The following is a 56026-nucleotide window of genomic DNA, read 5'->3' as shown; positions in this document are numbered from 1 at the left end:
GCAGCCGGTGCGTTCTTCATCCTGGCGCTCGTCGCGGTGTACAAGGCGATGCAGGTCAGCGGCTGGGTTTGATCCGCCGGCCTGTTCGAATGCCCCAAGGCATGAGACTGATCGTACCCACGCCGCACGCGGGGACGATCAGTCAGCCAGCTTGATCAAGACTTCGGGGCTTGCTCATACAACGGCATCACTTTGGGAATCGCCGCCTGCAAGGACGCAATCCGGTTCGCCGACGCCGGGTGGGTGCTCATGAATTCGGGCTGGGACGCCCCCGACTGCGCCTGCATCTTCTGCCACAGGGTGATCGCGGCATTGGGGTTGTAACCGGCGCGAGCGGACAGTTCCAGGCCGAGCAAATCCGCTTCGTTTTCATTCGCGCGGCTGTTGGGCAGCGTCAGGCTGTAGTTGACCACGGTGTCAGCGAGCGCCAGGCTGTCTTGCCCCAACCCGAGCAATGACCCCGCCCCCGTTTTGGCCATCTGCACGCCATACGCCTTCGACATCGCTTCGCGACCATGCTCGCGCAAGGCGTGGGCAATCTCATGGCCCATCACCGCCGCCAGTTCGTCGTCGCTGAGCTTCAGCGTATCGATCAAGCCGGTGTACACGATGATCTTACCGCCTGGCCCGCAGTTGGCATTGAGCTCGTCACTCTTGATCAGGTTCACTTCCCACTGCCACTGCGCCGCATCCGGCCGCAGTTTCGGCGCTTGGGCGATCAGCCGCTTGGCAACTGCCTGAACGCGAGCCGCTTCGGCGCTGCTGTTATCCAGCACGCCCTTGGTCGAAGCCTCGCTGACCGTTTCCTTATAAGACTGGGCGTACATCTGGTTGACCTGATCGGTCGATAGCATACTGAACATGTATTGCTTGCGCTCGACGCCTACCGAGTCCCCGCTGGTGGTGTTGACGGCCTGACAGCCCGCAACCAGCAACGCTGCGCTCAAGGCACAAAGAGCAAAGGTCTGACGCATTTTGGATCTCCATCGAAACAATCGCACCATCCTAGGCGGTACGCCCGCCGAGTACTAGATGGCAGCGGATTGCCAGCCGGTCAGTGCCGAAAATTCGCACATCCGTCATAGCGACGAAACGCATTTACTCCCCCATGCGAGACCCCAGCAGCCCCCGCCGAAGCCGCTCGACCCGGCGGCATGTCCAATAACGACCCACTTCATCCAAAAACGCCCGTTGCTTCGACTTCCCCCTCATTAAACCGGGGGCGCAGGCGATACCTCCTACAGACGTCCTTTCGCGTCCGGAGCCTTTATGAAGTTCAAATCGATCCAGTTCTCAGTCGCTGCACTGTCAGGTGCCATCGTCCTCAGTGTCGTGGCTGCCCTCGTCCTCTATGCCCTGTTTGCAGGGGCGCGCACTCAGGACCTGGTGGAAAAGCGCACAACCGCTCAATTCGAGCAGGCCATCGAAGGTCACTTGACCGCGATCGCCCGCACACAGGCGAGCAATATCCAGCGATCACTGGAAGCGCCATTGCAAACGGCGGCGGGAATGGCGACGTTGAACGCGACGCTGGGCATGAAGGACACCAAGGGCGAGCCGCTGGTGAAGATGAGCCGTGAGCAACTGCTCAACCTGCTGCGCGAGACCGTCGTGCGCAATCCAGAGATTCTGGGTGCTTATATTGGCTGGGAACCCAATGCCCTGGATCACAATGACGCCGCCTATGCCGAAACCCCGGTCACCGGTGTCGATCCGAAAGATGGCCGCTTCATGCCATGGTGGTATCGCAAGCCGGACGGCACCTTCAATCTGGAAAAGCTGTCCAGCCTGGAAGACACGAAACTGCTGTCCACCGGCGTTCGCTCAAGCGAGTATTACCTTTGCTCTCGCGAAACGCGCAAAGCGTGTGTGATTGACCCCGCGCCGTACAAGGTTGGCGACAAGATGGTCATGCTGTCTTCGTTTATCGAACCGATCATGGTCGACGGCCAATTCCAGGGCATCGTCGGCGCCGATCTGTCGGTGAACTTCATCCAAGAAATGCTCGAAAAGGCGGACAAGAAGCTCTATGACGGCGCTGGCGACCTGGCGTTGATCGCCACCAACGGACGCCTTGTCGCCTACACCAAGGACACCAGCAAGCTCGGTGAAAAAGCCACCGATATCCTCGACGCCAACGAAGTCGCCAACCTCGCCAACATCGTCAAAGGCGAGGTGCGTTATGACATCGACAAGGAGCACGGCCACATCGAGTTGTACCTGCCATTCGGTATCGGCGACACCGATGCGCGCTGGACGCTAATGATCCGCGTACCCGTCAGCGCGGTCATGGCCGACCTGCAGAAGCTGCAGAGCGACCTGGCCCATCAACGTGACACCGATATCGTCGGCATGACCGTCGTCGGCCTGCTGATCGCGGCGCTGGGCTTGTTGATTGTCTGGTTCGTGGGGCGCGGCATTGCGCGTCCGCTCAAGCAAATGGTCGCCATGCTCGACGACATCGCCAAAGGCGAAGGCGACCTGACGCGCCGTCTCAGCAGCGACCGCGCCGACGAATTGGGCTCCATTGCCTTGGGCTTCAACACCTTCCTCGGCAAGCTGCAGGCCATGATCAGTCAGGTGGTGACGTCAGTGCAGAAGGTAAGCGACTCCTCCGAGCACACGGCCGACATTGCCATCCGCACCAACAATGGCGTGCACAAGCAAATGGCCGAGATCGACCTGGTGGCCACCGCCGTGCACGAGATGACCGCCACGGCCCAAGACGTGGCGCGCAACGCGACCCAGGCCGCTCAAGCGGCGAATCATGCCGACGATGCAGCCGTTCAGGGCATGCGCATCGTACACAACACCTCGAACTCCATCAGCGAGCTGGCCGTGGAGATTGGCCGCGCCGTGGAAGTGGTACAGACCCTGGCCAAGGACAGCGAGAACATCAATGCCATCCTTACGGCCATTCGCGGCATTGCCGAACAGACGAACCTGCTGGCCCTCAACGCCGCCATCGAGGCCGCCCGTGCGGGTGAACAGGGGCGCGGCTTTGCCGTGGTCGCTGACGAAGTCCGCAACCTGGCGCAGAAGACTCAGCAAGCCACTGAAGAAATCCAGTCAATGATTCAGGCACTGCAATCCGGTACACGGCAAGTGGTGAAAGTCATGGAAGACAGCCAGACCAAAACCGATGAAAGCGTGGGCCACGCGGCAGAGGCGGCTCAAGCGCTGGAAAGCATTACCAAGGCAGTGTCGGTGATCAATGACATGAACACGCAGATCGCCAGCGCCGCAGAAGAGCAAAGCGCGGTGGCCGACGACATCAACCGCAACGTCATCAACATTGGCCAGGTGGCCAATGAAGTCGCCGGCGGCGCCGACGAATCGAGTCAGGCGAGTGCCGAATTGACCCGACTGGCGGAGCAACAGCGTCGATTGATCAACCAGTTCAAGGTCTGAGTCACGCCTGCTGTAGCCGCCTTGCGCGGCTGCAGCCCCCCTCCCCCTCACAACGGTGTCAGGCACTCCGGAGCGTTGAGCTTCGGATCGTTCACCAGGTTTGCCAATGGCCGCTCCCGCAGTTGCATCTGTGGCGCGGCGAGCAGCGATTGCAAAGCGGGCAGTGAGCTTTGCGGGTCAAGCCAGGCCGCTTGCCCTTCAGCGTCGAGGATCAGCGGTCGACGCTGGCTCATCGCAGGCTGCGTCACCACGGCCACACTCAGCCAGTCGTGGCCGTCTACCGGGTAGGCTTCCCAGATCGCTGCGAAAAACAGCGAAGCTCCCTCCCCCGGCGTCAGCCAGAACGGCCGCTTGCGTACGGTGCCGCGCCACTCATAAAAGCCGTTGGCCGGCAGCAGACAGCGGCGCTCCCGGAACGCCTGGCGAAACATCGGCTGCTCGGCCAGCGTTTCCGCCCGGGCGTGAGCGGGGGTACGCGACATGTCGGTGAGCCACGCAGGTGTCAGCCCCCAGCGGGCGCGCGCCAGCGTTCGCGCGGCCGGTTCGCCTGGAACGGCGCGCAACATCAGCACCGAGTCATTGGGGGAAATGTTCCATTGCGCCTGCTGGTCGGCCGGAAAACCGGGCAACGCCGCAAAAGCGGGCGACCAACGAAACAGCGCATAACGTCCACACATGAATTAGGAGCACTTCTTCTGGAAAAACGGGGAGGGAGGTCTAACCGACGGAGCCGTTATCAGCACAGCAACACATCGGGGTAATTGTCAGGCTCTTCGCCCGACAGTGGAAAAGCCTCATTGTACTCAGTGATCAAGCGTCGCGCCCGCTCGGCCTGATCGTCATGCACAGCCAGGCCCAGCAGGCCGAACACCGGCAATTCGCCGATGCCGCCGAGCAGGTGCCGGCCTGTGATGTGCGACTCGATCCCTTCACTGGCAAGCATTGCCTGCAGCAACTCACCTTCCATCATGTTTTCCGGCTCGTAGATTTTGCGCATCATTCGTTCTCGCTACGCACGTCCAGGGTCCAGTCCTCGCCATCGGTCTGCAGGCTGAAAATGATCGGCCGACAGCACACCGGGCAGTCTTCAATATAAGTCTGGTCGCCGCCGGAAAGGTCGAGCACCGCCTCCACCGGTTCGCCGCAGTAAGGGCAGTCATAATCCTGTATTTCCTGCATCACAGTCTCCTGGCCCAGTTTTGCGTATAATCGCCGACTCGTTTGCTGGCCGAACGTTTTGTTGCAAGGTGGCAGGCTCCGTACGAAATGGGTTGAAAGCGAAGTGATCGAGGATGTTTTCAGCCCGGCATGGCCGAATATCGACCCTTTTTCGTATCGAGCCTGCCGCCTACCTTTACCCTAGCCGTTTTTACAAGAGAGCATGATGGGCGAATTCGATGCCATCCGACCGTACGACGACACCGAAGTAAAAGCCGTACTCAACCGGCTACTGAGTGACAAGGCGTTCCTTGCGATCCTCACGCATTTTCGTTTTCCGCGCCTGGCCGGCTCGCTCGGCTGGATCCTGCAGCCGGCGATCGCCCGCAAGCTGCGTCGTCAGTTTGCCGGTATCGATTCGGTGGCTGCCTTGCAGGACAAGGTCGAGCATTACGTCGACCACACCATCGAGCGCGCCACCGATGGTGTGACCTACACCGGCGTCGAGCAGTTCAAGTCAGGGGTGGCCTACCTGTTCCTGGCCAACCACCGCGACATTGTGATGGACCCTGCGTTCGTGAACTATGCGGTGTACCACGCCGGCCTGCCGACGCCACGCATTGCGATCGGCGACAACCTGCTGCAGAAGCCCTTTGTCAGCGATCTGATGCGCCTGAACAAGAGCTTCATCGTGCACCGTTCCATCACCGGCCGGCGGGAGAAGATGGCGGCCTATCAGTTGCTGTCGGCTTACATCAATCATTCGATTCGCCACGACTGCCAGTCGATCTGGATCGCTCAGGCCGAAGGCCGGGCCAAAGACGGGGACGACCGCACCGAATCAGCCATCCTCAAGATGTTTCACATGAGCCGCAAGGACGAGCCATTTGGCGAGGTCATTCGCTCGCTGAACCTGACCCCGGTGTCGATCAGTTACGAGTACGACCCTTGTGATCACGCCAAGGCGCGCGAGTTGTACATCCGGGCCACCACGGGCAGCTATACCAAAGCGCCGGGCGAAGACGATGTCAGCATCGCGCTGGGCATCACCGGCTATAAAGGCCGAGTGCATGTCAATTTCGCGCCGCCCATCACCGAGGTCTATGAAGACACCAAGCAACTGGCGGCAGAGATGGACAAGCAGATTCTCGGCGGGTATCGCTTGTTCCCGGTGCATTACCTCGCGTATGCGCAGTGGGCCGATGCCGATCCCGGCCTGAAGGTGCCAAGCGCAGCCGAGGTGTTCCCGGCAGATGAATTGGCGCGTGCGAAGGAGGAGTGGCAGCGCCGTCTGGACGGCTGTCCGGAAGAACACCGGCCCTACCTGGTTTTGCAATACGCCACGCCCGTGCGCAATCAGTACCGGGTCAAGGCGGGATTACCGCTGTAGGCTCAAGATGCCCGGCAACCGTGACTTGCGGTTGCCGGCACCGAACATTCCCACGCTCCGCGTTGCCGGATATCGAATACGAAGTCTCAACGGCGTCGGAAAATCTCCAGACAAGGCCTGCTGAACCTCCCAGCCGGGCGCCCAACAAGCCAGCTGGCGCGCTCCCCTCCTCGGTCATGGGCAGGCAGACTCCGCGAAGACGCTCAGAGCTTGGTGCTGACCCATGACAACGCCAGTGCGAACGCCAAACAACCGGCCCCGATTCGGTAGCTCAGGCGGATCATGCGCAGCGTCGGCACATCCATCAGGTGCATTGGCTCGTCGATCGGCGCCTGCTCGGTCAGGTTGTTCAAATGCGTGGTTTCCCGCTGCTCACGGATGCGGGTGGAATGGAGCAGCCAAATACCAGGGCCTGCCGCCAGCAATGCCATAAAGTTGATGACCATCCCGGGAGAGTGCTGGATGAGTGACATGGGGCCTCGATGGCGCCATGCAGAAGGCGCCGCAGATTCGGGTGTATCTGCCCCTACGGTATCCGCTGCCACCTTAACCTCGCCTGAACCGCTCGTTGGCCTGGCCGTGACGAACACAGCGCGGCGCAGCCCAGGGTTCTTTTCGGGTCGACATGAGGCACAAAAAAGCCCCGGCATCTTGCGACTACGGGGCTTCGATGGACGCTGCAGAGCGTTACTGGCTCAGCATTTGCCCAATGGTGGGGTCCTTGAACAAGCGAGTCAGCGCGTCGCTCAGCACATCACCGATCAGCTTGGTATTGGTTTCCTCGTTCGGCGCCATGCCGAAACGCTGGTCCAGCGAGGCGGCGTAGCGGCCGTTATAGCTGCGGCCATTGTTCTGCACATCGGCGCGGAACGTCGAGCTGATGTTCGCTTCAGTCACGTACAGGCCTTCCTTGGGTGACTGATACTTCAAATCAGCCAAGGTGACGGTCAGCTGCGGGCCGTTGCCACCTTGAACGGGCGTGAAGCCCAGCAGGCGAACGGCAGCTTCGGCCTGAGCCTGAAGCTGGGGCACCAGTTGCTGCCCGCTCACGGTGATTGCACTGGTTTCCGGGTACAGACCACCCCGGGTGCCGAGGGTCTGGGACTGACGACCGTCGACCACCCGCACCACGACCTGCTGGCCATGGCCGACCGCCGCGAGCTGGCTGTTCAGCTTGGGTTGCGGATTGAGTGTCTGCGGACTGTGGGCACATCCCACCAGCATCAGACTGCCGACGGCAAGCAAACCGAACAAAACACGACGCAACATGCTCATTTCTCCATGGGCCAGGGCACAAATTGTGCGGCAGTATAGCGACCTCCAGAGGTCGCTCACTAGGGTAAAGATACGACAAAGTGCCACTGTCGCGGTTCCCATACCAGCCGGGTGCCTGCCTCCCAAAACATCTGGACATCATCGCGCAACGGTAACGTCACGGACATGTCATCGGCCCACGACATACTTTTCACAACTGCCCTCACTGGAGTCCGAGCATGGACTTTTTCTGGTCGTTGTTCTCTCGGAAAAGCCGACATCGCTACTACGCCCGTGTCGACGCGCAGGGCGTGTGTCTGTCATTCAGGCATTGCTCACAGCCGCCCGGAGGCGAGGAATGGGTGGAAATCACCGAACCCAGGCTGTGCTGGCTGAAGCGCCCGCTGCCCAAAAGCGCCTGCGTCATTCGCCAGCCTCGGGCGATCACCGCCCGGCAATTGCTCAGCATCTGACCGGACGGCGAATAAAAGTCATTTTTTCTGGATCATTTCTGCGCGTTTCATCGTTATAATCTCCCCCCGATTATAAGGACGTCTCCTGATCGGGCCTCGCAGCATCGCTGATAGCAGCTTTCAGCTCCTTCGTTCCGCCCACAGAGAGCCTTCCACACAGACATGTGCAGCCCGGCGTGCAGCCTTGCCGCGTGTAAAGCTCGATCCATTCGAACCTTTCGCGTCGGCCAGTGCCCACACTGTGTTGGAACCTGATCTGCAGGCCCTGCCAGCGCGCAGGCCTTTTTTGAGGTTCGCGTCTCCAAAAGAGCGCGAAAAAAACGGGTTTTCACAACTTCACAAGAGTGTGGCGAGCAAATGAACAGTTACGCGTTTGTAAATGCACCGTTAGCGTCTGACCCAACCCCTTCGCACAGCCCTGACTGCCGCGCAGTCTCCACCATTGGAGCCTGATGCCGTTCACGACTGATTTGCCTGCATGACCGGACGTCTTGACGTTAGTCGAATGGCTGTTCGGGCCAGAAAATGCGTTCATGCTTGGTAATAAAAGCATCAACCCAGGCCCTACCAGTGGCGTCCGCTGAAGATGCAAGAAATGGCGAAGAACCGGACAGGGAATTTCCCGGCCGATCGGCACGAGGTACTGCGCGATCCCGCGCGGCCCGGCATCGGTCATTGACCTCGGGAACCCTGCCGCCAATTTGGTGTTGCAGATTTTGGAGACGCGTTAATGGCGCATAACGAAGCAGTCGATGTGGTATTGGTCGGGGCAGGCATCATGAGTGCCACCCTAGCAGTACTGCTCAAGGAACTGGACCCGGGCCTCAAGATCGAGGTGGTCGAGTTGATGGACTCAGGTGCCGCGGAGAGTTCCAACCCCTGGAACAACGCCGGAACCGGTCACGCAGGCCTGTGTGAGCTGAACTACACCCCTCAGGCGGCCGATGGCTCCATCGACACCAAAAAAGCGATTCACATCAACACGCAGTTCGAAGTCTCGAAGCAGTTCTGGGCCTATCTGGCACGCAAGGGCACTTTTGGCTCCGCGCGCTCCTTCATCACGCCCGTTCCCCACCTGAGCTACGTCGAAGGCGAGAAAGGTGTTGCTTACCTGAAGAAGCGCTTTGAAGCGCTGCGCAAGCATCACGCGTTTTCAGCGATGGAATACACCGAAGACAAGGCCAAGATGGCCGAGTGGATGCCCTTGATGATGCCGGGCCGCCCGGCAGACCAGCGCTTGGCAGCCACCCGCGTCATGCATGGCACCGACGTCAACTTCGGCGCGCTGACCAACCAACTGCTCAAGCATCTGGCCAGCGCGCCGGACGCTCAAGTCAAGTACTGCAAGCGGGTCACCGGTCTGAGCCGCAAGGGCGAAGGCTGGAGCGTGACCATCAAGGACGTCAACAGCGGCAGCACGCGTGATATCGACGCTCGGTTCGTGTTCCTCGGTGCCGGAGGCGCGGCGCTGCCGCTGCTGCAAATGTCCGGTATCGAGGAAGGCAAGGGCTTTGGTGGCTTCCCGGTCAGTGGCCAATGGCTGCGCTGCGACAACCCTGAAGTGGTCAAGCGCCATCAGGCCAAGGTCTACAGCCAGGCCGCCGTGGGCTCGCCGCCCATGTCGGTTCCACACCTGGACACCCGTGTCGTGGACGGCAAGACTTCCCTGCTGTTCGGACCGTACGCCGGCTTCACCACCAAGTTCCTCAAGCATGGGTCGATCATGGACCTGCCCTTGTCGATCCGCGCAGCCAACATCGCGCCGATGCTGGCGGTGGCCCGCGACAACATGGACCTGACCAAATACCTGATCAGCGAAGTGAGGCAGTCGATGGAACAGCGTCTGGAATCGTTGCGCCGTTTCTATCCCGAGGCCAAAGCCGAAGACTGGCGTCTGGAAGTGGCAGGGCAGCGCGTGCAAATCATCAAGAAAGATCCGAAGAAAGGCGGCGTTCTGCAATTCGGTACCGAACTGGTTTCGGCCAAGGATGGTTCCCTCGCCGCCCTGCTGGGCGCCTCCCCAGGCGCTTCGGTCACGGTGTCGATCATGCTGGAATTGATCGAGCGCTGCTTCCCGGAAAAAGCCAAAACCGAATGGGCCGCCAAACTCGACGAAATCTTCCCGGCGCGTGAAAAGGCCCTGGAAAGCGATGCGCAGTTGTACCAACGCATCGCGGCTCAGAGCGACGAGAGCCTGGAGCTGGTTTCCAACAGCCCCGCGGCAAGCTTCGCTTGATTCAGGAGTCATCATGAATCGGTGAGATGACTGAAGGCCCCGCCCACGCAGCGGGGCCTTCAGTTTTATACAGGTGCGCCGGTTACTTCATCGAGAACCGCACGCGATACCGGTCCAACGAACCTTGCCCATCCGTCACCACTGCCGTGCACTCAGCAGGCACCGCTCCAGTGGATCTGGCGCTAACGCGCTTTTCGTTGTTCGGGCTTAGACCGAACCAGCTGAAGACCATTTGATGGGACATTTGAAATTCACACTTTTTGCCCTCCCCATTGCTGTAACGAAAGGCCGCTACACCGCTTCGCGGATTACTGAACACTCGCTTGAATACCCGGAATGATTGATCAGCGGTCAGCGCATGCCGGGCGCGCTCGTCGGCGTCTGCGTTCCAACTGGTGCCCGTCATTTGGAGGTCTTGCCGGCCATCATTTCGGATCTCGAACGTGGCTTGCATGGTCTTCGGATAGTTCGCAGCATGGACTGCAGCCATTGCCAGAATCGCAGCAATTGCCAAGCCGCCCGCGAAAACGGATTTGATAACGCTCATTGTTGAATTCCTTTTCCTAAATTGAATAACCGGGCTTCCTGCCCGGCGCTCGTGCATCTGTGCACGAATTTAGTATGGCGCCAAACGCTTGATTAAAAAGGGTCAACGAGAGGATGTGGCTGTAGGAAAGATCAACCAAAGGCGTGAGGGAGATAGAGTGGGGGGGGGGTGGGCAATACGTTGAGCAGACGGACGCGTCGAAGCGCCCGTCATAGTGGCTGATCGATGCCGGTTAGCCGCGCGCTTTCTCGATCAACTCGATGTAATCCCCGGCATTGCGCTGATCCTTGATCAGAGCGACAAAATCGTTGCCGTGCTCGTCCTTGCCATTAAGGTCGTAGCCCGCTTCCTTGAAGAAGCCCAGAAAGCGCTCGAAGTCATCGATGCGCAAACCGCGATACGCTTTGATCAGCTTGTGCAACGAGGGTGAAGTGGCATCGGCGGGTTCGAAATTGAGGAACGACTTGATTTGGGCATCGCCGATTTCATCGCCAATCACCTGCTTCTTATCTTTACGCATTGCTGACTCCAACTGACTTTCGGGACATTTCGCGGGCGAGCAGTTTACCCCTCGCCCGGTCACGGGCTCAACGCGCGCGTACGCTGCCGGTGTGCAGGTCGGCCCAGATATGGCCGTTGGGGTAGCTCAGAAATTGCACGTACACCTTTTCATTACGCAGCAGATCGACCACGACCCGGTACTGAGTTGCCGGGTAAAAGAGCGTCAGCGTGCGGTTCGATTCATCGAAGGTCGGTTTCTTCAGGCTTTTACTTTCGCCGTCGAAGTGAATGAACACCTCGGCAATCGTTGCGCCCTTGTTCATTGGCTTGCCTTTCAGGCGCACGCTCAAGGGCGAGGTGACCGGGATGGGTTGCTGATTGGATTGACGCTGGCTGCCCGCAACGATCGAGTATTCGGTGACCTGCAACAACTGCTGCTGTTCAGGTTCGCCCTCGCGCACTGACAGCTCATCCGGAGGGAGGTATTGGGCGTGCATGGGCTCAGCGAGGGCCGGGAGCGGCAGGGTCAACAGCAACATCAACGCGGCTCGACTGCGAAACGATAACGTCATGGAGGCCTCCCGGGAAAAGTGGGTGGCACTCTAGCATGTGGGCGCGCAGAACACCTGCAGGAGCGCTTGCCCGCGATGGCGGTGAATCAGTCACGCCCTTGGGCACGGACAAATTCTATTCGCGGGCAAACGCAGGCCTGATGGGTCATGGCTCACATGCCTTTAACGGCGTAGATCCCTGCCGCATTGCGCCAGTAGCCTTTGTAGTCCATCCCGTAGCCGAAGATGTAACGATCAACGCATGGCAGCCCCACGAAATCGGCTTTCAGGTCCGGGCGTGCCTTACGGTCGTGGTCCTTATCGATCAGCACGGCAGTGTGAACGGCGCTGGCACCCGCATGCTTGCAGAAGTCGATGATCGCTCCCAAGGTGTGGCCCTCGTCGAGGATGTCATCGATGATCAGTACGTCGCGGTCGATGAAGGACACTTCAGGCTTGGCCTTCCAGAACAATTCTCCGCCGCTGGTTTCGTTGCGGTAACGCGTAGCGTGCAGATAAGACGCCTCCAGCGGAAAATTCAGATGGGTCAACAGCTTGCCTGCGAAGATCAGGCCGCCGTTCATCACGCAGAACACCACCGGGTTGCGATCCGCCAGCACGCTGTTGATTTGCTCGCCGACGCGAGCGATGGACGCCTCGACCTCGTCGTGGGTGTACAGGCAGTCAGCCTCGCGCATGACTTGACGGATATGCTCGAGATCAGCGGACATGGTGCTCTCCAAAGGGGCTGGACAGGGAAAAGCGGGCAAAGGTACGCATCCGTCATCGTCAGAGCAAGCTTTTATGGACTAACGTTGCCGGAGTCGCCACGAAAAGCGGCTGCGTGCCGCGACCCAGCCCTGCCTGCGTCGACAGGGCTCGCCTTGATGACGGGTCAGACCCTCAATGTCAGAAACAGGAACTTAACCGGTAAGACAAGTTACAGCTGAATAGATTAATCTAAGCCGTTTTTTTTGCCCGTCCGCTGGAGCCCTTTCCTATGTCCATCCGTGAGATCCGCCATCCGCTGATCCGTCACAAGCTCGGCCTCATGCGCCGCGCCGATATCAGCACCAAGAACTTCCGTGAACTGGCTCAGGAAGTCGGCGCGCTGCTGACCTATGAGGCGACCAAGGACCTGCCGTTGGAAACCTACGCGATCGAAGGTTGGGCCGGAACGGTTCAGGTCGAGAAGATCGCAGGCAAGAAGATCACGGTAGTCCCCATTCTGCGCGCCGGAATCGGCATGCTCGAAGGCGTATTGAGCCTGATTCCGGGTGCCAAGGTCAGTGCCGTGGGGGTGGCCCGCAACGAAGAAACGCTCGAAGCCCACACCTATCTCGAAAAACTCGCGCCGGAAATCGACCAGCGTCTGGCGCTGATCATCGACCCGATGCTAGCCACCGGCGGCTCGATGGTCGCCACCATCGACCTGCTGAAAAAAGCCGGTTGCCGCGACATCCGCGCGATGGTGCTGGTGGCGGCGCCGGAAGGCATCGCCATTGTCGAGAAAGCGCACCCCGACGTGCAAATTTATACCGCGTCCATCGATCAGCGCCTGAACGAACACGGCTACATCATTCCGGGTCTGGGCGATGCGGGCGACAAGATTTTCGGCACCAAGCAAAAGGACGCCTGATGAAACAGGACGAGTTCAACGATCCACTGTGGCGCACCGTACTGTCGGGCGCTCAAATGCTGTTCGTGGCTTTCGGGGCCCTGGTGCTCATGCCACTGATCACAGGGCTCGACCCCAACGTCGCATTATTCACCGCAGGCCTGGGCACGCTGTGCTTCCAAGTGGTCACGGGCCGTCAGGTGCCGGTTTTCCTGGCCTCCAGCTTCGCGTTCATTACCCCGATCATTCTCGCCAAGGGCCAGTTCGGGCTGGCAGCGACCATGGGGGGCGTGATGGCGGCGGGCTTTGTCTACACCTTCCTCGGGCTGGCCGTGAAGATCAAAGGCACGGGTTTCATTGACCGGCTGTTACCTCCAGTCGTCATCGGGCCAGTGGTCATCTCCATTGGTCTTGCGATGGCACCCATTGCCGCGAACATGGCCATGGGCAAAACCGGTGACGGCGCTGCGGTGCTGATTCCCTATAACACCGCGATCATCATTTCGATGGCGGCGCTGCTGACAACGCTCATCGTTGCCGTATTCGGTAAAGGCATTTTCCGCCTGGTGCCAATCATCTCCGGCGTGTTGGTGGGCTTCGCATTGTCGTTCTGGTTCGGCGTGGTGGACGTGGCCAAAATCGCCGCAGCGCCTTGGCTGGAGCTTCCCCGCTTCACCGCACCGGAGTTCAACTGGCAGGCGATCCTGTTCATCGTCCCCGTTGCGCTGGCGCCCGCCATCGAACACATCGGCGGTGTCATCGCCGTGGGTAGCGTGACGGGGCGCGACTATATTCAAAAGCCAGGCTTGCATCGCACACTGCTCGGCGACGGTATTGCCACCACGGTGGCGGGCGCGTTCGGCGGTCCTCCCAATACCACCTACGCCGAAGTGACGGGTGCGGTGATGCTGACCAAGAACTACAACCCGAAGATCATGACCTGGGCCGCAGTCTTCGCCATCGCACTGGCGTTCATCGGCAAGTTTGGCGCGCTGCTGCAGAGCATTCCCGCGCCCGTCATGGGCGGCATCCTTTGCCTGTTGTTCGGATCGATTGCAGCCGTCGGCCTGAACACCATGATTCGCCACAAGGTCGACCTGGCAGAAGCGCGCAATCTGGTCATCGTTTCCGTCACGCTGGTGTTCGGGATCGGCGGCGTGCTCATTGGCACCGGCAACGGCCCGGATGACTTCGGCATGAAGGGTATCGCGTTGTGCGCCGTGACCGCGATCCTGCTCAACCTGGTATTGCCGGGCAACGACGGTTGGAAGAACAAGCACCTGGATGATCAATTGCCGTAAACGCAGTACTTGTAGGAGCGCGCTTGCCCGCGATTACGGTGTGTCATTCAACGTTCATGTGACTGACACCTGCAATCGCGGGCAAGCGCGCTCCTACAGTGTTCTACACCCGCATTGCAGGGGCCCGCTCGCAGAGCGCATTGAGTGCCTTCGCCCACAGATCAGTTGCCGTAGACGCAGTATTCGTAGGAGCGCGCTTGCCCGCGATTGCGGTGTTTCATTCAACGTTCATGTGACTGACACCCTGCAATCGCGGGCAAGCGCGCTCCTACAGTGTTCTACACCCGCATCGCAGGGGCCCGCTCGCAGAGCGCATTGAGTGCCTTCGCCCACAGCGGATCGTCGTTCAGGCACGGGATCAGCACCAACTCCTCCCCGCCCGCCTCCTTGAACTGCTCCGCACCCCGATCACCGATCTCTTCCAACGTCTCGATGCAGTCGGCGACGAAGGCCGGGCACATCACCAGCAACCTCTTCACGCCTTTCTCAGCCAACTCGGCCAGGTGCGCCTCGGTGTAGGGTTCGATCCACTTGTTGCGGCCCAGTCGAGATTGAAACGAGACCGACCACTTGTCTTCGGGAATACCCATCAGCTTGGCAAACTCGGCAGAGGAACGCATGCACTGCGCGCGGTAGCAAAACGCAAGGGTCTCGGGCGTTGCGTTGCGGCAACAGTCGCCGGACTTTTCGCAACGGTGCTGACCCGTAGGGTCGAGTTTGTTGATGTGGCTTTCCGGCAAACCATGAAAGCTCAGCAGCAAATGGTCGTAATGCTGTTCCAGGTAGGGCTTGACGCTATGGACCAGCGCGTCGAGGTATTCCGGCTGATTGAAGAACGGCGGCAGCAGAGCCAATTCGAATTTCAACTGCTTTTCGCGGATGACGCGGCGCGCCTCTTCAACCACTGTGGTGACGGTACTGTCTGCGAATTGCGGGTAAAGCGGCGCCAGGGTGACTTTCCGAATACCTTGCGCTGCCAGGCGGGTCAGCACCGACTCGATTGACGGCTCGCCGTAACGCATCGCCAGCTCGACCGGCCCCTGCGTCCATTCCCCCACCATCGCCTGCTGCAAACGCTTGCTCAGCACCACAAGCGGCGAACCCTCGTCCCACCAGATCGACGCATAGGCATGCGCCGATTGTTCAGGGCGCTTGATCAGGATCAGCGACACCAGCAGTCGGCGCACAGGCCAAGGCAGATCGATAACGTAGGGATCCATCAGAAACTGATTGAGGTAGCGGCGCACATCCGCAACTTCGGTAGAAGCCGGCGAACCGAGGTTTACCAGCAGCAATGCGTGATCGGTCATGCAACACCTTGGGGTCAATGGCGGCCTGTTACGTCTTTGAGTGCCGCGTGCAGATCGGTGAATCGGAAAGTGTATCCGGCGTCCATCAGCCGGCTCGGCCGGGCGCGCTGACCGCCCAGAAGCAGTATCGACAGTTCGCCCATCAGCAATCGCAAGGCAAATGCCGGCATGGGCATGAACGCTGGCCGTTGCAAGATCGAACCCAGCGTCTTGGCGAAATCGCGATTGCGAACCGGTGCGGGCGCGCAGGCATTATAGGGGCCTTGGGCTTCTTCATGGTTCAAGAGAAAATCAATCACCGCGATTTGATCGTCGATGTGAACCCAGGGCATCCATTGCCGTCCGCTGCCGATGGGCCCGCCGAGTCCGAGCTTGAAGGGAGGCAGCAGGCGCTGCACCATTCCACCGTCGGCGCTGAGCACCAGGCCGGTTCGAAGCAGTACGACGCGTATGCCCAGGGTTTCAGCTCGCTGGGCAGTTTCTTCCCACGCGATGCACAGACGGCTCGCGAAGTCCTCACTGACGGGAGGCGAGTTCTCGTCGAGATCGCGCTCGCCACCATCGCCATACCAGCCAACCGCAGAGCCCGAAATCAGGACAGCGGGTTTTTGCTGCCGCCGCTCCAGCCAAGTGATGAGCCGTTCTGTCAACGTAATGCGGCTGTCCCACAACAAGCGTTTGCGCTTGCGAGTCCAGGGTCTGTCGGCAATGGGTGCGCCTGCCAGATTGATCACGGCGTCGACCGGCTGATCGCCGACTTCGTCCAGGTGACCGACGCCCCGGATGCCTGCACCGCACAAACGCGGCACCTCGGCAGGCTTACGGCTCAAAACGGTCAGTTGATGACCCTGATCGCGCCAGTGTCGACACAGGCGACGACCTATCAAACCTGTACCGCCGGTCAGCAAGATGTGCATGTCGGTAATCCTCGCGTGGCGTTCATCGCAATTCAGTAGTCTATTTCTTCACACACCCTGCGCATTCAGACGCGGCGAGCAGTGAAACTTTAGGCCACGTTATTGAGCAGCGCTGGAGACATACGTTCGATCTCACCCGTTCGCTCCATTGAACGAATCGGATGACATGTCAGACTCAATATGGACCGCGACGGCGGCCTGCGCCCTGGACGCCGTAGGGCGATAAGTTATACCGGAAAACAGCATTGTACAGGTTTTGACGACGGCGTAGTCTGTGCAGACAAGGTTACGAGGCTCCTATGACTGTACCCATCGCAATCATCGGTACCGGCATCGCCGGACTCTCAGCTGCCCGAGCGCTGCATGCTGCCGGGCACAGCGTTCACCTCTTCGACAAGAGCCGCGGCAGTGGCGGGCGCATGTCCAGCAAGCGCAGCGACGCGGGCGCACTGGACATGGGCGCGCAGTACTTCACAACCCGAGATCGCCGCTTCGCCAAAGTGGTCCAGCAATGGCAGGCTGAGGGCCATGTCGCTGAGTGGGCCCCGGTGCTCTACAACTTTCATGGCGGCCAACTGAGCCTCTCCCCGGACGAGCAAGTCCGGTGGGTAGGCAAACCACGCATGAGCGCCATCACCCGGGCGATGCTTGGCGATATGCCGGTGACGTTCTCCTGCCGCGTCACCGAGGTTTTTCGAGGCGAGGAGCACTGGCATCTGCTCGACGCCGAAGGTCGCAGCCACGGCCCATTCAGCCAGGTCGTCATCGCGATACCCGCGCCCCAGGCGACCACCTTGCTCGCCGCTGCCCCCAAACTGGCGAGTGTCGTGGCGGGCGTGAAAATGGAGCCTACCTGGGCGGTCGCCATGGCCTTCGAAACCCCGCTGGACACCCCCATGGAGGGGTGCTTCGTGCAGGACAGCCCAATCGACTGGCTGGCACGCAACCGCAGCAAACCGGGCCGCGATAACACTATGGACACGTGGGTGCTACACGCCACCAGCGCCTGGAGTCGTCAGCATCTGGACATGCCCAAGGAAGTGGTGATCGAACACCTGCATGGAGCTTTCGCCGAGATGGTCAGCTGCGCAATGCCAGCGCCCGCCTTTACCCTTGCGCATCGATGGCTGTACGCGCGGCCGGCGGGCGGACGGGAAGTGGGCGCGCTGTCCGATCCGGATCTGGGTCTATACGTGTGCGGCGACTGGTGCCTGTCAGGCCGCGTCGAGGGCGCGTGGCTCAGCGGCCAGGAGGCAGCTCGTCGCTTGCTCGATCACTTGAAATGAATCGTCTGACTCCTCGCAAATTGCTGCTGTCGAAGTGGACAGCAGCCCATCCGCGGCACCGTGAGAAACATTTTCTAGTCACTGAACTCTTCTGCGATGAAGAAGGCACCGTACTGGAAATCGAACTTCAAGCCGTATTGACCAAACGCAGCCAGCGCTTGGCTTGGCAAACTCTGCAAGATGACCAGCAGTGGCTGATGGGCTGGAAGTGACCGGCCGCTGAACGTCCTGCTGAATGTTCACCTTTCCCACGAAAAAGGTTGTACAAATCGTTTGACTTGTACAACTCAATTCTTATGATGACCAGAAGTTGTACAGCGGGTTGAGGCTGTACAAGATGCCGTCGAGATCGCGAGCCTGACGAGATTTGATCCATGCGTAAGCCCCCAGAGCCATCGCCAGAACTGAAAGCTAAACCCAAACTGGGCGTCAGTGCCTGCCTGATGGGGGTTGAAGTGCGCTACAACGGCGGTCACAAGGAATCCCACCTGCTGACCCGAGCCCTCAACGAGCATTTCGACTTCGTCCCCGCCTGCCCGGAAGTCGCCATTGGCCTGGGCATCCCTCGGGAGACGATTCGGCTGGTGGGCGACCCTCATCATCCCCAAGCCGTCGGCACCGTCCACGCAGACTTGAATGTCACGCAGCCTCTGGCCGATTACGGTCGCCACATGGCCAAGGCCATGGACGGTATAAGCGGCTACATCTTCATGCAGAAATCCCCCTCCTGCGGCCTGGAGCGGGTCAAGGTCTACCGCGATAACGGTGCTCCGTTCGAAGAAGGCGGCCGCGGGATTTATGCCCAGGCATTCTGTGACCAACACCCCGATTTACCGGTGGAGGAAGACGGCCGATTGAATGACCCGGTTCTGCGTGAGAATTTCATCACGCGCGTATTTGCGTATGCAGCCTGGCAGCAGTTGATCAGAGAAGGGATCAGCCGTCGCGCGCTGACCGAGTTTCACTCGCGCTACAAATACCAACTGATGGCCAGTGATCCGGTGCAGTACAAAGCCCTGGGCAGTCTATTGGGCCACATGGGCCGCAGCGACCCGTCCGAGATTGCCCCCCGTTACTTCAGTGCTTTGATGAACGCGCTGAAAAAGCCGGCTACGCGGCGCACTCATACCAATGTGCTCCAGCATTTGTGCGGTTACCTGCGCGAGACACTCGGCACGTCGGACAAACAGGAGCTGCAAGGCCTGATCAGCCAGTACCGTGAGGGGATTGTGCCGCTGGTCGTCCCCCTGACCTTGCTCAAACATCACTTTCGTCAACACCCGGACCCGTACATCGCGATACAGGTGTACCTGCAACCTCACCCGGAAAACCTTAGCCTGCGTAACGCCATCTGACTTATGAACGACCACAACACCGAAGCCCTCGACGACGATCCGCAAGCCTACGCTGAAGCCTTGGAGGGCGGCTGGCTGCCGATCCGTGAAGTGGCGCGCATGACCGGCGTGAACGCCGTCACCCTGCGAGCCTGGGAGCGGCGCTATGGCCTGATCGTCCCCCATCGCACGCCCAAGGGGCACCGGCTGTACAGCACGGCTCATGTTGACCGAGTACTGGCCATTCTTACCTGGCTCAACCGCGGCGTTTCCGTCAGTCAGGTCAAGCAACTGCTCGACAGCCAGCAGACGCCACCTTCGAGCGTCGAGAGCGACTGGGACCCGTTGCGCCAGAATCTGATGCAAGCAATCACCACGCTGTCGGAGCGACGGTTGGACGACACCGTCAATCAGGCCATGTCGCTCTACCCACCACGCACACTGTGCGAACAGTTGCTCTTTCCTCTTCTCAATGCCCTTGAACAACGCTGGCAAGGGCAGTTCGGGGCTCAACTGGAACGCGCGTTCTTCTATTCATGGTTGCGCAGCAAGTTCGGCGCACGCCTTTACCACAACAACCGTCAGGTCAATGGCACACCGCTGTTGCTGCTCAACCAATCCGACGCCCCCATGGAGCCGCACCTGTGGCTGACGGCGTGGCTGATCAGCAGCGCCGATTGCCCGGTGGAAGTCTTCGATTGGCCGCTACCTGTCGGCGAGCTGGGGCTGGCGTGCGAACACCTCAAGCCTCGAGCAGTGCTTTTGTATTCCAGCAAGCCGCTGAATCTCACGCAGTTGCCCCGGCTGCTGAGCAACGTCGACTGCCCGAAATTGATCATAGGGCCTTGCGTCCGCATTCACGGGGAGGAATGGAGCAGCACCGTAAATGACATCGACGGGCTGACGCTCGCAGAAGATCCACTGGGCGCTTACGCCGCGCTGCAGCGTCTGGACCTCATTTAAGGAGCGACCATGCAATTGTTCTGGCTGCGCACCGATCTGCGTACACATGACAATACGGCACTGAATGCTGCAATGAAGCAAGGTCCGACCGTTGCTGCATTCATGATCAGCCCGGAACAATGGCGCCGCCACGACGAGGCTTCATGCAAGGTGGATTTCTGGCTGCGTAATCTGGCGGTGCTGAAGGACAGCCTGAAGGCGTTGAACATACCGCTGCTAATCGTGAATGCCGACACCTGGGATAAGGCCCCGCAAGCCTTGCTGGAGTTATGCCAGACCCACGGAATCGAACATGTGCACGTCAATGAAGAATACGGGGTCAATGAGGAAAAACGCGATAAGGCCGTCGAAGCGATGCTGGACAAGCACGGCATTGGCTTCGATCGCTATCTGGACCAGTTGCTCTTCAAGCCCGGCAGTGTGCTGACCAAAAGTGGCAATTACTTCAAGGTCTATACCCAGTTCCGCAAGGTCTGCTACGAGCGTCTGCACCACTCAATCCCCCCGGTAGCCAGGCTGCACAAGCCACAAGCGGCGGTGCGCATCAAGAGCGACGACATCCCGAAGCAGGTCAAAGGGTTCACGCAGCCCTCCGAGGCGCTGCGCAACCGCTGGCCGGCTGGAGAGGACGAAGCGCGCAAGCGGCTGGCGCAGTTCACCGACGATCAAGTGCATCATTACGAGGACGAGCGCGACTTCCCCGCTCGCCCAGGCACCAGCCAGTTGTCAGCGTATCTCGCGGCGGGTGTGGTGTCTGCGCGGCAGTGCCTGCACGCTGCACTGAGCAGCAATAATGGCGAGTTCGAGACCGGCAACGTCGGTGCGGTGACCTGGATCAATGAGCTGTTATGGCGTGAGTTCTATAAACACGTACTGGTGGGTTTCCCTCGGGTGTCCCGCCACAGGGCCTTCCGGCCGGAAACCGAGGCGTTGAAATGGCGTCACGCACCCAAGGACCTCCAGGCCTGGCAAGAAGGGCGTACCGGGCTGCCCATCGTCGATGCAGCAATGCGTCAGTTGTTGGAGACCGGTTGGATGCACAACCGCCTGCGCATGATCACGGCGATGTTCCTGACCAAAAACCTGCTGATCGACTGGCGGGAAGGCGAGCGCTTCTTCATGCAGCACCTGATCGACGGGGATCTGGCAGCCAATAACGGCGGATGGCAGTGGAGCTCGTCGACTGGTACGGACTCTTCACCCTACTTCCGCATTTTCAACCCGATCAGCCAGTCCGAACGCTTCGACCCCCAGGGTGTGTTCATCAAGCAGTGGGTGCCGGAACTGAGTGAGCTGAACAAACGCGACATTCATGATCCCTCGGCGCTGAGCGGGCTGTTTGGAGTCGAGGGCTACCCCTCCCCCATCGTGGATTTGAAAGCGAGCCGCGAGCGAGCGCTTGCAGCATTCAAGTCTCTGCCTCACCGCCATGCGGAGGCGCTTGATCATGAGTGAATTTCTGCGTGATCACGCTCGGCGCTTCGCCGCTCTGACCAAAGACAATCTGGACCTTCTCGACGAGCTGTACAGCGACGACATCGCGTTTACCGATCCGCTGCATGAGGTTCATGGCCTTCCAGGCCTGCGGGAGTATTTCACCGGGCTTTACGCGACCATGGGCGATCGTCGCTTCGAGTTCCATGCGTTCGATCAGGTCCGGGATGGCAAGGGCTATGTCCGCTGGACCATGACTTATCAGCATCCACGCCTCAATCAAGGTGCCATGATTTCGGTCAGCGGTTGCTCACACTTGCTGTGGACCGATAACAAGGTCTTCCAGCATCGGGATTACTTCGACGCAGGAGCGCTGTTCTACGAGCACTTGCCGGTGATGGGCAGGATGGTTGGCTGGTTCAAGAGGCGGCTGAGATGAAAGCCAACGTTGCTGAAATGCGCTTCGGCTTCAATGTCGAGGGGAGAAATCAAGACAGTCTGACTTGATCTATCACCGTGGGAGCGAACTGATGCACGAGAGGCAGGCTGCCTTCACGCGAATGCATTCGCTCCCACAGATTCCGCAGCAGATGACCTGCAGCGGATTACAGACTTAGAACGGCATGGTGTAGTGCACCGCGTAGCTCTCGATGCCGTCGTTGTCGCTGGTCAGGCCACCGTTGGAGTAGTGAGTGGCACGCAGGCCCACTTCATGACCACCGGCAAAGCGCAGGCCGAAGCCGATACGGTCTTCGAACTGGAATGCGCTACCCAGTTTGTTGCCTTCGACTTCAGTGCGCTGGAAGACCGCCGCACCGATACCCGCTTCGATATAAGGTTTGACGCTGTCTCCGGCAAACTCATAAACGAACACCGGGGAGAACGAAAGGCTGTTATTGCTCGCGTTCTTGTCGCCTTCCCAATGGGTATAGGCGCCGCTCCAATAGCCGGTCAGACGACCGACGCCGGTTTGCCACCAGCTTTTATCCCAATCAAATTGCGCGCCCAGACGATAGGTCATCGTCGATTCCCCGGTATGACCTACCGAGAACTCGACGCCATCGGCTTGAGCGATAGCGCTTTGCCCCGTTAATGCAGCCGCAATCGCAGCCAAACAAAACAGTCGCTTCATTTGAAACATCCTATTTTCGAACGCCGTTAGAAATTTTTATATCAACAGAGAGCTGTAGAAATCCGTCGGTGAACATAAGTTCAGCCGAAACCAGTCCAATTCACGTTTTTTTCACGAAGCGAAGAATCGCACACTGTCAGATTTTTTCCATAGCATCGGTAGGATGTTTCTGAAATTTTCTGGACTTCCACTCGTCCAGAACTGGGTTTCCCCCGCATTGGCCGACGAAAGGAGATCATGCTGACTCAACAGGCGTTGCAACTGGCGCGCTACAGCGGCACCCGTATCGATCAGCGTGATCGACATCGGAATCATGTCCCGCAAAAGCGGCTTAAGGAAAGGGTAGTGGGTACAGCCCAAAATGATCGTGTCACACCCGGCTTCCAGCAGGGGCTGGACATAACCCCACAACAGTTGGCGAATGGCAGGGCTGAGCAGGTCGCCTGTTTCGATCAACTCTACCAACCCAGGACAGGGCTGGGTCACCACGCGTACGTCAGCAGCGAAGCGGTCCAGTAACGCGGCGAATTTGGCGCTTTGGAGTGTGCCGGTGGTCGCCAGGACGCCCACCACACCCGTCTGGGTCGCCGCTGCCGCGGGTTTTACAGCCGGCTCCATGCCGACCAGCGGCCAGTCGGGATAACGCTCGCGAAGATCGGCTACACCAGCGACCGTGGCCGTATTGCACGCGATCACCAAGGCTTTGGCGCCCTGCTCGCGGAAAAACTCCGCCATCGTCACGCAACGCTGACGGATGAACTCCGGCGTTTTTTCGCCATAGGGGATATGGCCGCAGTCGGCGACATAAAGCAGCGATTCGTGAGGCAGCAAGCGATGAATCTCGCCTAGCACCGAGAGCCCGCCTACACCCGAATCGAAAACCCCCACGGGGGCGTCGTTGCCCCTAGCCATGTTCAAGCGTTCTATCATTCATGGGCAGTACCACATACGCTGCAGCCCGGATCGCGTTTCACCTTGAGTTCGCGGAATCGCGTGCCCAACGCATCGATCAACAGCAGACGACCCACGAGGGGCTCACCGAAACCGGCCAGCAGTTTCAAGCCCTCCAACGCTTGTAGACTGCCGACCAACCCGACGAGCGGGCCGATGACGCCGGCTTCGCTGCACGTCAATTCGCTGTCGTTGCCGTGCCCATAAAGGCAGTGATAGCAGGGACTCTCAGCGCGGCGCGAATCGAACACCGACAGTTGCCCCTCCAGGCGGATGGCCGCACCGCTGACCAACGGCTTACCCGCCGCCACGCACGCCGCATTCACGGCTTCGCGGGTGGTGAAGTTGTCGGAACAGTCGAGCACCAGATCCACGGCCGCGACGGCAGCCGCGAGGGAATCGTCATCCAGTGCCGAACGGTGTGGTACCAGCGTAACGTCGGGGTTGATTGCCTTCAGTCGCGCGATGGCGGAATCTACCTTGGCCAGGCCGACGCTCGCGGTGTCGTGAATGATCTGCCGTTGCAGGTTGGTCAGGTCCACCGTATCGAAGTCAGCCAGATGAAGCTCACCGACGCCGGCCGCAGCCAGATAAAGCGCCACGGGAGAACCCAATCCGCCGACGCCCACGACCAATGCGCGGCTGCGTTTGAGGCGCAACTGGCCGTCGATGTCGACCTGTTGCAAAAGAATCTGCCGGCTGTAACGCAGCAGTTCTTCGTCAGTCAGCACGGCACACGTCCGAACGTGATGCGCTCGTGCTCGCCGAGGTCACGACGGGTTTGAATCTGCTCGAAGCCTTGCTCGTCCAACAACTCGCGCACTGCCGAACCCTGGTCGTAGCCATGCTCCAGCAACAACCAGCCGCCGGGCTCCAGATGCAGCGGCGCCTGAGCGACGATCAAACGCAAATCATCCAGCCCGTCGGCACCTGAGGTCAGTGCACTGCTGGGCTCGAAGCGCACATCACCCTGCGCCAAATGCGGATCGTTGTCTGCGATGTACGGCGGGTTACTCAAGATCAGATCGAAACGCTGGCCTTCGACGGCGCTGAACCAGTGGCTTTCCAGCACCTGCGCGTTATCCAGGTGCAGACGCCGACGGTTGCGCTCGGCCAGCTCAACGGCTTCCGCGACCCGGTCCACAGCCGTCACCTGCCACTGCGGCCGGTCTTTGGCCAAGGACAGCGCAATGGCGCCGGTTCCCGTGCCCAGGTCCAGAAGGCGATGCGGGATCGGCCCTGGCAACAGTTCCAGCGCGGTTTCGACCAGGATTTCAGTTTCCGGCCGGGGGATGAGGGTATGGGTCGCCACTTCAAGGTCGATGCTCCAGAAACCCTGCTGGCCAAGGATGTAGGCCACCGGCTCGCCTGTGCGGCGACGCTCGAGGTAGCGATCGAACACTTGGGCAGCCTCGGTACTGACAATGCGTTCCGGCCAGGTGTGCAAAAAGCTGCGCGGCTTGCCCAGGGCAGCCGCCAACAGCAGTTCGGCATCCAAACGGGCTGTCGGCGAATCCGGCAACTCGGCACTTCTTAACAAGCTGGCGATGATGGTCATTTACTCACCCAATGCCGCAAGTTGATCTGCCTGATACTCGGCAAGCAGCGGTTCTATCACTGCATCGACCCCACCCGCCAAAACTTCATCCAGCGAATACAGCGTGAGGTTGATGCGATGGTCCGTCACCCGCCCCTGGGGGAAGTTGTAGGTCCGAATGCGTTCGGAACGGTCACCCGAACCAACCAGCAACTTGCGCTCACTGGCGATGGCACTGGCCGCTGCAGCCGTCTGTTGGTCGTTCAGCTTGGCCGACAACCACGCCATGGCCCGGGCCCGGTTCTTGTGCTGGGAGCGTTCTTCCTGACACTCCACGACGATGCCGGTCGGCAAGTGCGTGATGCGAATGGCCGAATCGGTCTTGTTGACGTGCTGACCACCGGCGCCCGAAGAGCGGTAGGTGTCGATGCGCAGATCGGCCGGATTGATCTCGATGGCCTGCTGCTCATCAGGCTCAGGCAATACGGCGACCGTACAGGCCGAGGTGTGAATCCGCCCCTGAGATTCGGTCTCGGGTACGCGTTGGACACGGTGCGCGCCGGACTCGAACTTCAGCTTGCCGTAGACGTTCTCGCCTTCGACCCGCGCGATGACCTCTTTGAACCCACCGTGCTCGCCTTCGCTTTCGGAAAGAATTTCCACCCGCCAGCCACGCCGCTCTGCGTAGCGCGAGTACATGCGGAACAGGTCGCCGGAGAAAATCGCCGCCTCATCACCGCCGGTACCCGCCCGGATTTCCAGAAAGATGTTACGACCGTCATTGGGGTCCTTGGGCAGCAGCATTTTTTGCAGCTCGCTTTCCAGTACCGCCAACTGCTCCTTGGCCTCGCGCACTTCCTCGACGGCCATCTCGCGCATGTCCGGGTCACTGTCCTTGAGCAATGCCTGAGCACCCTCGAGGCCGGCCTGGACCTTTTTCAGCCGCGAGTAGGCCTGAATCACAGGCTCGACTTCCGCATATTCGCGGGAATAGGCGCGAAACTGGGTCTGATCGGAAATGACTTCGGCGTCGCCCAGCAACGCAGTCAGTTCTTCGAAACGGTCGCTGAGCACATCCAGCTTATTAAGCAGTGAAGCTTTCATTGCGTGGGTTTATCCGTGGCACCCTCATGGAGGGCAAAGAGTTCCTGGGCCATGGCCAACGCATCGACGCGGCCTTCGGCAGACAGCTTTTTGAGTTGCACGCTGGGTGCGTGCATCAGTTTATTCGTAAGGCCCCGAGCCAGCGCCATCAACACCTCTTCAGCATTGCCGCCATTGGCGAGCATGCGTTGCGCCTTTTGCAACTCTTCATCGCGCAGGCGCTCGCTTTGCTGACGGTAGGCCTTGAGCACATCGACGGCCGCCAACTCCCGCAGCCGCGACATGAAATCATCGACGCCCAGCGTCACCAGTTCCTCGGCAGCCTGGGCCGCACCCTGACGACTCTTGAGGTTTTCCGCGACGACTTCGTGCAGGTCGTCCACGGTGTACAGGTACACGTCGTCGAGCTCGCCCACCTCCGGTTCGATGTCGCGCGGGACGGCGATATCGACCATGAAAATCGGCTTGTGCTTGCGCAGCTTCAGAGCGCTCTCCACGGCACCCTTGCCCAGAATCGGCAACTGGCTGGCGGTGGAGCTGATGACGATGTCGCTGTTGACCAGTTCGGCTGGAATATCGGCCAACAGCACCGCGTGGGCACCGAACTCTTCAGCCAGAATATTCGCCCGTTCCAGCGTGCGATTGGCTACCACGATACGCTTCACGCCCAGGTCGTGCAGGTGGCGGGCGACCAGCGTGATGGTCTCGCCCGCCCCGATCAGCAGCGCCTGGCTACGCTGAAGGTCACTGAAAATCTGCTTGGCCAGACTGACCGCAGCGAACGCCACGGAGACCGGGTTCTCGCCGATGGCTGTGTCGGTGCGTACCTGTTTGGCGGCGCTGAAAGTCGCCTGAAACAGCCGCCCCAGTAATGGACCGATGGTTCCGGCTTCCCGTGCCACCGCGTAGGCGGATTTCATCTGCCCGAGAATCTGCGGCTCGCCCAGCACCAGCGAATCCAGCCCGGAGGCCACGCGCATCATGTGCCGCACCGCCGCATCATCCTCGTGCACATACGCGCTGGCGCGCAGATCTTCGATGTTGAGGTGGTGGTAATCGGCCAGCCAGCGCAACACGACATCCGCTGCAACCGAATCCTGCTCTATATAAAGCTCACTGCGATTGCAGGTCGAGAGGATGGCAGCCTCTCGACTCTGGGTCAGGCGGCAGAGTTGCTGCAACGCCTCGACCAACTGCTCAGGCGTAAATGCCACGCGCTCGCGGACATCCACGGATGCAGTCTTATGGTTGATACCCAGAGCAAGAAAGGCCATTCAAGGTCGCTGATGGTGACGTGAGCCGGCAATTGTCCTACTTCAATAGATTCAGAACAACCACCGTAATACGTCCAGAACGTCCGGAGCCGACTATTGTCCCTATAGAGACCCGCCACACGACGCGACCCCTGCGACAAATTGTCCAGGCGCAGGCTGTAAAACGCGGGTCTTTAGTTTTCAGTCGGGCTGTGGGTTTGCTCCCTGCCTTGTGTCATGATGTTTTCAAACCGCAGGTAAGCCGCCCTCTCGTCTATATGAATAAATCCTCCGCGTTATTCCTTGCCTTTGTCGTACTTGGTGGCTGTCAGTCGACGCCCCCCGCTTCAACGGAGCCCGCCGCTCCGGCGAAGGAGGCGACGCCCGCGCCTGATGCCAAGCCGAAGGTGTATGGTTCGTTCACTCAGGAAACGGTCGTCGCCCTGTTGACGGCCGAACTGGCCGGCCAGCGCAATCGTTTCGACATTGCGCTGGATAATTACGTGACGCAGGCGATCCAGACCCAGGACCCGGGGATTTCCGAGCGCGCATTCCGTATTGCCGAATACCTGGGCGCCGATCAGGCCGCGCTGGATACCTCCATGCTGTGGGCCAAGAACGACCCGGCAAATCTTGAAGCGCAACGGGCCGCTGCCATCCAGTTGGCCCGCGCAGGTCGCTACGACGACTCCATGCGCTACATGGAGAAAGTGCTCCAGGGTCAGGGCGACACGCATTTTGATTTCCTCGCCTTGTCGGCTGCGGAAACCGACTCCAACACACGCAAAGGCCTGCTTGCCAGCTTTGATCGGCTGTTAGCCAAGTACCCGAAAAACGGGCAATTGATCTTTGGCAAGGCGCTGCTGCTGCAACAGGAAGGCGACAGCGCCGCGTCGCTGAAACTGTTGGAGGACAATCCTCCCGGGGAAGGCGAAGTCGCGCCGATTCTGCTGCGCGCGCGGCTGCTGCAAAGCATGAACCGGGGCAAGGAAGCGATGCCCCTGCTGGAAAAAAGCATCAAGAAATACCCCGACGACAAACGCCTGCGCCTGACGTACGCGCGGATGCTCGTCGAGCAGAACCGCATGGAAGACGCCAAAGTGCAGTTCTCCAGCCTCGTCCAGCAATACCCGGATGATGACGAGCTGCGTTACTCATTGGCTCTGGTCTGCCTGGAAAACAAGGCGTGGGATGAAGCTCAAGGCTATCTGGAAGATCTGATTGCCCGGGGCAGCCATGTCGATTCGGCCCACGTCAACCTGGGGCGCATCTACGAGGAACGCAATGACCCACAAAATGCGTTGAACGAGTACAGCCAGGTCGGCCCAGGCAATGACTACCTGCCCGCACAACTGCGCCAGGCAGACATTCTGGTCAGCAACGGCAACTCCGCCGAAGCCTCGAAGCGCCTTGCCCAGGCCCGCGCCGACCAACCTGATTACACCATCCAGCTGTACCTCATCGAAGCGGAAACCCTGACCAATAACAACCAGAGCGACCGTGGCTGGCAAGTGTTGAGTCAGGCGCTCAAACAGTATCCGGACGACCTGAACTTGCTGTACACCCGGGCAATGCTGGCGGAAAAGCGCGACGATCTGAAGCAAATGGAGACTGACCTGCGGGCAATTCTCAAACGCGAACCGGACAATGCCATGGCATTGAACGCCCTGGGGTACACCCTGTCCGACCGCACCACCCGCTACGCCGAGGCCAAAGAGCTGATCGAGCGCGCTCATCAGCTCAACCCCGATGACCCCGCCGTGCTCGACAGCCTGGGCTGGGTCAATTATCGGCTGGGTAACCTCGACGAAGCCGAGCGCCTGCTGCGCGAAGCCCTGGAGCGCTACCCCGACCATGAAGTCGCCGCGCATTTGGGCGAAGTTCTGTGGGCCAAAGGCCAACAGCGTGAAGCACGCAAAGTGTGGGGCAAAGCCCTTGAACAGCAACCTGACAGCCCGGTCTTGCGCAGCACCCTCAAGCGCCTGACCGGGTCCGAGACCCTTTGATTTATGTTATCGCGCCACATCATCGTATTCAGCCTGATCGCCCTGCTCGCCGGTTGTGCGGGCATCACTTCCCGGGAGGCCGTGCAGGGCACCGGCGACGCCAACCAATGGAAGGCTAACAAGGAGCGGCTCGCCAGCCTCGACGGCTGGGAAATCAATGGCAAGGTCGGCATCCGCGCACCCAAGGACTCCGGCAGCGGCACCTTGTACTGGCTGCAACGCCAGGACTACTACGATATTCGCCTTTCGGGTCCGCTGGGCCGCGGGGCCGCGCGCCTGACCGGACGCCCCGGCGCGGTATCCCTTGAGGTCGCCAATCAGGGCCGGTATGACGCGCCCGACCCGGAAACCCTGCTTAAAGATCAACTCGGCTGGAAGCTGCCCGTATCGCACTTGGTCTGGTGGGTTCGCGGACTCCCCGCCCCGGAAACAAAAAGCAAGTTGACGCTGGACGGCAACAGTCGTCTTTCGGGCCTCGAGCAGGACGGCTGGCAGATCGAATACCTCAGCTACGCCGAACAGAACGGCTACTGGCTTCCGGAGCGGATGAAGCTGCACGGTCAAGATCTGGATGTCACGCTGGTCATCAAAGACTGGCAGCCACGCAAGTTGGGGCAGTGACATGCCCCAGCCACACCTGACGCTGCCCGCCCCCGCCAAGTTGAACCTGATGCTGCACATTCTTGGCCGCCGCCCCGACGGTTATCACGAGTTGCAGACCCTGTTCCAGTTTCTCGACTACGGTGATGAACTGAAATTTGCGCTGCGCGAAGATGGCGAAATCCGACTTCAGACGGAAATCCCTGACGTCCCCCATGACAGCAATCTGATCGTCAAGGCCGCACGCGCGCTCAAAGCGCAATCCCATTGCTCACTCGGCGCCGACATCTGGCTTAAGAAAGTGCTGCCCATGGGCGGTGGCATCGGCGGCGGAAGTTCGGACGCGGCGACCACACTGCTCGGCCTGAACCACCTCTGGCAACTGGGTTGGGACGAAGATCGGCTCGCGGCCCTGGGTTTGAAGCTGGGCGCTGACGTGCCGGTTTTCGTGCGCGGGCACGCCGCCTTTGCCGAAGGTGTAGGTGAAATACTCACCCCAGTGGACCCTGAAGAATCGTGGTACGTGGTGCTGGTGCCGCAAGTCTCTGTAAGTACAGCAGAAATTTTTTCAGATCCCCTGTTGACACGTGACACGCCGCCCATTAAAGTGCGCCCCGTTCCCAAGGGAAACAGTCGAAATGACTGCTTACCGGTTGTAGCAAGGCGTTACCCAGAAGTTCGTAATGCTTTGAATTTGCTAGGTAAATACACCGACGCAAAATTAACCGGAACTGGAAGTTGTGTGTTTGGGGCCTTCCCAAGCAAAGCTGAAGCTGATAAAGTCTCGGCCCTTCTTACAGAGACCCTTACAGGGTTTGTAGCAAAAGGCAGCAACGTTTCGATGTTGCACCGCAAGTTACAAGCACTGCTCTAAGAGAACCGAATGCCAGGCATTCGTTGCAACAGATACAGGGGCGTCGCCAAGCGGTAAGGCAGCAGGTTTTGATCCTGCCATGCGTTGGTTCGAATCCAGCCGCCCCTGCCATTTTCCTATAGCCATCCAGGCATACCCTAATACATCAGGTACTGCGCGTGTCCAAGATGATGGTCTTCACGGGGAACGCTAACCCCGATCTGGCTCGGCGCGTTGTTCGTCAGCTGCATATCCCTCTCGGTGACATCTCTGTCGGTAAGTTTTCCGACGGCGAAATCACGGCCGAGATCAATGAAAACGTTCGCGGTAAAGACGTCTTCATCATTCAGCCGACCTGCGCTCCGACCAACGATAACCTGATGGAACTCGTCGTGATGGCTGATGCCTTCCGTCGTTCCTCGGCGACTCGTATCACCGCTGTGATCCCTTATTTTGGTTATGCCCGTCAGGACCGCCGTCCGCGCTCCGCTCGAGTAGCCATTAGCGCCAAGGTAGTCGCGGACATGCTCACCGTGGTGGGCATTGACCGCGTATTGACCGTCGACCTGCACGCCGACCAGATCCAGGGCTTCTTCGATATCCCGGTAGATAACATCTACGGCTCCCCGGTACTGGTGGATGACATCGAAGACCAACGCTTCGAGAACCTGATGATCGTTTCCCCGGATATCGGTGGCGTCGTGCGCGCACGGGCTGTCGCCAAATCCCTGGGCGTGGATCTGGGCATCATCGACAAGCGTCGCGAGAAGGCCAATCACTCCGAAGTGATGCACATCATCGGCGACGTCGAAGGTCGGACCTGCATTCTGGTCGACGACATGGTCGATACCGCCGGCACCTTGTGCCATGCGGCCAAGGCGCTGAAAGAGCACGGCGCTGCCAAGGTCTTCGCCTATTGCACACACCCTGTGCTGTCGGGTCGCGCGATCGAAAACATTGAGAATTCCGTGCTGGACGAATTGGTGGTGACCAACACCATTCCGTTGTCCGCTGCAGCACAAGCCTGTGACCGTATCCGTCAACTGGATATCGCACCGGTAGTGGCCGAAGCGGTTCGCCGCATCAGCAACGAAGAATCGATCAGCGCGATGTTCCGCTAAGGGTCCTGCCCTTTCGAACATCCGTTGACGAAAAGCGCCCCGCCCCAGCAGCTTCTGTTGGGGCGGGGCTTTTTTGCCCATATCGGGTTTGGCGCTGGTCGCAAACGTCACCCGAAGATGGCTATTTTGGAGATACAAAATGACTGACTTTACTCTGAACGCCCAAGCGCGTACTGACCTGGGGAAAGGTGCGAGCCGCCGCCTGCGTCACTCCGCCAGCATCCCTGCCGTCGTTTACGGCGGTAACAAAGACGCGCAATCCCTGACCATCGTGGCCAAGGAAATCGCCAAACTGTTCGATAACGAAGCGGCCTTCAGCCACGTGATCGAACTGAACGTTGACGGCGCCAAGCAAAACGTCATCGTCAAAGCGCTGCAGCGTCACCCTGCCAAGCAGTTCATCATGCACGCCGACTTCATCCGTGTCGTCGCTGGCCAGAAGCTGACTGCCAAGGTTCCGGTTCACTTCATCAACGAAGAAGCTCCGGTCAAGAAAGGCGGCGAAGTTTCCCACGTAGAAAACGAAATCGAAGTTTCCTGCGAAGCCAAAGACCTGCCTGAGTTCATCGAAGTTGACCTGGCCAAAGCTGAAATCGGCACCATCATTCACCTGTCGGACCTGAAAGCTCCGAAAGGCGTTGAGTTTGTGGCCCTGGCCCACGGTGACGACAAAGCAGTTGCCAACGTTCACGCGCCACGCATTTCTGCTGAAGCCGCTGACGAAGCTGAAGGCGCTGCCGAGTAATTCACTCGCACGCTGGTTGCAGGGGCGACGGTACTGGGTACCGTTGCCCTCAACCCAAGGAAGAGCCCCTGACGTGACCGCCATACAACTGATCGTCGGCCTGGGAAACCCCGGCCCCGAATACGAACAGACCCGGCATAACGCGGGGGCTCTTTTCGTTGAGCGCATTGCCAGTGCCCAGCGAGTCAACCTGACCGCTGATCGCAAATATTTCGGCTTGACGGCTAAATTCAGCCATCAAGGCCATGACGTTCGTCTGTTGATCCCGACCACTTACATGAATCGCAGTGGCCAATCCGTTGCCGCCCTGGCGGGTTTCTTCCGGATTCCCCCTGCGGCCATCCTGGTGGCCCACGACGAACTCGATCTGCCTCCCGGCGTCGCCAAACTCAAACTGGGTGGCGGGCACGGCGGGCATAACGGCCTGCGCGACATCATCGCGCAGCTCGGCAACCAGAACGGCTTCCACCGCCTGCGGCTCGGCATTGGGCACCCAGGCGACGCCAAATTGGTCTCCAACTTCGTGCTGGGTCGTGCGCCACGCGCCGAACAGGAGAAGCTGGACGCCAGTATCGACTTTGCCCTCGGCGTGCTGCCGGACGTCCTCGCAGGCGACTTCGCCAAAGCGATGCGTGTCTTGCACAGCCAGAAGGCCTGACATCACTCGAGGGGAAACACCATGGGATTCAACTGCGGCATCGTCGGCCTGCCCAACGTCGGCAAGTCCACCCTGTTCAACGCCCTGACCAAATCTGGCATCGCGGCAGAGAACTTTCCCTTCTGCACCATCGAACCGAATAGCGGCATCGTGGCCATGCCCGATGCACGTCTGAATGCGCTGGCTGAAATCGTGAACCCCAAGCGCATCCTGCCGACCACCATGGAATTCGTGGACATCGCAGGCCTGGTCGCGGGCGCGTCCAAAGGCGAAGGGCTGGGCAATAAATTCCTCGCCAACATCCGCGAAACCGATGCGATCGCCCATGTCGTGCGCTGCTTCGAAGACGAAAACGTCATTCATGTCTCCAACAGCGTCGACCCGAAACGCGACATCGAAATCATTGATCTGGAACTGATCTTCGCGGATCTGGAGAGCTGCGAGAAGCAATTGCAGAAAGTCGCGCGCAACGCCAAGGGCGGCGACAAAGAGGCCGTGGCTCAGAAGGGCCTGCTGGAGCAGCTCATCGCGCACTTCACTGATGGCAAGCCAGCGCGCAGCCTCATGAAAGGCATGAGCGCCGAAGAGAAAGCCATCATCAAGGGCTTCCATCTGCTGACCACCAAACCCGTCATGTACATCGCCAACGTGGCCGAAGACGGGTTCGAAAACAATCCGCATCTGGACGTGGTCCGCGCAATTGCCGAAGAAGAAGGCGCGATGCTGGTACCGGTCTGCAACAAGATCGAAGCCGAAATCGCCGAACTCGATGACGGTGAAGAAAAGGACATGTTCCTCGAAGCCCTGGGCCTGGAAGAGCCGGGTCTGAATCGGGTGATTCGCGCGGGTTACGAGATGCTCAACCTGCAAACTTACTTCACCGCCGGTGTCGAAGAGGTGCGCGCCTGGACCGTGCGCGTTGGCGCCACAGCGCCCCAGGCCGCAGGCGTCATTCACACTGACTTCGAAAAAGGCTTCATCCGCGCAGAGTGCATTGCCTACAACGACTTCATTCAATACAAGGGCGAAGCGGGCGCCAAGGAAGCGGGCAAATGGCGCCTGGAGGGCAAGGATTACATCGTCAAGGACGGCGACGTGCTGCACTTCCGTTTCAACGTCTGATCCGGCGTCGCCTGTTGCACCGAAAGCCCCCATACCGGGGGCTTTTCCATTTCAGATGCCTATTGGCTGAGCCGCTCGGAACAACAGCACACATCCTTCACGCCTCAGCGTCACATCACTGAAATGCTCGCGCAACTGCGTTTCGAACCCCGCCTCGGTGTCTTCGCGATTTCCGAAAATGCCTTTTTTGTTGTAGACCGCCATCAATTTCCGACCAAAGCCGTTGTGCCCGGCAGAATCCCCCAAAATCGTTGCGCCAAACAGGACTCCGCCTGGCTGAAGGTTGTGCTTGAGGTGGGCGAACACGGCTGATTTCGCCTCCAGTGGCCCTGGCAGGCAATGAAGCAGATAGAACAGGGAAATCGAATCAAACCGCTCGCCGCCCGGAATGGGTTTGAACACATCGTGCTGAATCGTTCGGGTCCCCGGGCGATTGATCCGACGTTTCGCGGCTTCCAGGCTGCTGGGGTTCAAATCCAGCAAGGTGACCTGCGTCTGTGAAGACAACTGCGCCTTCGCGAGGTAGTACCCCGTCCCCACTCCGATATCCAAATGGCGCGGCCGAACGTTGGCACGAAAGAACGGCAAAAGTACCGACTGGGTCCCACAGCGCCAGGCGAAACGATTAGAGACGCCCAGCACCCAGGCGTCATAAAGCGCGAGAGTCAGGGGTGAGTAGACCGCCGCACCCGCGGCACTGCTTTCGGTCATGAGAAGAGCCTTGAAAAAATGAGCGAGTGAGCGATAAAACCGACCCCCCACCTGTTTAGTCAAGGCTTTTCATCGACAAAACGTGACCTGCGTGGCTCCAACGTATCCATCGGCTGCGCCACGGGCCAGCCGCCAGCACCGAACGCGTATCAACACTCGCGGGCTTAGCCCAACTGGAATCGCGAAGTATTGTCGCTCAACGCCCGACTTCCCTTGCTCAGGGTGTCAGCGGCCTGATTGACCGCCCTTGCGCCATCGAGCAGGCGCCCGGCGGCCTGATCCACCTGCTGAATGTTGCCGCTGACCTCATCGGCGGTCGCTGCCTGTTCTTCCACGGCCGTGGCGATTTGCGCCAGGGTATCGGTCACGCGCTGGACCGCCCCCGCGATCTCGCCGAGCCGCTCGCCCAACCCCGTCACAGATTGAGCATCGGTCACTGCCTGACCACATGCGGCCTCCATCAGGCTGACGGCCTGACTGACGGTTGAGCGCAGACTATCGACCGTGCCTGCAATCTGCGCAGTAGAGGCCTGAGTTCGTTGCGACAGGCTACGCACCTCATCGGCCACGACGGCAAAACCACGTCCCTGCTCGCCCGCTCGCGCAGCTTCGATGGCAGCGTTGAGCGCCAGCAGGTTCGTCTGTTCGGCAATCCCGCGAATGGTGTCGACGACGGACTGAATCTGCTGCCCCTGCTCACTGACCTTGCCAAGCGCATCGGCGGTGTCAGTCAAACGCTGGTTGAGCTGCTGAATGCTGGCCGTCGTCCGCTGGCTGTCGCGGCTGCTGTCCTCGGCAATGCGCCGCGTTTGCTGGGCGTTTCCGGAAGCCTCTTCGCAGCTTTTAGCGACGCCCATGGACGTGGCGGCCAGTTGCGTCGCCGCAGCGGCGATCTGGCTGATCTGCTGCTGTTGATCCTCGACCTCGTTCAGCGTGCTGCCTGATTGCGAATTGAGGGTAAGAACGGCAGACCCTAACTGTTGGGTTTCATGGTTAACCCCCAGCAGCGTGGTCCGCAACTGGACCACTGCGACGTTCAGCGCCTTGCTGATGGCGGCCAGCTCGTCACGCCCCTCGACAGCGACTTCCACGCACAAATTGCCATCGCGCAGCGATTCAGCCAGGGTAGTGATCCCCTTGGCGCTGCGGCGAATCGAAGCCTGGAGGCAAATGAACAGATACAGTGCAGCCAGCGCCAGGATGCCGAAGACCGCAGCCACGGGAATGAACTGTCTGATCGCCCGATCGTGGTAGTAATCCAGACGGTCGTCCAGTGACGTCAGGGACTGATTGCGCAAGGCGGCGAGCGCGTCGAGGGTGGTATCGACGCTGCGCTCGAAGGCCGAGGTGTCCAGCTTGATCGTGCCGCCGAACACACCTTCGTCCAGCGCTTTCAGCTCGCCATCCAGACGTTGGAGGCTGTCATTGTATTGGGCAAGCCAGGTTTCCATCCCTGGGTAGGCTTTGGCTTTGAGCGATGCTGCCGCCTTCACCAATTGATCACGGGCATCGGCGATCCGGCTGCGCAGATCACGCATCTGCAGACGGCTCTGCAATGAAAACTGTCCGGAGGCTACCGATGATTGCCCCACACTGGCCATGCGCCCGACACGCTCAATGAGATCGGGTGTCTGCTGCGTGGCGATCTGCATCAGCAGATAGGTTTCCAACCACGGATCGAGAATCAACCCGTTATCCATTGCAATTTGCTCGCGCAGGCTTTGGAGTGCGGTCAGGGCAGCCGTGAAGCGGTCGTACCCATCAGGCCACCAGCCGATAGTGCGAAGGGATTCGGAGTCCATGCCATGGACGGTCGCTTGCAAGGCCTGATATCGAGCCAGGGTGTCAGCGCTGGCCCGGTGCGCCTTCAACTGCTCGCCTAGGTCCGCTAGCGTCTTAGTGAGGACAGGACTCGCGGCATCCAGCGCCGCCATGGCGGCCTTCGCTGCCGGGGTAGGTTCATGAAGTATGTCCGCAGCTTTCCAACGCGCAGCGAGGTTGCGCTGAGCGGTGAGTTGGGCATCCAGGGCGTCGAGTGCCAGAAGTTGCCGTACCCCGGCCTGCTCTCCGGAAATGACGCTCAGCTTGTTGAGATAGTCCTGCCCGATCATCCACAGGCTTCCGGCCAACGGAAGAATGAACAGAAAGAACAGCACTTGAAACTTGCGTGCAAAACCGAAGCGTCCGAGCAGACGAATTCCTGGCGACAAAAGACTTTGCATGACCGACGACTCCTCACGGACGACCCGCAACTGCAGCTTTTGACCGCAGCGGCTGCCGCCTCACATTCTTTACCGGCAAAATGCCATGTCTTTGTTTTAAAAACGACAACCGCCCGTCCCCTGTGTCGAAGACTGCGTCGCGGTTCTTCAAGCGATTCGCGCGCGAGAATGGTGATGCGCGCAATTAATGTGCAGTAAGCAAAAACCGGACCGATAGCCAGAAGCCATCTAAACGGGCATACGGCCACAAACGGTGCACTGCTTTTGCACGAAAATGAGGCAATTCCACTCAACAGGCGTCGCAAACTGTCACCGACGAGCTGATGACCGCGTCTACCCAGGGGGAGCTAGAGAGCAGATCTCTAACCAATTGATCGCACGCAGAAATTTTTAACGAGAGGGTTGACACATCCCACGTCTAAGCGAATAATGCGCGCCACTTGGCTACATAGCTCAGTTGGTTAGAGCATAGCATTCATAATGCTGGGGTCCGGGGTTCAAGTCCCTGTGTAGCCACCAAGTACCTCAACAAAGCCCGCCTCGTGCGGGCTTTGTTGTTTCTGGCGATCCGCTTTATTCAGGCTAGCGCCCCTGGCATTCTCTCCAACCACGACATCGCGCCTTGGCGCTGTCTTACTTCGAGGTCGAGTACATGCGATTCATACTTCCTGCGGTTCTGGGTCTTCTGATTTCTCAAGGCGCAATGGCGGGCGGCGGTACAAACGCTGCGCTTGGCGGTGGTCTAGGCGGTGCGCTGGGCAATGTCGTTGGCCAGCAGATGGGGGGCAGCAACGGCGCGGCCGTTGGCGCAGGCCTGGCGGGCGCAGCAGGCGGCGCCGTGACCGCCAAGAAAGGCCACAAGACTCGTGCAGCCATTGGCGGCGGCCTGGGTGGCGCGGCAGGCTCGGTCATTGGCAACAAGCTGGGCGGCAGCACAGGGGGCACCATCGGTGCCGGGCTGGGCGGCGCAGCGGGTGGTGCACTGGGCGGGAAATAACTTACCCTCCCCCGCGAAGCGCTTCGGCGCCTCGCGCTCAAACCCCGTAAATGAAGCAATGGATGTTCAATGTCTGATTTCCGTACCGACGTAGCAGCGCCTGCCCTGTCCTCAAAGCAGGCGTACGAAGACGCCATCAATCTCTCACAACACGTGCCACAGGCGAAAACCATCAGCGAAATGGTGCTCGATGCCTTCCAGAGCACCCGGGAAAGCGACCAGATTCGTGAGCTGCGCGCCGCCATCCGCCAGGCCCATGACCGTTTCGACGACGATCAGGCCTATGAGTTGATGGGTCAGCTCAAGCAATTGAAAGACGCCGAAGCCGCGGACATGGCCGCACTGGAAGACCTCAGCACCCGTTTTCCGATCAGCCGAATCCTGTCCAGTTACAAGGACGATCCACACTTTCAGGAGTTGGTTTACGGCCTGGCGCTGAAAGTGCTGAACCAGACGCACCAGGCGGTCAGTCAGCCGGGCGGCAGCAAGAGCAAGGCCGCGCGGGTGAAGAAGGAAGCCGAAGTGTTTGTCATCGCCAAGGATGGCATCAGCGTCACCCTCCCTCTGCGCACCCCGCGCGCGAAAGCCAATGTCGACCGTGAAGCCTTCGAGTTTCTCGGCTTTTCGTTTGTCGGTGAGGGCGACGAAGCTGAACTGCAACACGATGTCTTCGTCGACAAGGACGGCAACCAGCTACCGGCTACGCGCAAGAACATCGTGACCGCGATCCAGCAGCAGATCGCCTTTGAAGGGTTCAGCGCCGTTCAACAGTAGCCTCGGGTCACCTGCTGCACAACAGCACGGCCACAACCACCGGCGGTAGCGAACTCAGCGTCGCTCCCGTCGGCTCGGCATGCTGCGACGACTTCGTCCTCCGCTCCGCCTAACGCCACTGCCTCGCCTCCCATTTCAAAGCATTCGCCGCAGCTCTCAGCAAACGATCGAGCTGACGCACGTTGATCCATGATCTACGCTCAAGCGCTGACCACCGCCGCGCAACACAAAGCCGCGACCCGCCCCAAGCCCGTCTCGAACACGAGGTGCAGAACACATGCAAATCCTGGGTGAATCGATCATCGGACAGCGCTCGCTACGCGGGCAGGCGGGCGAAGTCTCGGCCATCGCCGCAGCAACCGGAGAGCCGCTGACGCCGGCATTCGGCGCTAATTCGCTGGAGGACGTCAATGAGGCCTGCGAACTGGCCGAGGCTTCGTTCGACCGCTATCGGCATCTGAGCGACGAGCAGAGAGCGCTGTTTCTCGAAGCGATCGCCCAAGGGTTGCTGGACTTGGGCGACACGCTGATCGACCGTGTTCACCTGGAAAGCGGGCTGCCGCGTCCCAGGCTTGAGGGCGAGCGGATGCGCACTGCCAACCAACTGAAACTGTTTGCCACGCTGCTTCGTGATGGCCGCTGGCATGGCGCGGTGGTAGACACCGCCCTGCCAAACCGTCAGCCGCTTCCGCGCGCTGACCTTCGCCAGCGACGCATCGGACTGGGCCCGGTCGCGGTATTCGGCGCCAGCAATTTCCCATTGGCGTTTTCAGTCGCAGGTGGCGACACCGCGTCGGCGCTTGCGGCAGGGTGCCCGGTCATCGTCAAGGCCCACCCCGCGCACCTAGGCACCAGTGAACTGGTGGCAAGGGTCATTCAGCAAGCCGCTCGCGCGACAGGTATGCCGGAAGGCGTGTTCTCGATGTTGATCGACAAAGATATTTCGGTGGGCCAAGCGTTGGTCAGCCACCCACGAATTCAAGCGGTCGGTTTTACGGGCTCACGCCGTGGCGGCCTGGCGTTGGTGGCGGCGGCCCAGGCCCGCCCTGTTCCAATTCCGGTGTACGCCGAGATGAGCAGCATCAACCCCAGCTTTCTGCTGCCGGCCGCTCTGGCGGCCCGCGCCCAAAGCATCGCCAGCGGTTTTGCCGATTCGCTGGTGATGGGGGCCGGTCAGTTTTGCACCAACCCGGGCATTTTGCTGGCGCTGGAAAGCGATGATCTCGAGCTGTTCGTTCACGCGGCAGGCAAGGCGCTTTCCGACAAAACGTCCAGCACGATGCTGACGCCCAATATCTATGGCGCCTACTGCAACGGCTTGAACAATCTTCACAAGGCGCAAGGTGTCTCGTTGGTGGCCGAAGGGCGCGAAGCAGAAGGGCCCTATCAGGCACGCGCCGCATTCTTCAGGACCGACTCGGCGACGTTCCTCGCCACACCTTCGCTGGAAGACGAAAACTTCGGTCCCAGTGCCCTGCTCATCGTCTGCAAGGACGTAGACGACTTGCAACGTGTTGCCGCCAGCTTTGACGGCCAATTGACCGTAACGCTGCACTACGAGGACGGAGACAAGGCGATCGCCCGGCAGTTGCTGCCCATCCTGGAGCGCAAGGCCGGTCGAATCCTTTTCAATGATTTCCCTACCGGCGTCGAGGTGAGCTACTCCATGGTGCACGGCGGGCCGTTCCCAGCGACTTCCGACAGCCGCAGCACCTCGGTCGGCGCTACCGCAATCGACCGTTTTCTGCGTCCGGTCTGTTACCAGAATGCGCCGGATTCATTGCTACCTGCCGCCCTGCAGCGGAGCAACCCGCTGCACACTTGGCGCTTGGTAGACGGCCAGTTGGTCAAGGATTGACCAGCCCGAACCTCAGCCACTCACTGACTCGACTCTGGCGCCAAGTCGGGCAGCGGGTGAGGTGTTTGGCAAGAATAAATGATGCACAGGCCGCACACGGGCGTGAAGGGGCTTACACTCAGTGTTCCGCTGCGTCAGGCCAGCGGGTGTTCCACTCGGTGCAGTACGCTGCCGACCGCTTCATCGCCAATCACCAGAAAATGCCCGCCCGCCACATGGTGCACCGTGCGCAGTGAATCATGGTCGGCAAAATGCCAATGGCCATCGGAAAACACGCGCTCATCCGCCCAGGCGGCCACAACCTCGCCGATGAACAGATCGTACTGACTCTGGTTATGCGGCTCAGGTATCAAACGGCATTCCAACCAAGCGACGCAGCCTTCCAGCAATGGCGCGTCAACCACATCGCCAGAGAAGGTTTCAAGGCCGTAGGCCTTGAACTTGTCCTGCTCGTCCGCCCGGAAAATTTCCAATCCTGAAGTGGAACCGACCGTTTCGACGATGTCCACTTGGCTGACCGTTGGCACGTTGATCACAAAATGTCCGGAGGCCTCCAGCAGTTGGCGCGTCCAGACAGACTTGTCGAGCACCACCGTGACTTTAGGTGGTTGAAAGTCCAGCGGCATGGCCCACGCCGCCGCCATGATATTGCGCTGCTGGCCATGGGCCGCGCTGACCAGCACGGTGGGCCCGTGATTGAGCAGCCGATAGCATTTGGCAAGCGGCACCGGACGGCGATAGATGGCGGACATGTAAGGTTCCAGAACAGGGAGACGTCGCCTGAAACTACAGGGTTTGCCCACTCGAGAAAATACAGGCGCCTTGAACTCAATCTGTCGCGATCCTGAACCGGCGATAAATACCCCTTTCCTCGTTCCTGAAAATAGTGATGTAATACTATAACAAAACATTTCAGGCCTCAGTTCTCGTGAAACAGGATCGACACCCCTCAATCAACATCGCAGCGTCCGCACTCGCTCAGTCCGCGGGCAAGCGAGTCCTGATATCACTGGCCGTCCTCGCGGTGCTGTGGATCGGCATCGCATGGGCAGTGGCCATCCCATGAGCGCCGCCATCGACTTGCACGACCTGACCGTGACCTACGAGCGTCGCCCCGCCGTGCACCATGTGAGCGGACGCTTCGCAGCGGGCAGCCTGACCGCCATCGTGGGCCCCAACGGTGCTGGCAAGTCGACCCTCATAAAAGCCATCGCAGGGACGCTCAAACCCGCCTTAGGTCGAGTGGATCGGGGTCCCCTCGCCACGCGTCACATCGGCTACCTGCCCCAGGCGGCTGAAATCGACCGCAGCTTTCCGCTGAGCGTGGCCGACACGGTGATGATGGGCGCTTGGCGCAGCCTCGGGGCGTTCCGTGGCGCCTCACGCAGACAGGCTGAACAAGCCCGCGACGCCTTGCTGGCAGTAGGGCTTGAAGGCTTCGAGCAACGCAGCATCAATTCGCTGTCGTCTGGCCAGTTTCAGCGGGTCCTGTTTGCCCGGCTGCTGCTTCAGGATGCTTCGGTGATCTTGTTGGACGAACCTTTCACGGCCATTGACGCGCGCACGACACGCGATCTGCTCAAGTTGATCAGCGATTGGCATGGTCAAGGGCGCACTGTGATTGCGGTTCTGCACGATATCGAACAAGTGCGCCAGCATTTTCCCAGCACCCTGCTGCTGGCGCGTGAAGCCATTGCTTGGGGCAATACCGTCGACATTCTTCACCCCGAGAACCTGCGTCGGGCCAAGAACATGGCCGAGCACTGGAGCCCTGACGCGCAACCCTGTGAGCTCGACAAGGAGGACGCCTCGTGACGCTCTACTCGTTGCTGATTCAGCCCTTCGTCGAGTTCGGCTTCATGCGGCGCGCCCTGATAGCGTGTTTCGCCTTGGGGATCGGTTCCGGCCCTGTCGGTGTGTTGCTGATGTTGCGACGCATGAGCCTGGTGGGGGATGCCATGAGCCATGCGGTGTTGCCAGGCGCAGCAGTGGGCTTTCTTTTCGCGGGCCTGTCGCTCCCCGCGATGGGGGTTGGCGGCCTGATCGCCGGACTCGCCGTGGCCCTGCTCTCCGGCTTGGTCAGTCGGTTCACCACACTGAAAGAAGACGCGAGCTTCGCCAGCTTTTACCTCACCTCCCTCGCCGCTGGCGTGCTGATCGTCTCACTGCATGGCTCTAACGTTGACCTGCTGCACGTCCTCTTTGGGACGATTCTGGCCATCGATGACCACGCCATATTCATGGTCGGCGCCATCGCTTCGTTCACCCTGATTCTGCTGGCGGTGATCTACCGTCCGTTGATTCTCGAATGTTTCGATCCAGGGTTCCTGCGCGCCGTCGGTGGCCGGGGTTCGCTGTATCACGTGCTGTTCCTGTTGATGGTGGTGCTGAACCTGGTCGCCGGGTTTCAAGCATTGGGGACCCTCATGGCAGTGGGGATGATGATGCTGCCCGCCACGGTCGCCCGGTTCTGGTCGACCTCGCTGACCGGGATGATCGTGATTTCCACTGTGGTCGCCACCCTCTCAGGTTTCATCGGTTTGATCGTGTCCTACCACGCCAGCGTTGCGTCCGGCCCCGCTATCGTCCTGACCGCCAGCGCGTTCTATCTGTTTTCACTGTTCTTTGGACGCAGCGGCTTCCTACGCCGTCTGTTCCCAAGGGTTCACCTCTCCGGCTGATCGTTCGCTTACCTGAAGGAAAACATCATGAAACGTTTGACGCTCCTGACCGCCGCGCTGGCGTTGTCGGGCCTGGCCACTATCGTCCAGGCAAAACCCTTGGAAACCGTTGCATCGTTCACTGTCATCGCCGATATGGTGCAAAACGTCGGAGGGGATCATGTGCACGTGACCTCTCTCATCGGCCCTAACGGCGACCCACACGTCTATGAGCCAACCCCCAATGACGCCCAGGCACTGAAAAAAGCGGACGTGGTGTTTGTCAGCGGGCTGAACTTGGAGGGTTGGCTCGATCGGCTGATCACTGCATCAGGCTACAAGGGTGAACCGGTGGTGTTGTCCAATGGCATCATGACCCGCAGCATGGAAGAAGACGGTGAAAAGATCACCGATCCGCACGCCTGGAATAGCGCGGTCAACGGCATCGTCTACGTCAGAAATATCGTTAAAGCCCTGCAGAAGACCGACCCGCAGCATGCGGCGGACTACAAGGCAAACGGTGACAAATACATCGTCCAGTTGCAGGACATGGACGCCTATGCCCGCACTCAGATCAACGCCATTCCCGCCGCCCAGCGCAAGGTGCTGACGTCTCACGATGCGTTTGGCTACTTCGGTGATGCCTACGGCGTGACGTTCCTGTCGCCGCTGGGCTTTTCCACCGAAACCGAAGCGTCGGCCGCTGACGTCGGCAAGCTGATCAACCAGATCAAACAAGAGCACGTCAGCGCTTACTTCTTCGAAAACTCCAGCGACCCGCGTTTGGTGCAGCAGATCGCCAATGCCAGCGGGGCCCATCCCGGAGGCGAGTTGTATGTGGAGTCGTTGTCCCCGCCCAATGGCCCGGCAGCCACTTACGTGAAAATGTTTCGCTACAACGTTGATAAAATGACCGCCGCCATGAAGGGGCAGTGACCACCGCCTGTTCCGCGCGCTGAACATCTGCTGGCATCGCAATTGCCAGCAGATGAGCGAGGTGTATTCCAGGCCGCCCGTCACATGAATCCTCTATGCTGGTAGCGGCTGACAGCCCCTATCGAAAGGACTTCCGATGAGCGCCCTCTCCTTCTCGCCGTTTCAAGACCTTGCCGACAAGCTGATCCCTCACACGGTGGCAGAGCGGCCCGACGGCTCCCATGACCTGTCACATCTTTACCGTGTCTGGAGAAATGTCTGCGCAATCCGCGACAAGGAAGGCGGTGACTCCGAAATCCTGCTGGCCGCAACGCTTTTGCACGACAGCGTGGCCGTGGAAAAGAACTCCCCCTTCCGCTCCAGCGCTTCTCGTCTGGCAGCGGCCAAGGCATCGGAAGTCTTGGCCGAAATGGGCTGGGACGAAGAGCGCGTCGACGCGGTCTCCCACGCCATCGTCTGCCACAGCCATTCGGCGAACATCCCTCCCGAAAGCCTGGAAGCGAAAATTCTGCAAGACGCCGATCGCCTCGATGCAATCGGAATGATAGGAGTCGCGCGCCTGTTCTATGTCTCCGGGCGCATGGGCAGTCACCTTTATGAGCCGACCGACCCCCACGCCGAACACCGCGCGCTGGATGACTCCCAATATGCCGTCGATCATTTCACCACTAAGCTCTTCACCTTGGCTGACAGCTTTCAGACGGTGACCGGACGGCAGATGGCGAAGGTTCGGCACGAGCGAGCGCAGCGATTTCTGCAGGAATTCATGGAGGAAGCAGGCGTTTGATGGGGCCTTTGTGCGTGAAGCTCCCCTCAGTCATAGCGTTCTGGATAACCCTTACACGGCTGGGCGACCACTCATCGCGCAATGGCCGCTGAACCACCACAAATCTGAAACATACATAGAGATGTCATAAAGACATCATGAACCCGCTTTATAACCAAGTCTCCGATGTCCTCGTCGCTGAGAGTGGTGCTTTGAAAAGGTTATTGCGTGGGCTGTTTCGTACTTCGTCCAAGCCGATGTTCTTGCGGCGCTTCCGGATTACTCAGCGTCTGATCCTGTGCTTTGGGGTCACTGCATCGCTACTGGTGGCACTGGGCGCGTTCTGCCTATTTCAGATGCAGAGCATTAGGGATCAGGGCGAAGCCGTTCAGAGCGGTGCGTTGCCGAGCATTGCCATGGCCGACGCAATAGCGATTGATCTGAGCAAACTGCGCGGAGAAAGCGCACGCCTTATCGCCAACGCAGATGACCCGAGCGCGGTGGTCACCAGCAAGATCAACGCCGAGCAGTTGAAGAATGAAGTCGAAAAAGGCTTCAGCGATTACCTTGCCCACGCGACCGACAGCACAGAACGTGATTCCATCAAGGCGCTGCAAGACGCCTACAAAGCATTCATGCCGGGACTGCATGACCAGATCGGCATGATCGAACAGAGCAGAATCAATGACGCGCGCATGCTGCTCAATACGACACTGAGCGTACAGGGCGACCTGATGGACATGCAGGTGCAACTGCTCCGCGAATTGAACAAGCAGGGCGCGGCCACGGCGGTGGAGGGGGCGGGCCGCCGGTTCGAGCAGACGCGCATCATCGCTGTCAGTGCCATCGCGGTTGCGCTGGCCCTGACGCTGTTGCTGGCATGGCGCTTGAGCCTGAGCATTATCAGGCCACTGCGCCAGTCACTGCAGATCGCCAGCACCATCGCTCAAGGTGATCTGAGCCCGTACCCGGTACAGGAAGGCAAGGATGAAACAGCGCAATTGCTGAAGATGCTGGGCCAGATGCGTGAAAACTTGCACGGCACCCTCGATCAGATTTACGCCGCGGCCGGGCAGTTGGGCCAATCGGTGCAGGAAATGGGTGCGATCGCCGAGGCCAGCGCCCGGAACTTGCAGATGCAAAACGATGAAATCGAACAAGCTGCAGTTGCCGTCAACCAGATGAGCCAGGCCGCCGTCGAAGTGGCCGACAACGCCAGCAACACCTCTACCGAATCGAAAGCGTCGAACGAGGCGGCCGCGCAAGGCCGCACGCGCCTGTCGGGCACCATCGACTCGATCAAGGAGCTGGCGGACAACGTGCTTGACTCCTCCCACCAGGCCGATGGCCTCGCCGAGCGCACCTTGAGCATCAGTAAAATTCTGGAAGTGATTCGCGCCATCGCCAATCAGACCAACCTCCTCGCGCTGAACGCCGCCATCGAAGCCGCGCGGGCGGGGGAGGCCGGTCGCGGATTTGCGGTGGTGGCCGACGAGGTCCGCTCGCTGGCACAACGCACGAGCGCATCGACCACCGAAATCGAAACACTGATCCACGACGTACAGAAGAGCACCCAAGACACCGCTGAAACCTTGCGCATTACCGCGGCCCAAGCTAGCCAGACCCTCGAACAGGCGGCTGCCACCAGCCAGGCGCTGACCGTGATCATCAGTTCGACTTCCACGATCAGCGATCGGAATCTGCTGATTGCCAGCGCCGCCGAACAACAAGCCCAAGTCGCCAGCGAAGTGGATCGCAACCTGAGCAGTATTCGCGACCTGTCGGCGCAATCCGCTTCCGGCGCCCAGCAGACCACCGTCGCCAGTCATGCACTGGCGATGCTGGCAACGGATCTGAACAGCATGGTGCAGCGGTTCGTGCTGTAACTCGGAATGTCCTGCTTTATTGGGAAGCGTGCATTTGAAAGGCCGGTAAATTCGATTCGGCATATTTCCAGTCATGTCCGCGTGTTTCATTATTGGTACACACCCGCTCAGACGGGTGCCCACGCCAACAAGGACATGAGCATGAAGAAAACCGCCGCATTGAGCGCCACCCTCGCTGCATTCACGCTGAGCATCTGCGCCCACGCAGAGGTCAACGTCAACCTGGGCAGCAAGGAGCGGGTCACCCGCCTTTTCGCTTATCCCAACAACTGCAATGTCATCTGCTTCCAGAACTGGACGTTGGAGCAGACCGCCGAGCATTACCTGACGCAGAGCGTTCAGCGCGACGGCTTCACGAGCGCAAAAGTCAGCGTTGTGAACGACAACGATCAGCTCCATGCGACCATCAGCGGCGTGCCAGACGGTTATGACAAACCGCTCACCCAACTGCTGGACGCCGGTGAGAAGGCCTACGACGGCGCTCAGAAACTCAATGCCGCCGGCAAGTTTGCCTATAACTGGTACCTCTTCCTGCCGCTGGGGATGGCGTTGGAAAACCGTAAAAGTGTCGAACTGCTGCATTTCCCACCGGATTACTCCCTGACGCAGGCGCAGGACTACCTGCGCTCGGCCACTACTGATCGCTGGGCAGCGCTGCTGACCGACAACGGCATTCCCGCCGACCAGACGCCTGCCTATCAGACCATCATCGACATCGCCCCCATCGCCGCCCCTGCCAATGCGGGTAAAGACCTGGAAGGCGTCTACGGCTACTTCACCGACTACCAGACCACGATGGTCAAAGAGGTCAGCTTGAGTGCAAAAGGAACCTCGCTGCCCATGGTCGCCTTTGGTGCCCCGGTGCGCAGTTGGCTCAAGGAGCAGTACAAGGCGGAAGTGCCGGTGCTGGGCCTGGCCACCATTACCCCCGCAACGGGACAGAACGTCTCCGTGATCGGGTCCAATCATCCGAGTTACATCTGGTACGCGGCTGACAAGAGCAACTATGGCGGCGATGAAACCAAAGCCGATGACGCCGGCTTGAAAGTCATGGGCCAGGATTTGAGCGCCGCGTGCTGGCAGGCGGGAATGGGCCAGAACCCATCGTCAGACGCCGCTGCGCTGCTCAAGCAATGCACGACGAAATGGCAGGTCACCCAAAAGGTCGACACCTGCAAATTGTTCTACACCTCGATACGCAACATGACGCCTGATCAGGCCGCAGCGAAATGCCGGACCGGCTCGGTGGGGCGCCAGCTCGATCAACTGCGCAAGCCGTTGCCCGAAATGAAGAAGCAAGCCTGACCCTCCTCCGTAAAACCTGGGCTGGCCTGCGGTGGCGGATGTGAAATTGCCGCCGCAGGCTAGCACAGCCGCTGGTTAAGAAGCATCGGTTTGAGCCCACCGCGACGAATCCGACATCCTCCCCGCTAAGATGGCCCATAGCCCACTACCGGTGAGGAACCGGCGCGGAATCTTCATCGCCAGTGCCGGTCCACCCAAAAGACCGACCGTAATGAGGATCTGCCATGAACGACTCACGCCGCCCTTTCGGCGCCACTCAACCTGAACCCATCGATGACAACGAAGACCGCATGGGGTCGATGGAAGAGCTGAATTTCAACGACAACAACGAACCCAGCGGACGCATTGGGGACACTATTCCCGAAGACGAACTGCAGACCTACATTCCTGACGAACGCGCCCGTGAAGCTGGCCTGACGGGTGCATCGACAGACGACCACAATCCGACAGACGATGACATGAGCCCTGAAACGCTGATCGGCGAAGACGGCGCCCGATCGGCTCGCGAAGAAGGCGAAGGTGGACCGGCCGACTTCGACCTGAGCGTTGTGGATGAGGATGAAATCGGCGCAGGTAGCGGGCTGGATGAAGAAGAGATGGCGATCTTCGACCCGCTGGATGGCAAGCCTGAAATCTGAGTTCGGCTTGCCGGCACGTCCAAAGCCGCACGCTCTCATGTTGCAAGCCCGCGGCATGAGAGCGAAGAGGCTGAGTCATTTGACCGCTCGAGCATGGGACAGTGGCGGGGGAGACGCTCAGGGCGCACCACTTTTTGGTGCGTACGGCTCGGCCGCACGCGGCGCGACGAAATCAATCCGTCAACGTACAGGCCATAACCAACGCATCTTCCCGGCCGCCAGTAGCCGGATAGTAATCACGTCGCCGCCCCACTTCGTTGAAACCATACCGCTCGTAAAGCCGATACGCCGACTGGTTGCTGGCGCGCAGTTCGAGAAAGCACTCACGCCCGTTGAGTTCAAAGGCGCGCTTCATCAGTTTGTCGAGCAGCAGCCATCCGAGGCCACGGCCCTGGCTTTCTGGTTTGACGGTGATGTTGAGCAGATGCGCCTCGTCGATGATCACATTGATCACCCCATGCCCGACCTGCTGATTGCCTTCGAATATCAGCCAGATCTCATAGGATTTGAGCCCATCCAGAAAAATGCCCCGCGTCCAAGGATGACTGAACGCTGCATATTCAATTTTCAATACCGCATCCAGGTCGGCCTCGGTCATGCGGCGAAACGTTACGGCATCACTCATTTACGCTCTTCCAACGCCCCATCAATTTGCGCATGGCACGCCATACGTCGGCCTTGCGCTGAGGCTCGTCCATCAACAGCTCCAGACCCGGCAGCGCCCAGGCCAGCCCCAGACCATCGATCTGGAAATCTTGATTGTAGGATTCGGCATCCGACTCGCCGGCGAAACGGATCGCCGGAAGTCCGACCAACCACAGGCAAGCGCAAGGCGCTTCCTCGACGCGGGCGTAGAGAAACCCTTGAACGAAATCCCTCGCAGCGTCCGGCCCCTGGTCCATTTGCCCGCGCATCAGCAACGGCCAGCTCACGGGCTCGCCGACGATTTGCGGGCTGTCCGGCAGCCCAGCCGCTCGCAACATGTCCTTCAGCAACAGATAGGAAGGGTCGCGGCTCTGAAACGGCTCGCCCGTGACGAGTTCGACCAGCAGCAAGCAACTGCCGGCCCGCAGCAGTTGCAGGGCAAAACGAGGAGGAGGCACGACCGGTGCCTTATTAACCACAGGCGCAGCGTCGTCCTGGGCCGCAGGGGTGGCAGACGCCTTCGCTGGCACGGACGGACGGGGCACCTCGATTTTTGGCCGGTCGCCGGACCGAGCGACGGGCACAGTGCCGGCCACAGGCGCCTCGCTGTGCCCGGGTGCAGGCGCGGCTGGCCGGGGCGCGTCCTCGACTTCGTCGAATACCGGCAACGGCGCAAGCAGCTGCGCACGTGACGGCGCAGCAAAAGGCAATTCGGTACGCGGCAGCCAGGTGACCACCTGCATGGCGGACAAAAAGGCGCGGCGGCGAGGCTCGTTGAGCAAGGGACAGCCACCTGTGGATAAAGTCAGGACGCAGATTCTACAGACCTTCGACGAATCACGCCGCAGTTGATCGACTGAGGGTGAAAACCAAAGGCTGCGATGCAGTACAATTGCCGCTTTTATTTGCCAACCAGCGGCCCTCCGATGATCGAACCTAAGCGCGTCTTGCGCGCCCTCGCCGAGCACTGGGCGCTTCTTGAGCCACTGTGCGAGCACTTCGACCAAGGCACCCTGAGCCTGAGCGAACTGCGTCTGCAACTGGCCGCCCAGCAACTGGAAAGCACGCCACAAGACATTACCCACCTGCTAGACGTGTGGATTCGTCTCGACATTCTCGTTCCCGTGGCCAAAAGCCCGAACCGGTTCGAGCTCAACGCGCAGATCCATGACTTCCTGTCGTACTTGCGCCGCGAACACCGTCTGGGGCTGTGCCTGGAAATCGAAGCCTACCTGCGTCACCTGGAGCGCCTTGCCGGTTACATCCAGGAAGCGTTCGAAGCTCGCGATGCCAATGATCTTGCGCGCCAGTTGCGCCTTCTCGACATGCGCGTGCGCGATGTCCTGAAAAAACTCGCCAACGACGAACAGGCGTTGGTCTCGGTGGCCGAACGGGCCAAGACCAGCGACCGCCAGATTCCACTGCGCCAACGCTACGCCGAAGTGCTCGCGACGTGGGACGAATACGTCGAGCCGATGATTCAACTGGTGAACGCGGATGGCGCCTTCGAACAAGGCGTGCGCAAGGTCGAGAACGTGTTGCTGCGCATGCTCACCGACCAGCAGCGCCTCGGGCACTTGGTCGACGACGACATGCTGCTGCGCACCCATGCCCGAATCCTGGAAATGCAGACCAGCGCCCAACTGACGCTGCGCCATGCGCGCGAATTGTTGCTGCCGTTGCGGGAAGAGGCACGCCGCCATAACGCCGTCACGCGCGGCGCCGCGCTGGCCCTGGCAGCCATCCGCCGCAAAGGCATCGACGCAGTGCCACAAGCCGCCATGCCGTTGTTCACCCGTCCGCAGAGCACCTTTCTCGGCAGCGCGAACCAGGTTGAGGCCTATGTGTACGCGTTGGCTCGTTTCGAACCGAAACCCGCACGCTTCCCCAAAGCCAGCGTTACCCGCAAGGGTGAACCGCCTCGGGCGCCGCGGACGGTCAAGGAAATGGTCGAGCGCTGTGAGGAAGCACTGCCGATGCCAGACCTGATGGTCTGGTTGCTGGAGCAAGAGCCGACCGGTGCAACCGATGAACTGTTGTACTGGTTTTCGCGACTGTCTCGTGAAAAACGTTTCAAACGCGAGCGCCTCGAACGCCGCGAGTACCTCACTCAGGAGCACCGCGTCAGCCTGCGCTCCTTCGCCCTGCTCTCAAGCAAAGACGCCACCCAAGAGAATTCAGAGGGCATCGCCCATGCATCTTGATCTATCCGAAATGTCCCAACTCGCACCGATCTTTCGCGAGTTGTTCAAGGGCTACCACATCAGCCGCCGAGACCCCGAGCTCTACGCTCAGCTTTCCAACTCGCAGGATCAGTACCGTGCGCTGTTCAAGGCGTTGGGCTTTGAACTCATCTGCGATACTCGCGGCTTCTATTACTTCGTCCCGGAACTGGCGGCTGCACAGGTCAACAAAACCGCGCAACGCCTGGCGCTGTTTACCTTCATTCTCGTCGAACACTTGGCCGATCAGGGCCGTGATCCGGTCGCCGTACTCGATGGCGGCAGTCTGGGCCGTGACGAACTGCCATCGCTGCTGGAGAAATACCGCGATCTGTTCTTGCAAGCGGAAGTGCAGACCCAAGAAGAGCTGGAAGAGAAAATCATGCGTCGCATGACCCAACTCGGCTTCGCGTCTGAAGAGGTGGGCATCTACCGCTTCCTGCCGCCGATGCACCGTTTCCTCGATGTCTGTCTGTCGGTTCAGCAAGACCGTGACCTGGCTGCAAGCCTACACAGCGATCTGCCACTGCCGACGCCGGTCCTGATCGACGATGACAGTGATGAAAAACTGCTGCAGACAGACGACCCGCTCGACCTCAGCGAGTTTGACGAAACGCAAGAGACCGAAGAGCAGGCTCTGGCCCGCGCGATCGCCGAAGAACAGGAGCTAGATGCATGACTCAGGAACGCTACGGCATCCGCCGCTTCGCGCTGCTCAACACCGCCGGCTACAGCCTCGGGCTGTTTCCGCTCGAACACCCGCTGTCGGTTTACGGTGCGAACAACCTGGGCAAGAGCGCGTCCATCAACGCGTTGCAATTCCCCATTCTGGCGCGCATGTCGGACATGTCCTTCGGCAAATACAGCCTTGACCAGTCGCGCCGCTTTTATTTCGCCTCGGACACCAGTTATATCCTGGTCGAAGTCGCCCTTCCCCATGGCCCGCATGTCATCGGGGTCGTCGGGCGTGGCCCGGGTGGTGGCTTCGGTCACCAGTTCTTTGCCTACGCAGGCAAGCTGGACCTGGCCCACTATCAGAAGAACGACACCTGTCTGCGCCAGAAAGAACTGTTCAGCAATCTGGAAAGCCAGGGGCTGAAAGCCTACGAACTCAAGCCGGACGAGCTGCGTCGCCTGCTGGTGGGTGGGCATACGTCCATTCCTTTGGACCTGACGCTTATCCCGCTGCGTTCCACCAGCGAACAAAGCCTCAAGACCTTCCGTGCACTGTTCATCAACCTGCTGCACATGCGCGAAATCACCGCGGCCAAGCTCAAGCAACTGTTTCTCGACGCCTTCGAACACAGCCTCAGATCCGGCAGTGTCGATTACATCGCCGCCTGTGAAGAAGCCTTCCGCGACGTAAGGCGCATGGAACAGGATTACAACGCGCTGGTATTGGCTGGCCCATTGGTTGAAGCCTTGGCCAACGGGGTGCAACAGCGGGACATTCTTCGCGGCAAATTGCACCGCCTCTCGCCGCTGCTCGACTCCCTGCTGGGCACCTGGCAGGACTACTCAAATGCTCGCAAGGAAGAATTGGTCATTCAGGCCGAGCACTACCGTGGCGAGCAGGATGCCTTGCAGAACGACCAGCGCGGCAGTACTCAGGAGCTCATGCGCCTGGAGCGTGAGATCAGTAACGTTCAGCGTTGGATTGGCGAATTGGCCGTCCTCAAGAACCGCTTCGCGCTGATCGATGACGTTAAGATCCTCGAACAACAGTTGCTGGCCGCCAAAGACGCACACGACGAACTCGCCGGTGCACTGGCTCAATCCCGTCAGTTCAGCGCCGAAGATCTGGATGAACGTGTACGCGATCTGGAAAAGCGCCTCAAATCGGTCAAGCAACAGCTCGATCATGCAGACAACAACAGTTATGCCCGACTGCGCGAAGAGTTTTCGCAACCGGACGTGGAGCGCTTGATGCGCCTGTTCAACGGTGCGCTGTTCAGCTTGCCCTTGGGTGAACAAGGCATTGCGCTGGATGACAACGACGCGTGGGTCAAATCGTTGGAAGCTGTCCTCGATGCCTTCAAAGGTGAACGTTTCGAAGTGCCGGGCCTGTCGATCAACCTTTCGCATATCGACCCTCCCGCATTGCAGGCGCTGGCTGACCGGGCCGCATTGCGTGACCAGAAGGAACGTCTGGAAAAAGAACTGAGGCAACTGAAGACCCAACAGGCCGTGGCCTCTGACAGGGCTGCGAGCAAGAGCCAAACCGAAGCGCTTTATCAACAAGTGCTGGATGCGCAGAAAGCGCTGGAAGACTTCCGGCGCACTCAAACGCTGAGCGCAGAAGAAGGCGAGAAGCTCGAACAACTGGCGCAGATGGAAGCCGCCCAGGACGAGCTCAAGCGCTCCAGCGATGCCTTTACCGAGCGCGTACAGCAACTGTCGGCCAAGCTGCAATTGGTAGGGCGGCAGATTGGCGATCTGGAAGCCAAACAACGCACGCTGGATGACGCTTTGCGTCGTCGTCAGCTACTGCCTGCGGATCTGCCATTCGGCACGCCGTTCATGGAGCCTGTCGACGACTCACTGGATAACCTGCTGCCGTTGCTCAATGACTATCAGGACAGCTGGCAGGGCCTGCAACGCTGCGATGGCCAGATCGAAGCACTTTATGCGCAAGTACGCCTCAAGGGTGTGGCGAAGTTCGACAGCGAAGACGACATGGAACGTCGCCTGAAGTTGCTGATCAACGCTTATGCGCACCGGACCGACGAAGCGCTGACCCTCGGCAAGGCCCGTCGCGCTGCCGTCACCGACATTGCGCGGACGCTGCGCAACATCCGTAGCGATTACGACAGCCTCGAGCATCAGTTAGCGCTCTTCAACCGCGAAATCAACCGCCGTCAGGTCTCCAACCTGGAAAGCTTTCGCATCGTACTTGCGCCAAACAAGGAAGCGCTCAAACACATCGATCAGATCATCCACAGCGCCGGTCAGTACGAAGAAGGCGAAACGCTGTCGGTGTTTGATTTGAGCCAAAGCGCCGAGCAAGACAACAAGAACGAAGAGGCCAAAGAATATCTGGCGCGTCTTGTGGCCGCGAACCACAACCAGTTGGGCCTTAAAGACCTGTTCGAATTGGCGTTCGAGATCACCAAGGTCAATAGTCAGCCGGTTATCCACACCGACATCGATGGCGCAGCATCCAATGGCACGACCATGACCATCAAAGCGCTGACCAATATGTACCTGTTGCTGCACTTGATGGATCGCGACCTCGCCGGTCGCGTCCGCTTACCGTACTACCTCGACGAAGCAGCAGACATCGACGAAAGAAACCAGTCGGCCCTTCTGGAAACCAGCCTTCAGCTTGGCTTCGTACCGATCTTGGCGAGCGTCAAGCCTCAGGTATCGGCGCATGTGGCCATCGACCTAGAAGGCGGCACTGGCCCAGCCGGTATTTACATCGATGAAGCTGACTGGAAATACATCCGCCGCCGGGAAGAGATGAGTACAGTGAAGACTGCGGAAGTGGCGGAAGCCTCTGCCGAATAAGGACGTTGAGTCGCGTTAGAAAGCCCCACAGCAATGTGGGGCTTTTTTATGGGCATTACGAACGATGCCCGATCAGTCGAGGTGACGCTTAGCAGCACCGCCAACTAAGACATGCGGCCGATTATAGCCC

56 protein-coding genes and 2 tRNA genes (1 of these 58 cut by a window edge) are annotated in these 56026 nt (G+C 59.7%); 35 read left to right on the top strand and 23 right to left on the bottom strand.

The window, feature by feature from the left end; all coding sequences use genetic code 11:
* Positions 1 to 72, top strand: the 3' portion of a protein-coding gene (locus N5D61_RS07375; RefSeq protein WP_279891715.1) for a TMEM165/GDT1 family protein. The gene continues 513 nt to the left of window position 1, outside the view; the window shows 72 of its 585 coding nt (coding positions 514-585); its start codon lies off the left edge, out of view; its stop codon occupies positions 70 to 72.
* An 83-nt stretch (positions 73 to 155) separates the two neighbouring features.
* Here the strand turns inward: N5D61_RS07375 and N5D61_RS07370 are convergent, their stop codons facing one another.
* The gene (locus N5D61_RS07370; RefSeq protein ID WP_108239113.1) at positions 156 to 974 is read right to left on the bottom strand and encodes a M48 family metallopeptidase; all 819 of its coding nucleotides are present in this window, start codon (positions 972 to 974) and stop codon (positions 156 to 158) included.
* 295 nt (positions 975 to 1269) lie between these two features.
* Between N5D61_RS07370 and N5D61_RS07365 the strand changes: the two genes are divergently transcribed.
* Positions 1270 to 3411, top strand: a complete 2142-nt coding sequence (locus N5D61_RS07365) for a methyl-accepting chemotaxis protein (RefSeq protein WP_279891713.1) — start codon at positions 1270 to 1272, stop codon at positions 3409 to 3411.
* A 47-nt stretch (positions 3412 to 3458) separates the two neighbouring features.
* On the opposite strand, the gene N5D61_RS07360 is transcribed toward N5D61_RS07365, so the two are convergent.
* The 3 genes from N5D61_RS07360 to N5D61_RS07350 are packed head-to-tail and all read right to left on the bottom strand — an operon-like array spanning position 3459 to position 4590.
* Positions 3459 to 4088, bottom strand: a complete 630-nt coding sequence (locus tag N5D61_RS07360; protein WP_108239111.1) for an SOS response-associated peptidase — start codon at positions 4086 to 4088, stop codon at positions 3459 to 3461.
* Positions 4089 to 4147: 59 nt separating this feature from the next.
* Positions 4148 to 4408: a DUF2007 domain-containing protein gene (locus N5D61_RS07355; RefSeq protein ID WP_108239162.1), complete on the bottom strand. Its 261-nt coding sequence runs from the start codon at positions 4406 to 4408 to the stop codon at positions 4148 to 4150.
* Entirely contained in the window at positions 4408 to 4590 is a 183-nt protein-coding gene (locus N5D61_RS07350; protein WP_108239110.1) for a CPXCG motif-containing cysteine-rich protein, read from the bottom strand. The genes N5D61_RS07355 and N5D61_RS07350 overlap by 1 nt, the downstream gene beginning before the upstream one ends.
* A gap of 205 nt (positions 4591 to 4795) precedes the next feature.
* On the opposite strand from N5D61_RS07350, the gene N5D61_RS07345 reads away from it, so the two are divergent.
* Entirely contained in the window at positions 4796 to 5959 is a 1164-nt protein-coding gene (locus N5D61_RS07345) for a 1-acyl-sn-glycerol-3-phosphate acyltransferase (RefSeq protein ID WP_177411090.1), read from the top strand.
* Positions 5960 to 6162: 203 nt separating this feature from the next.
* On the opposite strand, the gene N5D61_RS07340 is transcribed toward N5D61_RS07345, so the two are convergent.
* Together N5D61_RS07340 and N5D61_RS07335 are read right to left on the bottom strand one after the other, a co-directional pair.
* Entirely contained in the window at positions 6163 to 6432 is a 270-nt protein-coding gene (locus tag N5D61_RS07340; RefSeq protein WP_108239108.1) for a hypothetical protein, read from the bottom strand.
* Between the two features lie 214 nt (positions 6433 to 6646).
* Positions 6647 to 7228 carry a YajG family lipoprotein gene (locus N5D61_RS07335; RefSeq protein WP_108239107.1) on the bottom strand — a complete coding sequence of 194 codons (582 nt, stop codon included), beginning with the start codon at positions 7226 to 7228 and terminating at the stop codon, positions 6647 to 6649.
* A gap of 224 nt (positions 7229 to 7452) precedes the next feature.
* On the opposite strand from N5D61_RS07335, the gene N5D61_RS07330 reads away from it, so the two are divergent.
* Positions 7453 to 7686, top strand: coding sequence for a hypothetical protein (locus N5D61_RS07330; RefSeq protein ID WP_108239106.1), 234 nt, complete (start codon positions 7453 to 7455; stop codon positions 7684 to 7686).
* A gap of 730 nt (positions 7687 to 8416) precedes the next feature.
* Positions 8417 to 9922 carry a malate dehydrogenase (quinone) gene (mqo, locus tag N5D61_RS07325; RefSeq protein WP_108239105.1) on the top strand — a complete coding sequence of 502 codons (1506 nt, stop codon included), beginning with the start codon at positions 8417 to 8419 and terminating at the stop codon, positions 9920 to 9922.
* An 82-nt stretch (positions 9923 to 10004) separates the two neighbouring features.
* Here the strand turns inward: mqo and N5D61_RS07320 are convergent, their stop codons facing one another.
* The 4 genes from N5D61_RS07320 to N5D61_RS07305 all read right to left on the bottom strand — a co-directional run bounded on the left by N5D61_RS07320 (position 10005) and on the right by N5D61_RS07305 (position 12252).
* On the bottom strand, positions 10005 to 10469 hold the full coding sequence (locus N5D61_RS07320; protein ID WP_279891706.1) for a hypothetical protein: 465 nt from the start codon (positions 10467 to 10469) through the stop codon (positions 10005 to 10007).
* Between the two features lie 232 nt (positions 10470 to 10701).
* Positions 10702 to 10989 carry a PA4642 family protein gene (locus N5D61_RS07315; RefSeq protein ID WP_108239102.1) on the bottom strand — a complete coding sequence of 96 codons (288 nt, stop codon included), beginning with the start codon at positions 10987 to 10989 and terminating at the stop codon, positions 10702 to 10704.
* 67 nt (positions 10990 to 11056) lie between these two features.
* A complete protein-coding gene (locus tag N5D61_RS07310; protein ID WP_108239101.1) occupies positions 11057 to 11542 on the bottom strand; it encodes a hypothetical protein in 486 nt (161 codons plus the stop codon).
* A gap of 152 nt (positions 11543 to 11694) precedes the next feature.
* Positions 11695 to 12252: a hypoxanthine-guanine phosphoribosyltransferase gene (locus tag N5D61_RS07305; protein ID WP_108239100.1), complete on the bottom strand. Its 558-nt coding sequence runs from the start codon at positions 12250 to 12252 to the stop codon at positions 11695 to 11697.
* Between the two features lie 269 nt (positions 12253 to 12521).
* Here N5D61_RS07305 and upp point away from each other — a divergent pair, with 269 nt between their 5' ends.
* Both upp and N5D61_RS07295 read left to right on the top strand, forming a co-directional pair.
* Positions 12522 to 13160: a uracil phosphoribosyltransferase gene (upp, locus tag N5D61_RS07300; RefSeq protein ID WP_108239099.1), complete on the top strand. Its 639-nt coding sequence runs from the start codon at positions 12522 to 12524 to the stop codon at positions 13158 to 13160.
* Positions 13160 to 14440: a uracil-xanthine permease family protein gene (locus tag N5D61_RS07295; RefSeq protein WP_108239098.1), complete on the top strand. Its 1281-nt coding sequence runs from the start codon at positions 13160 to 13162 to the stop codon at positions 14438 to 14440. The genes upp and N5D61_RS07295 overlap by 1 nt, the downstream gene beginning before the upstream one ends.
* Before the next feature lie 278 nt (positions 14441 to 14718).
* On the opposite strand, the gene hemH is transcribed toward N5D61_RS07295, so the two are convergent.
* Both hemH and N5D61_RS07285 read right to left on the bottom strand, forming a co-directional pair.
* The gene (gene hemH / locus N5D61_RS07290; protein ID WP_279891703.1) at positions 14719 to 15750 is read right to left on the bottom strand and encodes a ferrochelatase; all 1032 of its coding nucleotides are present in this window, start codon (positions 15748 to 15750) and stop codon (positions 14719 to 14721) included.
* A gap of 14 nt (positions 15751 to 15764) precedes the next feature.
* Positions 15765 to 16667 (bottom strand): TIGR01777 family oxidoreductase, encoded by a 903-nt coding sequence (locus tag N5D61_RS07285; protein ID WP_279891701.1) that lies wholly within the window; start codon positions 16665 to 16667, stop codon positions 15765 to 15767.
* Between the two features lie 299 nt (positions 16668 to 16966).
* Between N5D61_RS07285 and N5D61_RS07280 the strand changes: the two genes are divergently transcribed.
* From N5D61_RS07280 to N5D61_RS07255, 6 genes are all read left to right on the top strand, one after another.
* Positions 16967 to 17953 carry an NAD(P)/FAD-dependent oxidoreductase gene (locus N5D61_RS07280; RefSeq protein WP_108239095.1) on the top strand — a complete coding sequence of 329 codons (987 nt, stop codon included), beginning with the start codon at positions 16967 to 16969 and terminating at the stop codon, positions 17951 to 17953.
* Entirely contained in the window at positions 17950 to 18165 is a 216-nt protein-coding gene (locus tag N5D61_RS07275) for a TIGR02450 family Trp-rich protein (protein WP_108239094.1), read from the top strand. Before N5D61_RS07280 ends, N5D61_RS07275 begins: the two co-directional genes overlap by 4 nt.
* A 162-nt stretch (positions 18166 to 18327) precedes the next feature.
* Positions 18328 to 19308 carry a DUF523 and DUF1722 domain-containing protein gene (locus N5D61_RS07270; RefSeq protein WP_108239093.1) on the top strand — a complete coding sequence of 327 codons (981 nt, stop codon included), beginning with the start codon at positions 18328 to 18330 and terminating at the stop codon, positions 19306 to 19308.
* A 3-nt stretch (positions 19309 to 19311) separates the two neighbouring features.
* The gene (locus N5D61_RS07265) at positions 19312 to 20250 is read left to right on the top strand and encodes a MerR family transcriptional regulator (protein WP_279891697.1); all 939 of its coding nucleotides are present in this window, start codon (positions 19312 to 19314) and stop codon (positions 20248 to 20250) included.
* A 9-nt stretch (positions 20251 to 20259) separates the two neighbouring features.
* A complete protein-coding gene (gene phrB, locus N5D61_RS07260) occupies positions 20260 to 21705 on the top strand; it encodes a deoxyribodipyrimidine photo-lyase (RefSeq protein ID WP_279891695.1) in 1446 nt (481 codons plus the stop codon).
* Positions 21698 to 22123 (top strand): nuclear transport factor 2 family protein, encoded by a 426-nt coding sequence (locus N5D61_RS07255; protein WP_279891693.1) that lies wholly within the window; start codon positions 21698 to 21700, stop codon positions 22121 to 22123. The genes phrB and N5D61_RS07255 overlap by 8 nt, the downstream gene beginning before the upstream one ends.
* A gap of 174 nt (positions 22124 to 22297) precedes the next feature.
* Here the strand turns inward: N5D61_RS07255 and N5D61_RS07250 are convergent, their stop codons facing one another.
* From N5D61_RS07250 to hemA, 6 genes are all read right to left on the bottom strand, one after another.
* On the bottom strand, positions 22298 to 22816 hold the full coding sequence (locus N5D61_RS07250) for an acyloxyacyl hydrolase (protein WP_108239089.1): 519 nt from the start codon (positions 22814 to 22816) through the stop codon (positions 22298 to 22300).
* A gap of 111 nt (positions 22817 to 22927) precedes the next feature.
* The gene (gene murI, locus N5D61_RS07245; RefSeq protein ID WP_279891689.1) at positions 22928 to 23728 is read right to left on the bottom strand and encodes a glutamate racemase; all 801 of its coding nucleotides are present in this window, start codon (positions 23726 to 23728) and stop codon (positions 22928 to 22930) included.
* A 14-nt stretch (positions 23729 to 23742) separates the two neighbouring features.
* Positions 23743 to 24498: a molybdopterin-synthase adenylyltransferase MoeB gene (locus N5D61_RS07240; protein ID WP_108239087.1), complete on the bottom strand. Its 756-nt coding sequence runs from the start codon at positions 24496 to 24498 to the stop codon at positions 23743 to 23745.
* The gene (gene prmC / locus N5D61_RS07235) at positions 24492 to 25325 is read right to left on the bottom strand and encodes a peptide chain release factor N(5)-glutamine methyltransferase (RefSeq protein WP_279891687.1); all 834 of its coding nucleotides are present in this window, start codon (positions 25323 to 25325) and stop codon (positions 24492 to 24494) included. The genes N5D61_RS07240 and prmC overlap by 7 nt, the downstream gene beginning before the upstream one ends.
* Positions 25326 to 26408 carry a peptide chain release factor 1 gene (gene prfA, locus N5D61_RS07230; RefSeq protein WP_108239085.1) on the bottom strand — a complete coding sequence of 361 codons (1083 nt, stop codon included), beginning with the start codon at positions 26406 to 26408 and terminating at the stop codon, positions 25326 to 25328.
* On the bottom strand, positions 26405 to 27682 hold the full coding sequence (gene hemA / locus N5D61_RS07225) for a glutamyl-tRNA reductase (protein WP_108239084.1): 1278 nt from the start codon (positions 27680 to 27682) through the stop codon (positions 26405 to 26407). Before hemA ends, prfA begins: the two co-directional genes overlap by 4 nt.
* 257 nt (positions 27683 to 27939) lie before the next feature.
* Here hemA and N5D61_RS07220 point away from each other — a divergent pair, with 257 nt between their 5' ends.
* The 8 genes from N5D61_RS07220 to ychF all read left to right on the top strand — a co-directional run bounded on the left by N5D61_RS07220 (position 27940) and on the right by ychF (position 34766).
* Positions 27940 to 29667, top strand: a complete 1728-nt coding sequence (locus N5D61_RS07220) for a tetratricopeptide repeat protein (protein ID WP_279891684.1) — start codon at positions 27940 to 27942, stop codon at positions 29665 to 29667.
* A gap of 3 nt (positions 29668 to 29670) precedes the next feature.
* Positions 29671 to 30288 (top strand): lipoprotein insertase outer membrane protein LolB, encoded by a 618-nt coding sequence (lolB, locus tag N5D61_RS07215; protein WP_108239082.1) that lies wholly within the window; start codon positions 29671 to 29673, stop codon positions 30286 to 30288.
* 1 nt (position 30289) lies between these two features.
* Positions 30290 to 31141, top strand: a complete 852-nt coding sequence (ispE, locus tag N5D61_RS07210; RefSeq protein WP_279891681.1) for a 4-(cytidine 5'-diphospho)-2-C-methyl-D-erythritol kinase — start codon at positions 30290 to 30292, stop codon at positions 31139 to 31141.
* A gap of 36 nt (positions 31142 to 31177) precedes the next feature.
* Positions 31178 to 31252 (top strand) — tRNA-Gln (locus tag N5D61_RS07205).
* A 47-nt stretch (positions 31253 to 31299) separates the two neighbouring features.
* Complete coding sequence (locus N5D61_RS07200; protein WP_093462390.1) at positions 31300 to 32241, top strand: ribose-phosphate pyrophosphokinase; 942 nt, start codon at positions 31300 to 31302, stop codon at positions 32239 to 32241.
* A gap of 139 nt (positions 32242 to 32380) precedes the next feature.
* On the top strand, positions 32381 to 32986 hold the full coding sequence (locus tag N5D61_RS07195) for a 50S ribosomal protein L25/general stress protein Ctc (RefSeq protein ID WP_108239080.1): 606 nt from the start codon (positions 32381 to 32383) through the stop codon (positions 32984 to 32986).
* Between the two features lie 73 nt (positions 32987 to 33059).
* Entirely contained in the window at positions 33060 to 33644 is a 585-nt protein-coding gene (gene pth, locus N5D61_RS07190; RefSeq protein ID WP_108239079.1) for an aminoacyl-tRNA hydrolase, read from the top strand.
* 21 nt (positions 33645 to 33665) lie between these two features.
* Entirely contained in the window at positions 33666 to 34766 is a 1101-nt protein-coding gene (ychF, locus tag N5D61_RS07185; RefSeq protein WP_279891676.1) for a redox-regulated ATPase YchF, read from the top strand.
* A 51-nt stretch (positions 34767 to 34817) separates the two neighbouring features.
* On the opposite strand, the gene N5D61_RS07180 is transcribed toward ychF, so the two are convergent.
* Together N5D61_RS07180 and N5D61_RS07175 are read right to left on the bottom strand one after the other, a co-directional pair.
* Complete coding sequence (locus N5D61_RS07180) at positions 34818 to 35477, bottom strand: class I SAM-dependent methyltransferase (protein ID WP_108239077.1); 660 nt, start codon at positions 35475 to 35477, stop codon at positions 34818 to 34820.
* A 164-nt stretch (positions 35478 to 35641) separates the two neighbouring features.
* Positions 35642 to 37699 (bottom strand): methyl-accepting chemotaxis protein, encoded by a 2058-nt coding sequence (locus N5D61_RS07175; RefSeq protein WP_279891672.1) that lies wholly within the window; start codon positions 37697 to 37699, stop codon positions 35642 to 35644.
* Positions 37700 to 38141: 442 nt separating this feature from the next.
* Here N5D61_RS07175 and N5D61_RS07170 point away from each other — a divergent pair.
* From N5D61_RS07170 to N5D61_RS07155, 4 genes are all read left to right on the top strand, one after another.
* Positions 38142 to 38218: transfer RNA gene (locus N5D61_RS07170), tRNA-Met, on the top strand.
* Between the two features lie 133 nt (positions 38219 to 38351).
* Positions 38352 to 38696 (top strand): bacteriocin, encoded by a 345-nt coding sequence (locus tag N5D61_RS07165; RefSeq protein WP_279891670.1) that lies wholly within the window; start codon positions 38352 to 38354, stop codon positions 38694 to 38696.
* Positions 38697 to 38765: 69 nt separating this feature from the next.
* Positions 38766 to 39470 (top strand): hypothetical protein, encoded by a 705-nt coding sequence (locus N5D61_RS07160; RefSeq protein WP_108239051.1) that lies wholly within the window; start codon positions 38766 to 38768, stop codon positions 39468 to 39470.
* Positions 39471 to 39747: 277 nt separating this feature from the next.
* A complete protein-coding gene (locus N5D61_RS07155) occupies positions 39748 to 41328 on the top strand; it encodes an aldehyde dehydrogenase (NADP(+)) (RefSeq protein ID WP_279891668.1) in 1581 nt (526 codons plus the stop codon).
* A 134-nt stretch (positions 41329 to 41462) separates the two neighbouring features.
* Here N5D61_RS07155 and N5D61_RS07150 read toward each other — a convergent pair whose 3' ends face one another.
* Positions 41463 to 42080, bottom strand: a complete 618-nt coding sequence (locus tag N5D61_RS07150; RefSeq protein WP_279891665.1) for a flavin reductase family protein — start codon at positions 42078 to 42080, stop codon at positions 41463 to 41465.
* 310 nt (positions 42081 to 42390) lie between these two features.
* Between N5D61_RS07150 and aztA the strand changes: the two genes are divergently transcribed.
* The 7 genes from aztA to N5D61_RS07115 all read left to right on the top strand — a co-directional run bounded on the left by aztA (position 42391) and on the right by N5D61_RS07115 (position 49519).
* The gene (aztA, locus tag N5D61_RS07145; protein WP_279891663.1) at positions 42391 to 43143 is read left to right on the top strand and encodes a zinc ABC transporter ATP-binding protein AztA; all 753 of its coding nucleotides are present in this window, start codon (positions 42391 to 42393) and stop codon (positions 43141 to 43143) included.
* The gene (locus N5D61_RS07140; RefSeq protein WP_279891661.1) at positions 43140 to 44009 is read left to right on the top strand and encodes a metal ABC transporter permease; all 870 of its coding nucleotides are present in this window, start codon (positions 43140 to 43142) and stop codon (positions 44007 to 44009) included. Before aztA ends, N5D61_RS07140 begins: the two co-directional genes overlap by 4 nt.
* Positions 44010 to 44036: 27 nt before the next feature.
* The gene (locus tag N5D61_RS07135) at positions 44037 to 44924 is read left to right on the top strand and encodes a metal ABC transporter substrate-binding protein (RefSeq protein ID WP_279891659.1); all 888 of its coding nucleotides are present in this window, start codon (positions 44037 to 44039) and stop codon (positions 44922 to 44924) included.
* 136 nt (positions 44925 to 45060) lie between these two features.
* On the top strand, positions 45061 to 45711 hold the full coding sequence (locus tag N5D61_RS07130) for an HD domain-containing protein (protein WP_279891657.1): 651 nt from the start codon (positions 45061 to 45063) through the stop codon (positions 45709 to 45711).
* 236 nt (positions 45712 to 45947) lie between these two features.
* The gene (locus N5D61_RS07125; protein WP_279892077.1) at positions 45948 to 47576 is read left to right on the top strand and encodes a methyl-accepting chemotaxis protein; all 1629 of its coding nucleotides are present in this window, start codon (positions 45948 to 45950) and stop codon (positions 47574 to 47576) included.
* A gap of 141 nt (positions 47577 to 47717) precedes the next feature.
* Complete coding sequence (locus N5D61_RS07120; RefSeq protein WP_279891655.1) at positions 47718 to 48881, top strand: hypothetical protein; 1164 nt, start codon at positions 47718 to 47720, stop codon at positions 48879 to 48881.
* 224 nt (positions 48882 to 49105) lie between these two features.
* Complete coding sequence (locus N5D61_RS07115; RefSeq protein WP_108239043.1) at positions 49106 to 49519, top strand: serine kinase/phosphatase; 414 nt, start codon at positions 49106 to 49108, stop codon at positions 49517 to 49519.
* Positions 49520 to 49691: 172 nt separating this feature from the next.
* Here the strand turns inward: N5D61_RS07115 and rimI are convergent, their stop codons facing one another.
* Both rimI and N5D61_RS07105 read right to left on the bottom strand, forming a co-directional pair.
* The gene (gene rimI, locus N5D61_RS07110) at positions 49692 to 50144 is read right to left on the bottom strand and encodes a ribosomal protein S18-alanine N-acetyltransferase (RefSeq protein WP_279891652.1); all 453 of its coding nucleotides are present in this window, start codon (positions 50142 to 50144) and stop codon (positions 49692 to 49694) included.
* On the bottom strand, positions 50137 to 50946 hold the full coding sequence (locus N5D61_RS07105) for an energy transducer TonB (RefSeq protein ID WP_279891649.1): 810 nt from the start codon (positions 50944 to 50946) through the stop codon (positions 50137 to 50139). Before N5D61_RS07105 ends, rimI begins: the two co-directional genes overlap by 8 nt.
* Positions 50947 to 51090: 144 nt before the next feature.
* On the opposite strand from N5D61_RS07105, the gene mksB reads away from it, so the two are divergent.
* Genes mksB through mksF form a run of 3 tightly spaced genes read left to right on the top strand, consistent with a single transcriptional unit; the run spans position 51091 to position 55896 of the window.
* Complete coding sequence (mksB, locus tag N5D61_RS07100; RefSeq protein WP_279891647.1) at positions 51091 to 52368, top strand: Mks condensin complex protein MksB; 1278 nt, start codon at positions 51091 to 51093, stop codon at positions 52366 to 52368.
* Positions 52358 to 53065, top strand: coding sequence for an Mks condensin complex protein MksE (mksE, locus tag N5D61_RS07095; RefSeq protein WP_108239040.1), 708 nt, complete (start codon positions 52358 to 52360; stop codon positions 53063 to 53065). Before mksB ends, mksE begins: the two co-directional genes overlap by 11 nt.
* Positions 53062 to 55896: an Mks condensin complex protein MksF gene (gene mksF, locus N5D61_RS07090; protein ID WP_279891643.1), complete on the top strand. Its 2835-nt coding sequence runs from the start codon at positions 53062 to 53064 to the stop codon at positions 55894 to 55896. The genes mksE and mksF overlap by 4 nt, the downstream gene beginning before the upstream one ends.
* Positions 55897 to 56026 lie beyond the last annotated feature (130 nt).

The sequence above is a fragment of the Pseudomonas sp. GD03842 genome (assembly GCF_029841165.1).
Classification (GTDB): Bacteria; Pseudomonadota; Gammaproteobacteria; order Pseudomonadales; family Pseudomonadaceae; genus Aquipseudomonas.
Note: the sequence above shows the minus strand (reverse complement) of the source record. Positions and strands in the feature narration are given on the sequence as shown.

Coding starts and splice junctions, on each gene's coding strand:
- mksB (WP_279891647.1), top strand. CDS start 51,091: ATGATCGAACCTAAGCGCGTCTTGCGCGCCCTCGCCGAGCACTGGGCG.
- N5D61_RS07165 (WP_279891670.1), top strand. CDS start 38,352: ATGCGATTCATACTTCCTGCGGTTCTGGGTCTTCTGATTTCTCAAGGC.
- N5D61_RS07195 (WP_108239080.1), top strand. CDS start 32,381: ATGACTGACTTTACTCTGAACGCCCAAGCGCGTACTGACCTGGGGAAA.
- N5D61_RS07340 (WP_108239108.1), bottom strand. CDS start 6,432: ATGTCACTCATCCAGCACTCTCCCGGGATGGTCATCAACTTTATGGCA.
- murI (WP_279891689.1), bottom strand. CDS start 23,728: ATGGCTAGGGGCAACGACGCCCCCGTGGGGGTTTTCGATTCGGGTGTA.
- N5D61_RS07175 (WP_279891672.1), bottom strand. CDS start 37,699: ATGCAAAGTCTTTTGTCGCCAGGAATTCGTCTGCTCGGACGCTTCGGT.
- prmC (WP_279891687.1), bottom strand. CDS start 25,325: ATGACCATCATCGCCAGCTTGTTAAGAAGTGCCGAGTTGCCGGATTCG.
- mqo (WP_108239105.1), top strand. CDS start 8,417: ATGGCGCATAACGAAGCAGTCGATGTGGTATTGGTCGGGGCAGGCATC.
- N5D61_RS07365 (WP_279891713.1), top strand. CDS start 1,270: ATGAAGTTCAAATCGATCCAGTTCTCAGTCGCTGCACTGTCAGGTGCC.
- hemH (WP_279891703.1), bottom strand. CDS start 15,750: ATGACCGATCACGCATTGCTGCTGGTAAACCTCGGTTCGCCGGCTTCT.
- N5D61_RS07265 (WP_279891697.1), top strand. CDS start 19,312: ATGAACGACCACAACACCGAAGCCCTCGACGACGATCCGCAAGCCTAC.
- N5D61_RS07270 (WP_108239093.1), top strand. CDS start 18,328: ATGCGTAAGCCCCCAGAGCCATCGCCAGAACTGAAAGCTAAACCCAAA.
- N5D61_RS07350 (WP_108239110.1), bottom strand. CDS start 4,590: ATGCAGGAAATACAGGATTATGACTGCCCTTACTGCGGCGAACCGGTG.
- N5D61_RS07345 (WP_177411090.1), top strand. CDS start 4,796: ATGGGCGAATTCGATGCCATCCGACCGTACGACGACACCGAAGTAAAA.
- prfA (WP_108239085.1), bottom strand. CDS start 26,408: ATGAAAGCTTCACTGCTTAATAAGCTGGATGTGCTCAGCGACCGTTTC.
- ychF (WP_279891676.1), top strand. CDS start 33,666: ATGGGATTCAACTGCGGCATCGTCGGCCTGCCCAACGTCGGCAAGTCC.
- N5D61_RS07135 (WP_279891659.1), top strand. CDS start 44,037: ATGAAACGTTTGACGCTCCTGACCGCCGCGCTGGCGTTGTCGGGCCTG.
- lolB (WP_108239082.1), top strand. CDS start 29,671: ATGTTATCGCGCCACATCATCGTATTCAGCCTGATCGCCCTGCTCGCC.
- N5D61_RS07305 (WP_108239100.1), bottom strand. CDS start 12,252: ATGTCCGCTGATCTCGAGCATATCCGTCAAGTCATGCGCGAGGCTGAC.
- N5D61_RS07275 (WP_108239094.1), top strand. CDS start 17,950: ATGAATCGTCTGACTCCTCGCAAATTGCTGCTGTCGAAGTGGACAGCA.
- ispE (WP_279891681.1), top strand. CDS start 30,290: ATGCCCCAGCCACACCTGACGCTGCCCGCCCCCGCCAAGTTGAACCTG.
- N5D61_RS07125 (WP_279892077.1), top strand. CDS start 45,948: ATGTTCTTGCGGCGCTTCCGGATTACTCAGCGTCTGATCCTGTGCTTT.
- N5D61_RS07115 (WP_108239043.1), top strand. CDS start 49,106: ATGAACGACTCACGCCGCCCTTTCGGCGCCACTCAACCTGAACCCATC.
- N5D61_RS07255 (WP_279891693.1), top strand. CDS start 21,698: ATGAGTGAATTTCTGCGTGATCACGCTCGGCGCTTCGCCGCTCTGACC.
- N5D61_RS07150 (WP_279891665.1), bottom strand. CDS start 42,080: ATGTCCGCCATCTATCGCCGTCCGGTGCCGCTTGCCAAATGCTATCGG.
- N5D61_RS07285 (WP_279891701.1), bottom strand. CDS start 16,667: ATGCACATCTTGCTGACCGGCGGTACAGGTTTGATAGGTCGTCGCCTG.
- N5D61_RS07250 (WP_108239089.1), bottom strand. CDS start 22,816: ATGAAGCGACTGTTTTGTTTGGCTGCGATTGCGGCTGCATTAACGGGG.
- N5D61_RS07280 (WP_108239095.1), top strand. CDS start 16,967: ATGACTGTACCCATCGCAATCATCGGTACCGGCATCGCCGGACTCTCA.
- N5D61_RS07330 (WP_108239106.1), top strand. CDS start 7,453: ATGGACTTTTTCTGGTCGTTGTTCTCTCGGAAAAGCCGACATCGCTAC.
- N5D61_RS07335 (WP_108239107.1), bottom strand. CDS start 7,228: ATGTTGCGTCGTGTTTTGTTCGGTTTGCTTGCCGTCGGCAGTCTGATG.
- upp (WP_108239099.1), top strand. CDS start 12,522: ATGTCCATCCGTGAGATCCGCCATCCGCTGATCCGTCACAAGCTCGGC.
- N5D61_RS07360 (WP_108239111.1), bottom strand. CDS start 4,088: ATGTGTGGACGTTATGCGCTGTTTCGTTGGTCGCCCGCTTTTGCGGCG.
- N5D61_RS07320 (WP_279891706.1), bottom strand. CDS start 10,469: ATGAGCGTTATCAAATCCGTTTTCGCGGGCGGCTTGGCAATTGCTGCG.
- N5D61_RS07315 (WP_108239102.1), bottom strand. CDS start 10,989: ATGCGTAAAGATAAGAAGCAGGTGATTGGCGATGAAATCGGCGATGCC.
- N5D61_RS07355 (WP_108239162.1), bottom strand. CDS start 4,408: ATGCGCAAAATCTACGAGCCGGAAAACATGATGGAAGGTGAGTTGCTG.
- N5D61_RS07295 (WP_108239098.1), top strand. CDS start 13,160: ATGAAACAGGACGAGTTCAACGATCCACTGTGGCGCACCGTACTGTCG.
- aztA (WP_279891663.1), top strand. CDS start 42,391: ATGAGCGCCGCCATCGACTTGCACGACCTGACCGTGACCTACGAGCGT.
- mksE (WP_108239040.1), top strand. CDS start 52,358: ATGCATCTTGATCTATCCGAAATGTCCCAACTCGCACCGATCTTTCGC.
- N5D61_RS07220 (WP_279891684.1), top strand. CDS start 27,940: ATGAATAAATCCTCCGCGTTATTCCTTGCCTTTGTCGTACTTGGTGGC.
- N5D61_RS07155 (WP_279891668.1), top strand. CDS start 39,748: ATGCAAATCCTGGGTGAATCGATCATCGGACAGCGCTCGCTACGCGGG.
- N5D61_RS07120 (WP_279891655.1), top strand. CDS start 47,718: ATGAAGAAAACCGCCGCATTGAGCGCCACCCTCGCTGCATTCACGCTG.
- N5D61_RS07180 (WP_108239077.1), bottom strand. CDS start 35,477: ATGACCGAAAGCAGTGCCGCGGGTGCGGCGGTCTACTCACCCCTGACT.
- N5D61_RS07310 (WP_108239101.1), bottom strand. CDS start 11,542: ATGACGTTATCGTTTCGCAGTCGAGCCGCGTTGATGTTGCTGTTGACC.
- N5D61_RS07370 (WP_108239113.1), bottom strand. CDS start 974: ATGCGTCAGACCTTTGCTCTTTGTGCCTTGAGCGCAGCGTTGCTGGTT.
- mksF (WP_279891643.1), top strand. CDS start 53,062: ATGACTCAGGAACGCTACGGCATCCGCCGCTTCGCGCTGCTCAACACC.
- hemA (WP_108239084.1), bottom strand. CDS start 27,682: ATGGCCTTTCTTGCTCTGGGTATCAACCATAAGACTGCATCCGTGGAT.
- N5D61_RS07130 (WP_279891657.1), top strand. CDS start 45,061: ATGAGCGCCCTCTCCTTCTCGCCGTTTCAAGACCTTGCCGACAAGCTG.
- rimI (WP_279891652.1), bottom strand. CDS start 50,144: ATGAGTGATGCCGTAACGTTTCGCCGCATGACCGAGGCCGACCTGGAT.
- N5D61_RS07160 (WP_108239051.1), top strand. CDS start 38,766: ATGTCTGATTTCCGTACCGACGTAGCAGCGCCTGCCCTGTCCTCAAAG.
- phrB (WP_279891695.1), top strand. CDS start 20,260: ATGCAATTGTTCTGGCTGCGCACCGATCTGCGTACACATGACAATACG.